The sequence below is a fragment of the Tessaracoccus yangjingae genome (assembly GCF_055326235.1).
Window position 1 is genome coordinate 195,009 of sequence record NZ_JBUZNN010000004.1, and the last position, 44,104, is coordinate 239,112.

Genomic DNA, 44,104 nt, shown 5'->3' on the forward strand with positions numbered 1-44,104 from the left:
TTTTGTTTGTTATTGCCCCCTTTCCTCCGCCCCCCCAACCCCGTCCTTCCCCCCCCCCACGTCACTCTACTTCACTGTGCAGCGGGCTGCTTGACCTGGGTCAGGCGCCGACGGCGAACCGCACGAAGCGCACGATGGAGGTGTCGCCGGCCTTGAGCGCATCGCCCACCGACTTCTTGTCCTCCCAGACCGCGGCCTGGTCCACGAGCACGACGTCCTTGAAGAAGCCGCCGACGCGGCCCTCGACGATGCGCGGGATGGCGCCCTCGGGCTTGCCCTCCTCCTTGGCCGTAGCCTCGGCGATGCGGCGCTCGTTCTCCACCACGTCGGCGGGAACCTCGTCGCGGGTGACCCACTGCGGCGACATGGCGGCGATCTGCATGGCCACCTGGTGCGCCAGCGCCTCGTCGCCCTCGTACTCGACGAGCACGCCGACCTGCGGGGGCAGGTCAGCCGCGCGGCGGTGCAGGTAGAGGTGGGTGGCGCCGTCGAAGTTGGCGGCGTTGACCACAGAGAGGTTCTCGCCGATCTTCGCGCCGAGCTCGGCCACGGCGTCGGCGACCTTGGCGCCCGAGGCCAGCGAAGCCTCGTTCGTGGCGGCCACGTCCTTGGCACCCGAGGCGATCACCGCGGCGAGGATGTCGTCGGCGAGGCTGACGAACTCCCCGTTCTTCGCGACGAAGTCGGTCTCGGAGGCGAACTGGATGAGGGCGCCGTCGCGGCCCGCGACGATGCCGTTGGTGGCCTCGCGGTCCGCGCGCTTGGCGGCCTTGGCAAGGCCCGAGATGCGCAGCAGCTCGATCGCCTTGTCGAAGTCGCCCTCGGCCTCGGTGAGGGCGCGCTTCGCGTCCATCATGCCCGCGCCGGTGGCGTCGCGGAGCTTCTTCACATCAGCGGCAGTGATTGCCATGAGTGGTGTTTCCCGTCTTGTTGAGTGAGATCAGTTGGCGTCGGTGGTGTCAGCGTCCGCGGCGGGGGCCTCGGCCTCGACGGCGGGGGCCTCGGCCTCGACAGCCGGAGCCTCGGCCTCGACAACCGGAGCCTCAGCCTCAACAGCCGGAGCCTCAGCCTCGACCGCGGGGGCGGCCTGGGCGTCGGCGCCGAGGAGCTCGCGCTCCCAGTCGGGCATGGGCTCGGCCTGGACCTGCTCGCCGCCACGGCCGGAGGAGCGCTCGATGAGGCCGTCGGCGACAGCGTCGGCGATGATGCGGGTCAGCAGGGCGACGGAGCGTATGGCGTCGTCGTTGCCCGGGACCGCGTAGTCGACCTCGTCGGGGTCGCAGTTGGTGTCCAGGATGCCGACGACGGGGATGTGCAGCTTGCGGGCCTCATCGACGGCGAGGTGCTCCTTCTTGGTGTCCACGATCCACACGGCCTGGGGGGTGCGGGCCATGTCGCGGATGCCGCCGAGGGTCTTGTCGAGCTTGATCTTCTCGCGCTCGAGCTGCAGGAGCTCCTTCTTCGTCAGCCCGGAGCCGGGGACGTCGGTGAAGTCCATGCCCTCAAGCTCCTTGAGGCGCTGGATGCGCTTGGTCACCGTGTGGAAGTTGGTGAGCATGCCGCCGAGCCAGCGCTGGTTGACGTAGGGCATGCCGACGCGCGTGGCCTGCTCGGCGATGGCCTCCTGCGCCTGCTTCTTGGTGCCGACGAAGAGGACCTGGCCGCCGCGCGCCACCGTCGACTTGACGAACTTGTACGCCTTGTCGATGTAGCTCAGCGAGAGCTGGAGGTCGATGATGTAGATGCCGTTGCGCTCGGTGAAGATGAACCGCTTCATCTTGGGGTTCCAACGACGGGTCTGGTGCCCGAAGTGAACGCCGGACTCGAGGAGTTGGCGAGTGGTGACGACGGCCATGGCCGGTCCTTCCGCGGCGGGGCACGGCCCCGCCTGACTTCGGTGAGCTGAGCTCACGGTGGTTACGATGGCCCCGGACGTGGGGCCAATGCCTGATGCGCCCGGCGCCGAACCCGCTGACGCATCAGCGGGACCACTCGGCCACCGGCGGTCCCCCGCGCGGCGCATGCGATGTCAACCCGGAGGTTGCGGGGACCATCCTAGACAGTGCCTCCCACACTGGACAAAACGGCCGCCGTCCACAGCCCGCGGCGAGCGCGGGAGATCGGGGCGCCGCGTGACGACAAAGGGGCATGCGCGCCACCCTGGTCTCGATCTGCCTCGTCGTCCTGCTGCACGCCGGCACCTCCCCCGCCGGCGCCGACCAGGGGCTGGTCCTCGATCCGCCGCTGTCGGGGCCCATCGTGCGCGCGTTCGACGCCCCGGCCTCTCCCTACGCCGCGGGGCACCGGGGGGTTGACCTGGCCGGGGGCGTGGGGGCGCAGGTGCGGGCGTCCGCCGCGGGGCGGGTGTACTTCGCCGGCAGGGTGGCCGGCACCGGCACGGTCTCCGTGGACCACGGCAACGGATGGCGGACCACCTACCAGCCGGTGACCCCCTCGGTGGTCACGGGGCAGGTGGTCTCCGCCGGGGACCGGCTCGGCTCGCTGTCCGCAGGTCACTGCGCGGCGTCCGCGTGCCTGCACTGGGGCCTGACCGACGGCGAGACCTACCTCGATCCCACGGCCTACACGGCGCTCCCGGTGATCCGGCTCCTGCCCGCCGGGTCGCGGCCCCCGGCCCGGCCCGAGCTTCCCCCGGCCCGGGTGGGCGGGGCCGGGCCGCGGCCCGTCGCGGGGCCGGTGTCCTCACCGTTCGGCATGCGGCGCCACCCGGTCACGGGGGTGGTCAAGCTGCACGACGGGGTGGACATCTCCGCTGCGTGCGGCACGCCCGTCACCTCACCGGCCGCCGGCCGGGTGGTGGACGCCTCGTTCCACGCCGCCTACGGCTACCGGGTCCGGATCGACCACGGGGCGGGCCTGACGATGGCCTACACGCACCTCCAAAGGCTTGAGGTGTCGGAAGGCCGACGGGTCGCGGCAGGGGACCTGATCGGCAGGGTCGGGAACACGGGGCTCTCCACCGGCTGCCACCTGCACTGGATGGCCTGGCGCGACGGCTCACTGACCGATCCGCTCTCGCTCCCGTGAGCCCGGCGGCGGCGTCGGTGTCAGGCGCGGGGATGCGCCTGGCCGAACGCCTGCCGGAGCCGCTCCGGCGTGACGTGGGTGTAGATCTGCGTGGTGGCCACCGACGCGTGGCCCAGCATCTCCTGGACGCTGCGCAGGTCGGCGCCGCCCTCGATCAGGTGGGTGGCCATGGCGTGACGCAGGCCGTGCGGCCCCACGTCGGCCCCCGGCCCGGCGGCGGCCGTGACCGCGTGCACCACCCGTCGGGCCACGCGCGGGTCGAGGGCCCCGCCCCGCGCGCCGAGGAAGACGGTCGCCGGGCTGCCCTCCACGGCCACCCGGGGCCGGGCGGCCAGCCACCCGTCGATGGCCCTCAACGCCGGCAGGCCCAGCGGGACGGTCCGTTGCCTGCCGCCCTTGCCCAGGACCGTGAGCGAGCGTCGATCCCGGTCGACGTCGCGCAGCAGCAGCCCGCACACCTCGGAGACCCGCAGGCCGCTCGAATACAGCACCTCGACCAGAGCGAGATCGCGTCGCGCCAGCGGGTCGTCCTCCTGGCCCGCGCGCGCCTCGGCCCCGGCCAGGCTCAACGCCACCGCGCCGACGGCGGGCACCCTGGGCAGGGCCTGCCTGCGCTTGGGCGCCCTGAGCCGCAGCGCCGGGTCCTCCCGGATCAGCCCCTCGCGCAGCGCCCAGGCGAAGAAACCCCGCGCGCAGGCCACGCGCCGCTGCACGGTCGCCGAGGCCGCGCCGTCGTCGGCCATCCCGGCGAGCCACCCACGGAGCCCGGTGAGGGTGACCCGCCCGAGATCCACGTCCACGGACGCGGCGAGGTCCAGCAGGTCGGCGCGGTAGGCCCGCACCGTGTTGTGCGAGAGCCCGCGCTCGGCGCGCAGGTGCGCCGAGTAGTCGTCCACGGCCGCGGACCACCCGGGGGGAAGCTCCATGCCGCCAGTCTGGCGCACCAGGGCCGCTCAGACGACGCACGACACCCGTGCGGCATACTGGTCAGCCGGACAGCAGGGTCCGATCGAGCGGAGGACGGGACATGACGCAGGACGATCTCACGCAGGGCGGCACGGTGTTGCCGATTACTCGCTGGGGCACGCCGGTCATGCACGAGCAGACGGCGCCGGTCACGGTCTTCGACGAGAAGCTCCGCACCCTCGTGAGGGACATGTTCGCCACCATGCAGGCCTCCGACGGGGTCGGACTGGCGGCCACACAGGTGGGCGTAGGGGTGTCGGTGTTCATCTACGCATGCCCGGACGCCGACGATGTGATCCAGGTGGGCGCGGTCTGCAACCCGGTGGTGACCGTCCCTGAGGGTCCCGACCGCCAGCTCGACGCCGCGGATGAGGGCTGCCTGTCCTTCCCCGGGGGCTACGCCCTCCTGGCGCGCCCGGACAGGGCGCGCTGCGTCGGCCAGGACCCGTGGGGTAACGAGATCGTCGTGGAGGGCACAGGGCTGCTGGCCCGCTGCCTGCAACACGAGACGGACCACCTCAACGGCACCGTGTTCGGGGACCGGCTCTCGGCACGCTCCCGCCGGCAGCTGGATGCGAAGGTCCAGGAACTCGCCTGGCGCTACCCGGACGACTGGCCGGTCTCCCCCAAGGCCACCCATGCCAGTCCGACGGCCCAGGGCGACGCGCCCCACGTGCAGGGCTGACCCGCACAACCCAGCGGCGTCGACGGCGCCGGCAGGGAGCGTCGCGGCTCAGTGCTGGGGGTGGAGCGGCGTGAGGCCGCCGGGGATCTCGTCGGTGACCACGATCACGGTGTCGATGGCCTTCCAGTCCGCCTCCTGGCACCGTCGCCGCAACTCCTCGATCTGTCCCACCGTGACCGCCGCCCCCTCCACCGGCACGACGAACACTTCGCTGTGGAACACGTGGCCCAGGTCCCTGGTGCGCACCTCTGCCTCCGCCACCCACCCGGTCGTCAGCGCGGCCCGTCGCAGCTTCTGGATCACGGGATGCGGCTCCTCGGAGTCGATGGGGGTGGCCCGCGCGTCGAGGAGCGCCGAGACGGCGTGCCGCAGGTTGGTCACTCCGTCCTTGACGATGCTCAGCGACACCACCATGGCCGCCACCGCATCGGCCCACCACAGGCCGAAACCGATTCCGACCACGCCGGCGACGGTGGCCAGACCCGTCTGCCAGTCGGCCTTGAGCATGTCCGCGTCGGCCGCCAGCACCTTGTCGTGCAGTTGCTCGGCCAGCTTGAGCTTCATCCGGCCGAGGATCACCGGCGGGACGGCGGTGAGCGTCATGACGACGATCATGAGCCAGCCGGCCCAGATCGTGCGCCCCGCGAGGTTGACCACGCCGATCGGCGGCCGCTCGCCGGAGATCAGCCCCGAGGCGCCGTTGTAGATGAGCAGCAGGCCGAAGGTGAGGAGGGCCACCGCGGACACGAGGTGACCGGCGGCGATGGCGCGGTGGTGCCCGTACGGGTGCTCGGGGCTGCGCGGGAGCGCCGCGCGGCGCACGCCGATGAGGAACGCGATGGGGGCGATGAGCGCCAGGGAGTCCTCGGCGAAGGCTGTGCGCATGGCCTGGGACTGCCCCGCCGTGACGCCCACGGCCGCGATGATCGCCACCATCACCAGCAGCGACACCCATTCGAGGCGGATCGCCCGGTGCAGCAGCGCAGACTGCTCGGGGGGCAGCGCCGAGTGGCGACGCCCGGTCATCCCTCGTGGCCTTCCGCGATGAGGAAGCGTTCGAGGTTGCTGAGCAGTGCGTTCTCCCCCTGCCTCACGGCGATCACCAGCTTCTCCGACTTCCCGTCGGGGCCCACCGTCCGCGTGTAGGGGCGGGTGAACGCGGCATGGGTCGACCACGGGGAGTCCGAGGCAAGTCCGCCGATGACGAGATCGACCTGGCCGAGCTTGAGCAGTTCCATCAGCTCGCTCTCCGCCCCCTCCCTCCACTCGACGGTGGCGCCGATGCTCTCCGCGTAGGCCTCGACGATCTCGGCCTCGGCGCCGGTCACCGCCCCGTCGTCGGCCACGTCGACGTGCGGAGGGTGACTCGAGACGCCCACCAGCAGGGGTCCACCCGACGCCCTGATCAGCGTCCCCTCCGGATCGCGGGGGAAGTCCGGCTCAGCGCAGCCCGCCAGCAGGAGAACCAGAATGACGGCGACACACCGTCTGACGACGTGTTCCATCGTCGCAGTCTGTCACGGGGCCAGGGCGTAGGCCAGGATCGCGGCGGCCGCGGCCACGTTGAGCGAGTCGACGGCCGAGGTCATCGGGATGGTCACGTGGCGGTCGGCCGCGGCCAGCCACGCGGCGCTCAGGCCCCGGCCCTCCGTGCCGAGCAGGAGGGCAATCTTCTCCGGCGCGACGAACGCCGCGAGGTCCACGGCCGACGGGGACAGGGTGGCGGCCACCAGGGCGAAGCCGGCCTCGCGCAGGCGGCCCAGGTCCGCGTCGTCGTCCATCCTCCGCCACGGCATCGCCAGCGACGCGCCCATCGAGGCCTTGACCGCCCGACGGTACAGCGGGTCCGCGCTGCCCGGCGACACCACGACGGCGTCCCACCCCAGGCCCGCCGCGACACGCACGATGGCGCCGATGTTGGCGTGGTCCACCACGTCCTCGCACACGATCACGCGGCGTGCGCCCAGGATCCGGTCCCACGGGGCCTCGGGGGGCCTGTCGAACGAGCCCAGCGCCCCGCGGTGCACGTGGAAGCCGCTCACGGTCTCGATCAGGGCCTCCGTCGCCACGTAGACCGGCACGTCGGGCCACCGGTCCAGCAGCGGCTGGACGCCGGCGAGCCACCGCGGCTGCAGCAGGAGCGACCTCGGCCGGCACCCGGCCGCGAACGCCCGCTCGATGATCTTGACCCCCTCCGCGATGAAGCGGCCGCCGTCGGCCTTCCGCAACTGCGCGTCGCGGAGTCCGACGAAGTCGGCGAGCCGTCCGTCGGCGGGGTCGGTCACGTCGATCAGCACGGGGCGACCCTACCGCCGATCCCGCCGACGCCGGATGGCCGATAGCATCGCGGCCATGGAACCGTTCGTGCTGCTCGACGACGCCGCGAGCGGCGCCTCGACGCTGCTCAGCGGATTCCGGCGGGTGAGCGAGGTCCAACTGGACTCGCTGGACGCGGCGCTGCGCGCCGGGTGGGACGAGGGTCTCCACTGCTTCGCCTGGCTGCCGTACGAGTTCGGCGAGGCGATCATGGGGCTCTGCGCCGACGGCCGAGCGGCCTTGTACTGGTTCGAGTCCCGCACCGCCACCGACGCGGACGCCTGGCTCCCCGAGGACCGCCACGCCTGGCTGGCCGACGTCGTCCACGACGTGGACCTCCCCCACTTCCGGGACCGGGTGGCCCAACTGCAGGAGGCCATCGCCGCCGGCACCACCTACCAGGTCAACTTCACCCACGAGGTGACGGCGCGGCTCGTCGGGGAGCCATCGGCCCTTTACGCCCGCCTCAGGCAGAGGCAGCCCGTCGCGTTCGGCGCCCTCTCCCACCTGCCCCCTCCCGCGGCGCCGTGGACGCTCAGCCTCTCCCCCGAGTTGTTCCTGCAGGTCGAGGGCGGAACCGTGGTTGCCCGTCCCATGAAGGGCACCGCCCCCGCGGACTCGGACCCGGAGGCCCTGCGCCTCGACCCCAAGAACCGGGCCGAGAACCTGATGATCGTCGACCTCCTCCGCAACGATCTCAGCCGCGTCGCCCTCCCGGGCACAGTGGCGGTGCCGCGGCTGTTCGACGTGGAGCGGGTGGGAAGCCTGTGGCAGATGACCAGCACCGTCACCGGCACCCTGGCCCCCGGCACCACCCCGGCGGCCCTGCTCGCCGCCACCTTCCCGTGCGGGTCCATCACCGGGGCCCCGAAGCTGGCGAGCATGCGGCTGATCCGTGCGACCGAGGGCGGCGGCCGCGGGCTCTACACAGGCAGCCTCGGCACCATCGAACCGGCCGCCGACAGCCTCGGCTGGCGGATGGGCCTCAGCATCGCCATCCGCACCCTGGAGATCGGCGACGACGCGGGAGTGCGCCTGGGGATCGGCTCCGGTGTGGTGGCCGACAGCACGGCGGCCGCCGAATGGGAGGAGTGCCTGGCCAAGGCCGCCTTCGCGACCACGCTCGAGCCGACGGTGACCCTCAAGGAGACGCTCCGCGTCGTCGACGGGGTGGCACCGCTGGCCGCGAGGCACCAGGCCAGGTTGGACGCGTCCGCCTCGGCGCTCGGCTTCGGGACCGTGGCGGGCGTGATCGAGGCCGCCGTCCGCGACACCCCGGCCGGCCGGTGGCGGCTGTCACTGGACGTCACACCCGCCGGTGAGGTCACCGCGACACGGACGCCGCTCGACCCGGACCCCCCAGAGGTCCGGGTGCGGCTGGCCACCGCGCCGTGGGCCCCGGGGCCGCTGGCCAGGCACAAGACGTCGGCCCGCGCCCTCTATGACGAGGCGGTCGGCGACGCCGTCGGACGAGGCTGCTTCGACACCATCGGGTTCGACGCCTCGGGGCGGGTCCTCGAGGGTGGGCGCACGTCGGTGTTCGCGCTGGTGGACGGCCGCTGGGCCACGCCTCCGCTCGCGCTCGGCATCCTCGACGGCGTCCAGCGCGCGGCCGTGCTGGCGGAGCCCGGCCTGCTCGGTGCCGACACCGTGTCCGAGGAGATCCTGACCGTCGACCAGCTACGACGCGCCGACGCCGTCGTGGTCACCAACGCGCTCCGCGGGATCCTCCCGGCGCGCCTCGAGGAGGACGCGTGAAGCTGAAGGTCGACCCCATCCTGGTGATCATCCTCGGCACCCTCGCGTTGGGTCTGCTCCTCCCCGTCAGCGGCCGCCCGGCGGAGGTGCTGGACCTGGTGACCCTCGTCGGCATCTTCGTGCTGTTCTTCGGCTACGGCGCCAGGCTGTCGGCGGCCGAGACCCGCTCGGGGCTCAAGAACTGGAAGTTGCACCTGGCCATCCTCGGCACCACGTTCGTGGTGTTCCCCCTCCTGGCCCTGCCCCTGCTCGCCGTCCCCGACGACGTCCTCTCGGCTCCCATCCGGGTGGGCCTCATCTTCCTGTGCCTGGTTCCGTCGACGGTGCAGTCGTCGATCACCTTCACCTCGCTCGCGGGCGGCAACGTCGCGGCGGCGATGGTCGCGGCCACCGCGTCCAACGTCCTGGGGGTGGTGATCACGCCGCTCCTGGCCATGGCGCTCATCCCCACCGCCAGCGGGGGGTCCATCGGCTTCGGGCAGGTGTGGGGCGTGGTGGTGCAGCTGCTCCTCCCCTTCGTTCTCGGGCAGCTGTCCCGCGTGGTGACGGCCGGCTTCATGGCCCGGCACAGGACCCGGCTGAAGCTCCTCGACCAGGCGGTGATCATGCTCATCGTCTACGGCGCCTTCTCCGAGCTGAGGGACTCCGGCGTGTGGCGCCAGCTCCAGCTGGCGGACCTGGCGCTCCTGGTGCCGCTGGCGCTCGGCCTGCTGGCGTTCATGTTCTGGTTCACGTGGGCAGTCGGCGGATGGCTGGGCTTCCCGCGCGAGGACCGGATCGCCCTGATGTTCTGCGGCACGAAGAAGTCACTGGCCACGGGCGTGCCGATGGCGAGTGTCCTCTTCCCCGGCGCGACCGTCGGGGTGCTGGTCATCCCGCTGATGCTGTTCCACCAGGCGCAGCTCCTGGTCAGCTCGGTGCTGGCCACCCGGCTGCGCCGGGATCAGGCCTGAGGCGTCCCCGGCTCCGGACCCCACGGGCTGGGCGGCGTGGCGGTCCCCGGCGGGGGAACGTCCGCGGGGGCCGGAGGCTCGGGGGCCGCGGTCACCGCCGGCTGCTCCATCCCCGCCCGAAGGGCCATGGTCTGGCTCGCGCGGTGGGCCCGCTTGGAGGCCGCGCGACCGGCGTCCAGCGCCTGCGCGTCCGCAATGGCCTGCTCGACGGTCTCGGTGGACCGCTGCCGGTCCCGGGCGGCCTGCTCCTCGATCTCGGCCTGCACGTCCACCATGACCGGCGCCTCGAACTTCTGGGCCGCCTTGGACACGTAGTCGCGCACCTCCTCGGCGTTGGTGACCTGGCCCAAGCCCTTCAGCGCGTCGTTGAGTTCGCTGGGAATGATCCACACCTTGTTCGAGTCGCCGCGGGCGAGCTTGGGCAGCATCTGCATGTACTGGTAGGCCAGCAGCGCCTGGTCCGGCTCGGCCGCGTGGATGGCGTTGAACACCTGCGTGATCGCCTGCGCCTCGCCCTCGGCGCGCAGCATCTGGGCCTGCCGGTCCGCCTGGGCCCGGAGCACCGCGGCCTCGCGGTCGCCCTGGGCGCGGAGGATGGCGGCCTCGCGGTCGCCGCCGGCCGACAGGATCTGCGACTGCCGCTGGCCCTCGGCGATGAGGATCGAGGCGCGCTTGTCGCGCTCGGCGCGCGCGCCCTTCTCCATCGCGTCGCGGATGGTGGGCGGCGGCTCGATGGCCCGCAGCTCCACGCGGTTGACCTTGATGCCCCACTTGCCGGTGGCCTCGTCGAGGACGGTGCGCAGCCGCTGGTTGATCTCCTCGCGCGACGTGAGCGCGGCCTCGAGGTCCATGCCGCCGATGATGTTGCGCAGCGTGGTCATGGTGAGCTGCTCGATGGCGGCCCGGTAGTTCTGCGCCTCGTAGGCGGCACGCACCGGGTCGACGATCTGGAAGTAGATGACCGAGTCGATGCTCACCATGAGGTTGTCCTCGGTGATCACGCCCTGCGGCGGGAAGGGCACGACGAGCTCACGCATGTCGAGGGTGTAGCGGACCTGGTCGAAGAATGGGACCACCAGGTGGGGGCCCGGCTCCAGCGTCCGGCGGAACTTGCCGAGGCGCTCGACCAGCGCCACCTGCTGCTGGCGGATGATCTTCAGGGTGGCCGCGAGCGTCATGACGATGAGGACGACGAGTGCGATGAGCACCCACAGTGCGATGTCGGGCATGGGTTGTCTCCTAGCTTCCGAGCTGACGACGGGCGGGATAGACGATGAGCGTGATGCCGTCGAGGGCGAACACCTCGACCTCCTCGTCGGCTTCGATGGTCACCGACGGGTCGTAGGAGCGGGCCTCCCACACCTGGCCCTCGACCTTGACCGCGCCCCTGCTGGCCGTGATCTCGGCCGTGGCCCGGCCGGACGCCCCGACGAGCTTGTCCAGCGACGAGCGGTAGCCCGGGGCCCGGCGGACCCGTTCGAGCAGCGTGGGGCGGAGCACGAAGAGGGTGAGGACGGCCGTGACGAGGGCGACGACGATCTGCAGCCAGATGAGGCCGGGGAACACGAGGGCCGTGACGCCACCGGCGAGGGCGCCGGCCGCCAGCATGAGGAGGGTCAGGTCCATGGTGAGGAGTTCGGCCGCGGCCAGCATGACCGCGAGGATCCCCCAACCCGCCCAGAGGTTGGCGCGGATCCAGTCGACCCAGTCGTTCACATGCGGCTCCTCGCGCTCCAGCGTACGCCGTCGTGGGAGACGGTCAGCGGCATGCCGAAGGTGCGGCTGAGGTTGTCGTCGGTGAGCGTGCTGGCGATGGGCCCCTCGGCCACGATCCGGCCCTCGCGCAGCAGCAGGCAGTGGGTGATCCCCTGGGGGATCTCCTCGACGTGGTGGGTGACCAGGACAGTGGCGGGCGAGTCGGGGTCCTGGCAGAGGTCCGACAGGGTGTCCACCAGCGCCTCGCGGCCCGCCAGGTCCAGTCCGCCGGCGGGCTCGTCGAGCAGGAGCAGCTCGGGGTCCGTCATGAGGGCGCGGGCGATCTGGACGCGCTTGCGTTCGCCCTCGCTGAGGGTGCCGAACGTGCGCTCGCGCAGGTGGGCGACGCGCAGCGAGTCGAGCAGCCGGTCCGCCTGGGCTAAGTCGTAGACGTCGTACTCCTCGCGCCACCGCCCGACGATGGCGTAGGCGGCGGAGAGGACCACGTCCTCCACCCGCTCAGCGCCGGGGATGCGGTCGGCGAGCGCTGAGGAGGTGAGGCCGATGCGGGGCCGGAGCTCGAAGACGTCGACGGTGCCCACCACGTCCCCGAGGAGCCCGACGATGCCGTCGCTCGGATACATCTGGGCCGAGAGGAGTTGCAGCAGGGTTGTCTTGCCGGCGCCGTTGGGCCCGATGACCACCCAGCGCTCCGACTCCCCGATGACGAGGCTGATGTCGTCGAGGAGGGTGGCCTCGCCACGTCTGATCGTCACGCCCGCAAGTTCCGCCACCGCTGCCATGCCACCCAACCTACCGGACTCCGACTCCCCCGCGCGGGGTGCCGGGCCTGAGTATGCGGGGATCACCGGCCCCTGACGACGACCCCAGCGAATCGCCGGTTGAAGCAGGCGTTGGCCGGGGCCAGGGCAGGTTCGGCTGAGGAGGGGCGCGGGAGGGCGCCTATCGCGACGCTCACGCTGACCCCAGCGGGTCGCCGGTTGAAGCAGGCGTTGGCCGGTGGGGGTCGGGGCAAGTTTGGCTGAGGAGGGGCGCGGGAGGGCGCCTATCGCGACGCTGACGCTGGCCCCAGCGTGTCGCCGGCTGAAGCAGGCGTTGGCCGGTGGGGGCCGGGGCAGGTTGGGTGGGCGTTGCTGACGGCGCGCAGCGCGGAGCGCCGCCGCCGGAAGCATGGGCGGCCCGGCCCCCACCGGTCAGCGCAGACCCGACCACACTTCTGGGAAGGGAAACGCGGCCTCGGCCTCACACCAGCAGGCGTCAGGCTCCGGTGGAGTGCAGCCCGCCGTCGACGTGGATCATCTCGCCCGTGGTGGAGGGGAACCAGTCGCTCAGCAGCGCCACGACCGCCTTCGCGGACGGCACCGCGTCGGAGGTGTCCCAAGGCAGGGGCGAGCGCGTCGACCAGGTGTCGTTGAAGGACGACGCTCCCGGAATGGCCTTCTTCGCGACTGTGTCCAGGGGCCCTGCGGCCACCAGGTTGCAGCGGATGCCGTCGGGTCCGAGGTACCGGGCCAGGTAGCGCGACGTGGACTCCAGCGCCGCCTTCGCCACGCCCATCCAGTCGTAGGTGGGCCAGCTGACGCGGGCGTCGAACGTGAGACCCACCACGCTGGCGCCGCGATTGAGCATGGGCTTGCAGGCCATGGTCAGCGACTGCAGCGAGTAGGCGGAGATGTGCAGGGCGGCCCCGACGGTCTCCCAGTCCGTGGTGAGGAACGCCCCGCCCAGCGCCTTCTCGGGGTGGGCGTAGGCGATCGAGTGCACGATGCCGTCCAGGCCGCCGTCGAAGTGCTCGGCCAGCACGCCGGGCAGCGCCGCGAGGTGCTCCTCGTTGGTGATGTCCAGCTCGATGAGCGGCGGCACGGGCTCCAGCTTGGAGATGGCCCGCTGAGCCGGGCCGATGGCGCGCCCGGCCGCCGAGACCACGACGGTGGCGCCCTCGCGCTGGGCGATCTCCGCGACCGCGTAGGCGATGGAGGTGCGCATGGTCACTCCGGTGACCAGGATGTTCTTGCCTTCAAGGAGACCCATCGTCAGGTCCTTTCTCAGTGACCCATGCCGAGGCCGCCGTCAACGGGGATGACGGCGCCGGAGATGTAGCCGGCGTGCTCGCCGGCCAGGAACAGTGCGGCCTGGGCCACGTCGTCGACGCTGCCGAGCCGGCCGGCGGGGATCCGCTTCGTGTAATCCGCGATGGTCTCATCCGGCAGGACGGCGGTCATGTCGGTCTCGATGAACCCGGGCGCGATGACGTTGGTGGTCACGTTGCGCGAGCCGATCTCGCGGGTGAGGCTGCGCGCCATGCCCACGAGTGCCGACTTGGACGACGAGTAGTTGATCTGTCCGGGGGAGCCGAGGAGGCCGACCACGGACGAGATGAGGATGATCCGGCCGAAGCGGCTGCGCATCATGGCGCGGCTGGCCCGGCGGACGACGCGGAAGGTGCCGGTGAGGTTGGTGTCGATGACCGACTGCCAGTCGTCGTCGGACATCCGCATCAGCAGGGTGTCCTTCGTGACGCCGGCGTTGGCGATGAGGATCTCGACGGGGCCCAACTCGGCCTCCACCTGCGCGAACGCCTGGTCCACCTGCCCCTGGTCCGTGATGTCGCACGGGACGCCGAGGACGCCCTCGGGCACCCCCCCGGACCGGTAGGTAGCGGCGACGCGGTACCCGGCGTCGCGGAATGCCTCGGCGATCGCGCGCCCGATGCCCTTGGATCCTCCGGTGACGAGGACGACTCTTGATTCAACCACGGGAGCAACTTACCGCACGGCCCCCCGAGTCGAGGGGTCGCCGACAGGGCCGGACTATGCTGGCTGGCATGGCCAAGGGAGACGACTCGACGCTCATCACGAGCGCCGGCCGCGGCCGCACCCTGGACCTCGAGGAGCGCCAGCGGCGCTACCTCATCACGATGGGCGTGCGCACCGCGTGTTTCCTGCTGTTCCTGGTGGTTCCGGGGTGGTGGAAGCTCGTGGCGCTGGGCGCGGCGGTGTTGCTCCCGGCGTTCGCGGTGCTCTTCGCCAACAACGCGGACCACCGCCCGCCGCCTGTGGTGCCCGCCGAGGAGCCGGGTACCCCCCGCGCCGCCATCACCGGGGGCGAGGTGGTGCAGGGCACCATTGAGGAGGACGAGAGGTGACCGGCAGGTGAGCAGGCAGGTCAAGCGGTGGATCGCGATGGGCGTGTTCGCGGCCATCCTGGCCACGGTGTTCGTGATGCTGGGCCAGTGGCAGTTGCGGCGCCTCGACGAGCGGCGCGAGACCAACGCCACGGTGGAGGCGCACCGCGACCTGCCCGTGGCGCCCTACCGGGACGTGATGACCGGCCCCGTCGGAGACCAGGACCAGTGGTACCGGGTCACCGCCACGGGCACCTACACCGCGGACCAGTTCCAGGTGCGCTACCGCTCGCTGGATGGCGCCTACGGCAGCGAGGCGGTGGCGGTGCTCGAGACCACGGAGGGCGACTTCCTGCTGGTCAACCGCGGATTCCTGGTCCGGCAGCCCGGTTATCCCGACGGCGCGCTGCCCGCGCCGCCCGCGGGCGAGGTCACCGTGACCGGGTACGTCCGCCGCAACGACCGGGGCGACGAGGGGGCGATGACCCCCCACGAGAACCAGATCCGGTTGATCAGCTCGGAGGCGCTGGGGGCGGCCCTCGGCAAGGACCTCGTCGACGGCTACGTCGCGCTGCTGGAGTCGACACCGGCCGAGACCGATGTCCTGCGCCCGCTCGCGGCCCCGTCGCTCGACGAGGGCCCGCACCTCAGCTACGCGCTGCAGTGGTTCGCCTTCACGCTCATCGGCGTGGTGGGCATGGTGGTCCTGGTGCGGGCGGATCTCCGCGACCGGAAGAAGGATCGGGAGGCGTCGGCGCGGGAATCCGTCGAGAGTCCGTGAGCGGCCTCGACTGGCTCCGCTGCCCGCACTGCGGGGCCCCACTCCACCGCGACGCCCGAGCCCTGCGGTGCCCCTCGGGCCACGCCTTCGACGTGGCCCGCCAGGGGTACGTCAACCTCCTCGGCCGGGCGGCCCCGGCCAACGCGGACACCCCGGCGATGCTCGACGCGCGGGACCGGTTCCTGGCCGCCGGCCACTACTCCCCCGTCGCCGACGCGGTGGCCGCCGCCGTCGGAGACGCGCGCCGCATCGTCGAGGTGGGGGCGGGCACGGGCTACTACCTGGCCCGGGCCCTGGACGCGCACCCGGCCGCCGAGGGTCTGGCGACCGATGTCTCGACGGCGGCGGCGAGGCGCGCCGCCCGGGCACACCCGCGCGCGGCCTCCATCGTCGCCGACACCTGGGCGGGGCTCCCCGTCGCCGACGGCGCCGCCGACGCCCTGCTGTGCGTCTTCGCGCCGCGCAATCCGGCGGAGTTCGCCCGGATCCTGACCCCCGGCGGCCGCCTCGTCGTCGTCGTCCCCCATGCCGGACATCTGGCCGAACTGCGCGCCGGCTACGGCCTCCTCGAGGTCGCCCCGGACAAGGCCGACGCCCTCCTCGCGTCGCTGACGGGCTGGCGTGTGGCCGCGTCCGACACGGTGGAGCGGCGCCTGGAGCTGACCGCCGAGGAGGTGGCGGACGTCATCGGGATGGGCCCCAACGCCTTCCACGGCGAGCGCTCCGGCACGGCCGCCGCGTCCGCCACGATGGCCGTCGACATCCTCACCCTGGTGCGCCCGGGGTGACCGGTCCACGATCTACGCTGACGGCATGACCTCGACCCGGTGGGGCTTCGGACTCGGCACCCTCGGCCGCGACATGCTCGCGGCGCTGGTGTCGCTGTACCTGATGTTCTACCTCACCGAGGTCCTCGACGTCTCGGGCCCGCAGCTGGCCGCGGTCACGGTGATCCTCGTGGTGATGCGCGTCTTCGACGCCGTCAACGACCCGATCATGGGCGTGGTGGTGGACAACACCAGGAGCCGGTGGGGCAAGTTCAAGCCGTGGATCCTGGTGGGCGCCGTCCTCTGGGGCGCGGCGAGCATGCTGATGTTCGCCGACCTCGGCGTCGACGGCTGGGGCTACATCGTGCTCTTCACCGCCGTCTACATCGTCTACGAGGTCTCCTACACCATCAACGACATCGCCTACTGGTCGATGCTGCCGTCGCTGACGCAGGAGCAGAAGGAGCGCGAGAAGATCGGCGTGGTGGCGAGGATCTGCGCCAACATCGGCCTCTTCGCGATCGTGGTGGCGCTCGTGCCCGTCACGGCCTGGCTGACCGACCTCATGGGCGACGCCCGCGCCGCCTGGTTCGCTCTCGCGGTCGCCCTGGTGGTCGTCATGCTGGCCTTCCAGTCGCTCACGCTGATCTTCACCAGGGAGCGGGTGGCGGGGCACCGGGAGAGCACCCCGCTGAAGGAGCTGTTCTCCGTCATCGCCCGCAACGACCAGCTGCTCTGGGTGACCCTCGCCATGGTGGCGTTCATGGCCGGCTACATCACCACCACGTCCTTCGGGCTGTACTACTTCAAGTACTACTTCCGCGACGAGGGCGCCTACCCCGTCTTCGCGGCCATCCTCGGCGTGTCCCAGATCGGCGCCCTGGCGTTGTTCCCGCTGGTGTCCAAGGTGCTGCGCCGCTCCCGGATCCACCTGCTGGCCACCGTGATGTGCGTCGCCGGGTACGCGGTGTTCCTGGCCTCGGGCACCAACCTGCTGGTCGTCGGCATCGCGGGCGTGCTGCTGTTCGCCGGCCAGGGCGCCATCCAGCTCCTCATGGTGATGTTCATCGCGGACTCCGTCGAGTACGGCGAGTGGAAGCTCGGGCGCCGAAACGAGTCCGTGACGTTCTCGCTCCAGCCGTTCATCTACAAGCTGAGCAACGCCATCGCCAGCGGCGTGGTGGGGATCACCCTGATCTGGTCCGGGATCGACGTGGCCCGCACCCCCGACGACGTCACCGAGGCAGGTCTCGGCATCCTCAGGGTGGCCATGCTGGGGCTGCCGATGGCGCTGATCATCGTCAGCTACGTGATCCTGCGCGCCAGGTACCGTCTGGACGAGGAGTTCTACGGCACCGTCGTGGCAGACCTGGCGGAGAGGAACGCTCGTGTCGACGAAGCACATCACTAAGTCCCACACCGTGCGGCAGTTGTACCGCCACCCGGTGGGCCGCGACATCATCGACAAACTCCTGCTCCAGACGGGCCTGCCCAGGCGGCTCGTCCACACCGTCGCGTGGATGAAGCTGGAGTGGCTCGAGGGCCTTGTGGAGCCGATCACGGGCCCCGGCATGCTCGATGTCATCCTCGACCTCGTCAACTCCGAGCACGACCGTCCACTGAACGGCCGCGCCCCGCACCCCACCCCGTGGTGGCGCGAGGCGGTCTTCTACCAGGTCTACCCGCGCTCCTTCGCGGACTCCTCGGGCAGCGGCGTGGGCGACATCCGGGGCATCATCGGCAAGCTGGACTACCTGGGGGACCTCGGGGTGGACTGCGTGTGGCTCTCCCCCATCTTCAAGTCGCCCAACGAGGACATGGGCTACGACGTCAGCGACTACCGCGACATCAACGAGGAGATGGGCACCCTCGCCGACGTCGACGAGCTGATCGCGGCCTGCCACGAGCGGGGCATGCGGCTGATCCTCGACCTGGTGGTCAACCACACCTCGGCCGAGCACGAATGGTTCCAGAAGGCGGTGGCGGATCCGACGGGCCGGTACGGCGGGTACTACTTCATGGTGGAGGGGGACCCGGAGACCCCGCCCAACAACTGGACCTCCTTCTTCTCCGGATCGGCGTGGACCTGGGTGCCGGAGGCGGAGCGGTGGGTGCTGCACCTCTTCGCCGACGGTCAGGTGGACCTCAACTGGGACAACCAGGACGTCCGCGACGAGGTGGCCGACATCGTGCGGTACTGGATGCAGCGCGGCATCGACGGCTTCCGGCTGGACGTGATCAACTACATCTCCAAGGAGCAGGGCCTCCCCGACGGTCACCCGTTCATCGGGAAGCTGCTGGAGTTCGTCGGGGTGGAGCACTACTTCTACGGCCCCCGCCTCCACGAGTTCCTGCGCGGCCTGCGGCGCGACGGTTTCACCAGGCGGGAGCAGCCGGTCTCGACCCCCCGTCGCCGCCGCCCGGACGGCACCCTGGCCGAGCCCCTCCCCCCGGACATGATCGGGGTGATGGTGGGTGAGACCCCCGGCATCGGGATGGAGCTGGGCCGGCTGCTGAGCGGCTACGGCCGGGGCGAGATGGACCTCATCTTCAACTTCGACGTGCTCGACAACCCCGGCCACGTCCGCTGGGACAGCTACCGCTACCAGCTCTACTACCTCAAGCGGTTCTACCGGGCCTACCACTCGCACCTGGCGCCCAACGACTGGATCGCGGTGTTCCTGGACAACCACGACAACCCGCGGATGCTCAGCAAGTTCGGGATGGGCCTGGAGAAGGACCCCGCGGTCCGCACCGCGATCGGGAAGATGCTGGCCACCATCCAGCTCACGATGCGGGGCACGCCCTTCCTGTTCCAGGGCCAGGAGCTGGCCGCCATCAACCAGTCGTTCGAGGGCGTCGACGAACTGCGCGACGTCGAGTCGATCAACCGCCACGACGCCCTCCTCGGCCGCGGCATGACGCCGGAGGCGGCCTGGGGACAGATCCTGGCCGGCTCGCGGGACCACTCCCGGGTCCCCCTGCGCTGGACACCCGAGGGCGGCTTCACCGAAGGCACGGCATGGCTGGTGGGCACCGACCGCGAGCCCGGCTTCTCGGCCGAGGAGCAGGTGGCGGACCCGGACTCGGTCTACTCATGGCACAAGGCGCTGATCCAGCTGCGCCGCTCGCACAGGGCGCTCACCATCGGGGCCCTGCAGTGGGTCCACCCGCACCACAAGTTCTACTTCGCGTTCTACCGCAAGCTGGCGGGCGAGGTGTTCCTGATCGAGTGCAACACGTCCTCGAAGCAGCGCAAGCGGCCGCACGTCGGCGGGCGGATCGTGCCTGTCATGGGGGGCCCACGACGCCCGGTCATGGAGCCGTGGGAGGCGACGGTCAGCCGCGTCCTCTGAACGGCCGCGGCCCGGGGTTCCCCGAGGGCCCCGTCACAGGCGCAGGAACGCCCTGAACTCCTCGCACGCCCGCTCCGCCCGGCGCTGATCGGGCAGCTCGCAGAAGATGCGCAGCAGGGGTTCCGTGCCGGAGAATCTGGCGATGATCCAGCCGTCCTCGAACAGCACCTTGCATCCGTCGAGGTACGACGTGCCGGTCACCGGCTCCGTGAAGGTGGGGATGTCGCGGTCCTCCAGGAGGGTGCGCAGGATCTCCGGCTTGCGGTCCGGGTCGAACGCGAAGTCCATCTCCGCCATGTAGTGGGGCGGGAACTGGCCGGTGATCTCGGCGTAGATCTCGCTCATCGGCTTGCCCACCACGGCCATCATCTCCACCAGCAGCGCGGCGGCGTAGATGCCGTCCTTGCCCGCGATGTGGCCCCGCACCGTCAGGCCGCCGGAGGACTCGCCCCCGATGATGGCGCCCGTCTCCAGCATCTTGCCCGACACCCACTTGAACCCCACGGGCACCTCGTAGCAGGTCTCGCCGAACCGCTCGGCCACGTCGTCGAGCAGCGAGGTGGTGGCCACGTTGCGCACCACCGGCCCCGTCCACCCCTTGTACTTGAGCAGGTAGTAGTAGAGGATCACCAGCAGCTGGTTGGGGTGCAGGAAGGCCCCCGTGTCGTCGATGATGCCGATCCGGTCGGCGTCGCCGTCGGTGGCGATCCCCAGGTCGCAGTGGTGGTCCACCACGTAGCGTGCCAGAGCCTGCAGAGTGTGCGAGGTGGGCGACGGCAGCCGGCCGCCGAACAGCGTGTCGTGGCGGTCGTTGATCACCTCGACGTCCACGCGGGCGGTCATGAGGATGGTCTGCAGCGAAGTCTTGGACACCCCGAACATCGGGTCCAGGGCGATCTTGAGCCGCGCCTCCCGGATGGCGTCCATGTCCACCTGCGCGATGATCGAGTCGATGTAGCCGTTGAAGGTGTTGATCTCCTCGACGGCGCCGCTCGCCGCGGCCTTCGGGTAGGCGATCGACGCGATCCCCGCCTCCCGCTCCCCCTCGAGCGCCTCCATGCGGGCCTCGAGGTCGGCGGTGACGGCCTCGTCAGCGTCCCGGCCGCCGCGGGTGAACACCTTGACGCCGTTGTAGAGCGCGGGGTTGTGGGAGGCGGTGACGGCCAGGCCGTAGGGGCGGTTCTGGTCCTTGACCGTCCACATGATCATCGGGGTGGGCGCCTGCGCCACCTTGATCACGGCGGTGGGGATGCCGTGACCGGCGAACACCTCGGCTGCCCACTCAGCCGCGACATCGGACAGGAACCGGCGGTCGTGGCCGATCACGATCCCCTCGCCCGCCACGCCCTCGTCGATCATCCGCTCCGCCAGGGCCGCGGAGAGCAGCCTGACGTTGGCGCGGGTGAACTCGTCGCCGATGATCGCCCGCCAGCCTCCGGTACCAAACCTGATCCTCGCCACGGTTCAACCGTAGCCACACGGCGCGGGGCGCACAGGTTCCGCGCACTCGCCTGCGCGATCGCTCACCTACTGTGAGTGGACCCGGGCGCGCGATCGGTCAGGCGAGGTCGATCAACTCGGCGTAGTCGTCGCTCCAGAGGTCCTCGACGCCGTCAGGCATGACGAGCACCCGGTCCGGCTCCAGCGCCTCGACGGCGCCGGGGTCGTGCGTCACCAGGATGACGGCGCCCGCGTAGGTGCGGATGGCGTTGAGCACCTCCGCGCGCGACGCGGGGTCGAGGTTGTTGGTGGGCTCGTCGAGCAGCAGCACGTTGGCCGCGGACACCACCAGCATCGCCAACGCCAGCCGGGTCTTCTCCCCGCCCGACAGCACGCCGGCGGGCTTCTGCACGTCGTCGCCCGTGAACAGGAAGGAGCCCAGCACCTTGCGCACCTCGGTGTCGTTGAGGTTCGGTGAGGCCGTCTTCATGTTGTCCAGCACGCTGCGCTTGACGTCGAGGGTCTCGTGCTCCTGCGCGTAGTAGCCGAGCTTGGCGCCGTGGCCGAGCTCGACGCGCCCGGCCGAGGGCTCCTCCATCAGCGCCAGCAGGCGCAGCATGGTGGTCTTCCCGGCGCCGTTGAGACCGAGGATCACCACCTTGGAGCCCTTGTCGATGGCCAGGTCGACGGCGGTGAACACCTCCAGGGACCCGTAGGACTTGCTGAGGTCGTGGCCGCGCAGCGGCGTCTTGCCGCAGGGCGCGGGCTCGGGGAAGCGGATCTTGGCCACGGCGTCGACGCGCCGTTCCCCCTCGACGCCGGCCATCAGCTTCTCGGCGCGCTTGGCCATGTTCTGCGCGGCGACGGCCTTCGTGGCCTTCGCGCGCATCTTGTCGGCCTGGAGCATGAGCTGGGAGGCCTTGCGCTCGGCGTTGGCGAGCTCGCGCTTGCGGCGCTTCTCGTCGGTCTCGCGCTGGAGCAGGTAGCGCTTCCAGTTCATGGAGTAGATGTCCATCTCGGCCCGGTTGGCGTCGAGGTGGTAGACCTTGTTGACCACGGCGTCGAGCAGCTCCGTGTCGTGGGAGATCACGATCAGCCCGCCGGGGAAGGTCTGGAGGTAGCTGCGCAGCCACACCACCGAGTCCGCGTCGAGGTGGTTGGTGGGCTCGTCGAGGAGCAGGGTCTCTGCGTCCGAGAAGAGGATGCGGGCCAGCTCGATGCGGCGGCGCTGGCCGCCGGACAGCGTCTTCAGCGGCTGGCCGAGGACCCGGTCCGCCAGGCCCAGGTTGGCCGCGATCCTCGCCGCCTCGGCCTCGGCTGCGTACCCCCCGGCAGCCATGAGAGCGGCCTCGGCGCGGGCGTAGGCGGCCATGGCCTCGTCGCGGACCGACTCGCTGTGGCTGCCCATGCCGGCCTCGGCGCGCCGCATGCGCTGGATCACCTCGTCGAGGCCGCGGGCGCCGAGGATCCGGTCCCGCGCGATCTGCTCGGGGTCACCGGAGCGGGGGTCCTGCGGGAGGTAGCCGAGCTGCCCGGCGCGCGTCACGGTGCCGGCGGCCGGCAGGGACTCCCCGGCCAGGATGCGGGTGAGGGTGGTCTTGCCGGCGCCGTTGCGGCCGACCAGGCCGATCCGGTCTCCGCCGATCACTTGGAAGGACACCGGCGACAGCAGCAGCCGGGCGCCCGCGCGCACCTCGATGTCCTTGACCTGTAGCATCCGGCTAGTCTCGCCTCCGCACGCGTCGAGGGCAAACCGGCGCCGCTCAGCGGCGCCTGCGGGTGGACAGGAGGCCGTCGGTCACGAAGAGCGCGACGGCGGCCCACACCAGCGCGAATCCCGCCCACCGCGCGGCGGGCATCGGCTCGTGGAACACCAGCCACCCCACCAGGAACTGCCCGATGGGCGCCAGGTACTGCAGGATCGCGATGGTCACCATCGACACCCGGCGGGCGGCGGCCGCGAACAGCAGGAGCGGCACCGCCGTGACGATCCCGGTTGTGGCCAGCAGAAGGCCGTACCCCCCTGACGCGGTCGACTGGCCCGACAGCGCGAGGTAGGCCAGGTAGCCGGCCGCCAGGGGCGCGACGGCGGCCGTCTCGATCGCCAGGCCGGGCAGGGCGCCGACGGAGCGGCCGGCGAGCTTCTTGACGAGGGAGTAGTGCCCGAAGGAGGCGGCCAGCGTCAGCGCGATCCAGGGCGCCTGCCCGTAGCCCACCACCATGACCACGACGGACGCGGCCCCGAAGGCCATGGCCGCCCACTGCAGCGGCCGTAGCCGTTCGCCGAGGACGACGATGCCGAGCGCGGCCACCGCGAGGGGATTGATGAAGTAGCCCAGCGCGGTCTCCAGGGTGCGGTGTGTCATGACCGCGAACACGTAGGTGGACCAGTTGACGACGATGAGCACGCCGGCGACCGCCAGCCCCACGACCGCGCGTCGGTCGGCCAGCGCCGCGCGCAGCGCCCCCCACTGCCGCAGCACCGCGATGAGCAGCAGGCAGAAGACCAGTGACCACAGCGCGCGGTGCGCCACCACCTCGAGGGCGCCGGAGCGGTCGAAGAACTGGAAGTACAGGGGGAACAGCCCCCACAGCCCGTAGGCGGCCAGCCCGTACCCCAGGCCCGTCCTCGCGTCACTCTTCATCGCCCGCCGAGCCTATCGCGGGGCGGGCCGGTCGCCGCGCACGCCGCGGCGGCTACAGGATGCCGAGGAACCCGATGATCTCGCGTTCCCAGTGCTCGGCGTGCGAGTCGTTGACGCCGTGCGGGCCGCCGTGGATCACGACGAGCTCGGAGTCCGGGACGAACTCGGCCATCCGGCGGCTCGACTTGTCGATGGGCACGTTGATGTCGCCGTCGCCGTGGATGACCAGGGTGGGCACGTCGATGGCGCGGCAGTCGTCGCGGAGGTCGGTCGCCCAGAGCAGGATGGCCTGGGCCGCGGCATGCGGGTCCGACTGGTGGGCGATCGCCAGAGCAGCCCGCCGGGTGTCCTCGTCCACCTGCAGGCCGCCGTCGGCCGTGCTGTAGAACCAGGTGATGAACTGGTCGAGGAAGCCGTCGCGGTCGGCGGCGCACTGGTCCGCCATCCCGCGGAAGCCGTCGATGGGCATGGCGCCGTCGGGGTTGTCGTCGGTGATGCAGAGCGCGGGGGTGATGGAGCCGGAGAAGACGGCGCCCGCGATGCGCTCGGAGCCGTGGCGGCTGAAGTAGCGGGCCACCTCTCCCCCGCCCATGGAGAACCCGAGGAGCACGGCGCCGCTCAGGTCGAGGTACTCGACGAGGGCCTCGAGGTCGTCGGCCAGCACGTCGTAGTCCACGTGACCAACGGGCTTGTCCGACTGCCCGAAGCCCCGGCGGTCGTAGGTGACCACGCGGTGGCCCGCCTCGATGAAGGCCGGGATGTTGCGGGCGAATGCCTCGCCCGACAGGGGCCACCCGTGCACGAGGACGAGCGGCCGTCCCTCGCCGCCGGTGTCGGTGTAGTGGAGCGTGACGTCATCTGCGGTGGTGAACGTGGGCATCGTCGCCTCCTGGTCTCAGTTGGTCCCTGATCCGAGGCTATCCCGCGGACGGGGCGCCGTCAGAGGTTGTAGCCGATTGCCCGCAGCTGCTCGCGCCCGTCCTCGGTGATCGCCTCGAGCGTCCACGGCGGGAGCCACACCCAGTTGATGGTCACCGAGTTGACCAGGCCGTCGAGGACGTACTTGGTGTCGTACTCGATCTTGTCGGTCAGCGGGCAGGTGGGCGAGGTCAGCGTCATGTCGATCGTCGCGTTGGCGTGCTCGTCGACCTGGACGCCGTAGACCAGCCCGAGGTCGACGACGTTGACCATGAGCTCGGGGTCGACGACGTCCTTCATCGCCTCGAGGACCTCGTCCTCTGTGGGCGCGGCGGTGGCGGGGGCGGGCTGCGAGAGGTCGACGTCGGGCAGCTGGTCCTTGACCAGGTCGCTCGGCCGTTGTTCGGGGGTGTACATGGTGCTCCTAGTGGGGGACGGGGGTATCGCGACGGGTGCCCGGGTGACGCCGGGCGCCCGGCTCAACCGGCGGGCGTGGCTTCCGAGGGCTGGGCCGTGGCTTGGAGGGTGGCGTCGCGCAGCGCGGACCAGCCGAGCAGCGCGCACTTGACGCGGGCTGGGAACTTGGAGACGCCGGCGAACGCGATGGCGTCCTCGAAGATCTCCTCGTCGGGCTCGATGCGCCCCTGGCTCTGCATCATCTCCAGGAACCTGTCGTGCAGGTCCAGCGCCCGGCTGGTGGGGCCGCCGATCAGCAGGTCGGTCATCACCGAGGTGGACGCCTGCGAGATCGAGCAGCCCTGCGCGTCGTAGGAGATGTCGCTGATGGTGGCGCCGTCGAGATGCACGCGGAGGGTGAGCTCGTCGCCGCACGACGGGTTGACGTGGTGGACCTCGACCTCGTAGGGCTCGCGGAGCCCGGCGTGGTGCTTCTCCCGGTAGTGGTCCAGGATGATCGTCTGGTACAGCTCGTCGATGTTCACGATCAGCCTCCGAATCGGGGTGCGAAGTAGTTGCGGGTGAACACGAGCGCATCGGCCAGCGCGTCGATCTCGGCCTGCGTGGTGTACAGGTAGCTCGACGCCCGGGTCGAGCTCTGGTGGCCCAACCGCTTGTGGAGGGGGCGTGCGCAGTGGTGACCGCCGCGGATCGCGACACCGCGGGAGTCCAGGACCTGCATGACGTCGTGGGGGTGGACGCCGGCGATGTTGAACGAGATGGCGCTCCCCCGGTCCACCGCCTCCGCGGGCCCCAGCAGGACCAGGCCGTCGATGCTGGTGAGCTTGGCCAGCGCGTAGGCGGTGATCTCCTGCTCGTGCGCCGCGACGGCGTCCATGCCGATGCCGGTCAGGTAGTCGACGGCGGCGCCCAGCCCGGCGGCCTGGGCGATCGGCGGGGTGCCGGCCTCGAACCGGTGCGGCGGCGGGGCGTAGGTGGAGTGGCTCATCTCCACCACCTCGATCATCTCTCCCCCGCCCATGTAGGGCGGCAGCCCGGCCAGCAGGTCGTAGCGTCCCCAGAGGACACCGATCCCGGTCGGCCCGCACAGCTTGTGCCCGGTGAACGCCACCAGGTCGGCCCCCAGCGCGGCCACGTCCGTGGCCTGATGCGGGACGCCCTGGGACGCGTCGACCACCATGACCGCGCCGACGGCGTGCGCCTGGGCCGCGATGCGCGCGATCGGGTTGCGGGTGCCGAGCACGTTGGAGACCCACGTCAGCGACACCACCTTCGTGCGCTCGTTGATGAGGGCGTCCCGCTCGGCGGCCTCGAGGTCCAGGCGGCCCTCGTCCGTCACGTCGAACCAGCGCAGGGTGGCGCCGCTGCGCTGGCAGGCGAGCTGCCACGGGACGATGTTGGAGTGGTGCTCCATCACGGAGATGACCACCTCGTCGCCCGGCCGGAGCCGCGAGCCCAGGGTGTGCGCCGCGAGGTTGAGCGCCTCGGAGGCGTTCTTGGTGAACACGATCTCCTCGGGCCTGCCGGCCCCGATGAAGCCAGCCACCTTCGACCTCGCGCCCTCGAACGCCTCCGTCGCCTCCGCGCCCAGCAGGTGCATGGCGCGGGCCACGTTGGCGTTGTGCCGCAGGTAGTGCCCGGCGATCGCGTCGACCACCTGGCGAGGCTTCTGCGACGTGTTCGCCGAGTCGAGGTAGACCAGCGGCCACTCCCCCACCCTGCGCTGCAGGATGGGGAAGTCGCCGCGGATCAGGTCGGTGTCGAGCATCAGGCGTTCGCCGCGGCCTTCACGTACGCCTCGTACCCGTTGGCCTCCAGCTGGTCGGCCAGCTCCTTGCCGCCCTCGGCGACGATGCGGCCGTCGACGAACACGTGCACGAAGGTGGGCTCGATGTAGCGCAGGATGCGGGTGTAGTGCGTGATGAGCACCACGGCGCGGTCGCCCTGCGCGGAGTAGCGGTTGACCCCCTCGGAGACGATCTTGAGCGCGTCGATGTCGAGGCCCGAATCGGTCTCGTCGAGGATCGCGGCCTTGGGGTTGAGCAGCTCCAGCTGGGTGATCTCGTGGCGCTTCTTCTCGCCGCCCGAGAAGCCCTCGTTGACCGAACGGCCGGAGAAGGTCTTGTCCAGCTGCATGCGGCCGAGCGCGGCCTCGACGTCCTTGACCCAGGTGCGGACCTTGGGCGCCTCGCCGTCGAGGGCGGTCTTGGCGGTGCGGAGGAAGTTGGCGACGGAGACGCCGGGCACCTCCACCGGGTACTGCATCGCGAGGAAGAGTCCGGCGCGGGCGCGCTCGTCGACCTTCAGCCCGGTGAGCTCGACGCCGTCGAGGGTGACGGAGCCCTGCGTGATGACGTACTTGGGGTGGCCCGCGATGGCGTAGGCCAAGGTGGACTTGCCGGAGCCGTTGGGGCCCATGATGGCGTGGATCTCGCCGGGACGGACGGTGAGGTTGACGCCCTTGAGGATGGGCTTGGGGCCCTCCTCGGTGATGACGTCGACGTGCAGGTCGGTGATGACAAGGGTGGACATGAGTGCTGAGCTCCTGGTTGCTGGGCTGGTCAGTAGGTGGGGGTGGGGGCGTCGACGTCGATCTGGACGTCGTCACCCTCGACGCGGCACGCGAACACCCTCACGGGTGCGGTGGCCGGCAGGTTGAGCGGGCGGCCGGTGGCCAGGTCGAACGTGGACCCGTGCAGGTAGCACTCGATGGTGCCGCCCACGACGTCGCCCTCGCTGAGCGCGACCTGGCCGTGGCTGCACTGGTCCTCGATGGCGTAGACCTCGGTGCCGTGGAGCACGAGCGCCACGGTCAGCTCGTCGTCGACGTCCACCGCGAGCGGCTTGGCCTGATCGAGCTCGACGACGCGGGCGACGGTGACGAAGCTCACTCGTGCGCCTTCGTGGCGGTGCTGCCGTGGACCAGCTCGAGCTCCCGCTCCACCTGGGCCAGCAGGCGCTGCTCGATGGCAGGCACCCCGATGCGACGGATGATGTCGTTGAAGAAGCCGTGGACGATGAGGCGACGCGCCTCGTCCTCGGAGATTCCCCGGCTCATGAGGTAGAACAGCTGGGTGTCGTCGAAGCGGCCGGTGGTGGACGAGTGTCCGGCGCCGGCGATCTCGCCGGTCTCGATCTCGAGGTTCGGCACCGAGTCCGCCTGGCAGCCGTCGGTGAGCACCAGGTTCTTGTTGGACTCGTAGGTCTCGATCTGCAGCGCCACCTTGCGGATGAGCACGTCGCCGATCCAGACCGAGTGCGCGCCCTTGCCCTGGAGCGCGCCGCGGTAGTCGACGTTGCTCTTGGTGTGGGGGGCGTTGTGGTCGACGAACATGCGGTGCTCGACGTGCTGGCCGGCGTTGACGAAGTACAGGCCGAACTGCTCCACCGACCCGCCGGGGCCGGCGAAGCTGGCGCGCTCCGCGATCCGGATGGCCTTGCCGCCCAGCGACGTGTGGATGGTGCGCACGCGCGCGTCGCGGCCCACCTGCACCGAGATCTGCGCGCCGTGCACGGAGTCCTCGGCCCAGTCGTTGACGTAGACCAGGTTGATCTCGGCGCCGTCGGCGACGCGGAAGTCGTACTTGGCCGCGTACTGGGCCGAGCCCTCGAAGTGGAGCACCAGGGTGGCGCGGGAGTGCCGGCCGAAGTCCACGACGAACGACTCGGCGGCGTGAGCGCCGGTGCCGGTGGCGGTGAACACGATGGGCTCGGCGATGACCGCCTCGGCGGGCACGGACATGTAGACCGCCTCGCCGGTGCGCTGCGCGGCGATGGCCGCGACGCGGTCGACGGGGGGCTCGATGGCCCGCTCGCGGGCCTCGGCGGCGGAGATCCGTCGCATCTCGACGCCCTCGGGCAGGTCTCCGGCCCAGTCCAGGCCGCCCAGCACGTCACCCTCCGCAAGGAGGGGGCGCAGCGCCTTGAGGGGCGAGAACCGCCAGATCTCCTCGCGGCCGGTGGGCATGGGGTGCATGGCCACGTCGAAGCTGGGCTCGGGGTGCAGGTGGGACTCGATGGTCTCGATGGCCCCGGCCACGTTGGCCGCGCCGTCGAGTGTGGGCATGGTTGCGGTAGTCACAGCAGCGTTTTCTTTCTGAGGTGGTGGGTGGTGCGGTACGGCGGCGGGCGTCAGCCGACCGCGCCTTCCATCTGCAGTTCGATGAGCCGGTTGAGCTCCAGCGCGTACTCCATGGGCAGCTCGCGGGCGATGGGCTCGACGAAGCCGCGCACGATCATGGCCATGGCCTCGTCCTCCTCCATGCCTCGGCTCATGAGGTAGAACAGCTGATCCTCGGAGACCTTGGAGACCGTGGCCTCGTGCGCCATCGACACGTCGTCCTCGCGGACGTCGACGTAGGGGTAGGTGTCGGAGCGGGAGATGTTGTCCACCAGCAGCGCGTCGCACTTGACCGACGACGCCGAGTGCGAGGCGCCCGGCTCCACCTTCACGAGGCCGCGGTAGGAGGAGCGGCCGCCGCCGCGGGCGACGGACTTGGAGATGATCGAGCTCGACGTGTGCGGGGCGCAGTGCACCATCTTCGAGCCGGCGTCCTGGTGCTGGCCCTCCCCCGCGAAGGCGATGGAGAGCGTCTCACCGCGGGCGTGCTCGCCCATCAGGTAGACGGCCGGGTACTTCATGGTGACCTTGGACCCGATGTTGCCGTCGATCCACTCCATGGTGGCGCCCTCTTCGCAGACGGCCCGCTTGGTCACCAGGTTGTACACGTTGGTGGACCAGTTCTGGATGGTGGTGTAGCGGCAGCGCGCGTTCATCTTCACGATGATCTCCACGACGGCGGAGTGCAGCGAGTCGCTCGAGTAGATCGGGGCGGTGCAGCCCTCGACGTAGTGCACGTAGGCGCCCTCGTCGACGATGATCAGCGTGCGCTCGAACTGCCCCATGTTCTCGGTGTTGATCCGGAAGTAGGCCTGGAGCGGGATGGTGACGTGGACGCCCTTGGGCACGTAGATGAACGAGCCGCCCGACCACACCGCGGTATTGAGCGAGGCGAACTTGTTGTCGCCCACGGGGATGACCGTGCCGAAGTACTCCTTGAAGATCTCCGGGTGCTCCTTGAGGGCCGTGTCCGTGTCGAGGAAGATGACGCCCTGACGCTCGAGCTCCTCGTTGATCTTGTGGTAGACCACCTCGGACTCGTACTGGGCCGCGACCCCCGCCACCAGGCGCGCCTTCTCCGCCTCGGGGATGCCGAGCCGGTCGTAGGTGTTCTTGATGTCGTCGGGCAGGTCGTCCCAGGTCTGCGCCTGCTTCTCGGTGGAGCGGACAAAGTACTTGATGTTGTCGAAGTCGATCCCGCTGAGGTCCGCGCCCCAGGTGGGCATGGGCTTCTTCTCGAAGAGCTTGAGGCCCTTGAGCCGGAGGTCACGCATCCAGTCGGGCTCGCTCTTGAGGCCCGAGATGTTGGTGACCACGGCCTCGTTGAGGCCGCGCGTGGCGGTGGAGCCGGCGGAGTCGCTGTCGTGCCAGCCCCACTGGTACTTGGACAGGGCCTCGATGTGTTCGTCCTGCGTGGCCCCGAGTCCTGGGGCCTGAGGTGCGGTCTGAGTCATATCCGTCGTCACTTTCTCTTCGGGATGGCGGGGGTGGGAAGTCGGTGGGGGACGTGCGTGGTGCACACGCCGTCCCCATGGGCGATGGTGGCGAGCCGCTGGACGTGCGTGCCCAGCAGTTTCGCGAACAGTTGGGTCTCGATCTCGCACAGCTCGGGGAACTCGGTGGCCACGTGCGCGATGGGGCAATGGTGCTGGAGGAGCTGGGTGCCGGAGTGCAGCGGCCTCACCGACGGCGCGTAGCCGTCCACCGCGAGCACCTCGACCAGCAGCTCGACGGCGGGCGCCTCGGGGGCGTTGTCCCGGGCCGCCCGGAACCTCTCCTCGATGCAGGCGACGCGGTCGGTGGCGATCTCGCGGATGGCGCCCGGCCCGGCGGCCACCGCGAGCCGCCTGAGCGCGGCGATGGCGAGATCGTCGTAGGCCTGACGGAACTCCGCGCGCCCGCTGTCGGTGAGCACGAACACCTTGGAGGGCCGCCCCCTGCCGCGGGCGCCGAAGACGCGCTGCTCGCGCGACTCCAGGGTCCCGTCCGCGAGCAGGACCGTCAGGTGGCGGCGGACTGCCGCGGGGGTGAGGTGCAGGCGCTCGGCCAGCTGCTTGGCCGTCTGCGGACCCTCGTTGAGGATGAAGTTGACGACGCGACGGCGCGTCGGGAGGTCGACCGTCTCGACGGAACCCACGCTCACCCTGCACCTCCTCCATTTAACATACGTCAGTCTTTCCAATTCTCCTGCAAGATTCAAGAAAGGCCACCCTAAGTTCACAGGGCGGGACCGCCCGCCGGCCGCTCCATGTCGCGCGGCGCTACAGTGGCCCGGTGTCCGTCCTCGAAGCCCGCGACCTCACGGCCTCCTTCGGCCCCACCAGGGCGCTCGCCGGGCTGACCCTCAGCGCCGACGCCGGGCGGATCACGGCGCTCCTCGGGCCCAACGGCGCGGGCAAGACCACCTTCATCCGGTGTTGCACCGGCCTGGCCCGCCCCGACGGCGGATCGCTGACGCTCTTCGGTGACGCACCGGGCTCACCCGCCGTCCTGCCGCGGATCGGGCTGATGCCGCAGTCGACCGGCGCGTGGTCCGGCATCACGCCGGTCCGCCTCCTGCGCTACCTCTCTCGGCTGTACGCCACCCCCCACCCGGTCGACGCCCTGATCGACCTCCTCGGGATCGGGGCCTTCGCCACCACCCCGTACCGGCGCCTCTCCGGGGGCCAGCAGCAGGCCGTCAACCTCGCCGGCGCCCTCATCGGCCGGCCGGACCTGGTATTCCTCGACGAGCCATCGTCGGGGCTGGACCCCCGGAGCCGCCGGGCCACGTGGGAGGTGGTGGGGCGCGTGCGCGACGCGGGCGTCGCCGTCGTCCTCACCACCCACGACATGCACGAGGCCGAGGCCCTCGCGGACAGCGTCTACATCGTCGACCGCGGCCGCGTGACCGCCGAGGGCAGCGTGGCCGAGCTCACCGTCGACGGCAGCCTCGAGGACGCGTTCCTCCACCACACCACGGGAGACCGGCCGTGACCCTGGACTTCGCCCCCGCAGCGGCTCCCGCACCCTTCGCACGCAGGGTGTGGGCACACGCCACCACCGAGGCGGGGCTCATCCTCCGCAACGGCGAACAGGCGCTCCTCGCGGTGGTGATCCCCATCGCCGTCCTCGTCGGGGGCCGCCTCATGGGCGGTCGGCTGGGGCTCGGCTTCGAGGAGACGGCGCCCTCGGTCCTGGCCCTTGCCATGTGGAGCTCCTGCCTCACCACCCTGGCCATCGCCACCGGGTTCGAGCGCCGCTACAACGTGCTGGAGCGCATGGCCGCCACCCCCCTCGGCAAGCCCGGCATCCTCGTCGGCAAGGGGCTGGGGATCAGCCTGATCACCTGGGGCCAGGTGGCGGTGCTGGCCACGGTGGCCGTCGCGCTCGGCTGGCGGCCCGGGTTCACCGCCCTCTCCGCGGCCGCCGGGCTGGCGACCTCGCTGCTGGCGATGGGCGCGTTCGCCGGCCTGGCGCTCGCGATCTCCGGCGCGCTGCGGCCGGAGGCCACCCTCGCCGTCGCAAACCTGCTGTACCTGGCCGGAATGCCCCTGGGGGTGCTGCTGCCGGTGTCGCGGCTCCCGGACTGGGCGCAGCCGCTGGTCGCCGCGACACCCACGGGCGCGCTCGGGGAGGGCCTCCGCGCCGCAGCGGGCGGTCAGGCCCTAGGCTGGCCCGTACTGGTGACCGCACTGTGGTGTGCGGGCACGCTCGCGCTCGCGTGGAAGGTGTTCAAGTGGACCTCCTGAGGAAGCTCGTCGACGGTGAGCGCGCGCTGCGCACCTGGCTGTGGATCTCGCTCATCTGCAACATGGGCATCATCGTGACCGGCGCCGTCGTGCGCCTCACCGGCTCCGGCCTGGGCTGCCCCACATGGCCGCGGTGCACCGAGGAGTCCTACACGCCGCACGAGGCCTACGGCATCCACGGGGTGATCGAGTTCGGCAACCGGCTCCTCACCTTCGTCCTGATCATCGCCGCGGTGGGAGCCTTCGTCGCCGCCTGGCGCAACCGCGGGATGCGCTCGAAGCTGTGGTGGATCACGCTCGGCGTGGGCCTCGGCATCCCGCTGCAGGCCATCGTGGGCGGGATCACGGTTCTCACCCAGCTGAACCCGTCATGGGTGGCGCCGCACCTGCTCCTCTCCGTGGTGCTCATCGTGGTGTGCGTGTGGGCGCTGGCGGTGGGCTACCGCGTGTCCCCCACCCCGGTGGCGCCCGGGGCCAGGTGGCTGGTCGTGGCCACCTTCGCCGCGTCGATGGTCTCGATCGTCCTCGGCACCGTCGTGACCGGCGCCGGCCCGCACGCCGGGGACGCCTCCGCGCCGCGCAACGGCGCCGACATCGAGTCGGTCGCGCGCATCCACGCCCTCTCGGCGTGGCTCGTCGTGGCGCTGGTAGTGGCCTGCGTGTGGCTGTTCACCCGCACCCGGCAGGCCCGCCCCGCCCGCGCGGCCAGGCTCACCCTGGCCACCGTGGCGCTTCAGGGCCTCATCGGCTACCTGCAGTACTTCCTGGGCCTGCCCGTCGGCATTGTCATCCTGCATATGGTGGGATTGACCGTGCTCACGGCGGCAGCGTCCTGGCTGCTGGTGTCGACGACGAGGAGAGCCAATGCCCACCAACCCGGTGCTGACCACACACCTTCCCTTCACGCTGCCTGACTTCGCGGCCGCCACGCCGGCGCACTACCGCGACGCCATCGAGGCCGGGATGGCGGACCAGCGCGCCGGCCTGGAGCGGCTCCGCGACGACCCGGCGGCACCGACGCTCGCCAACGTCCTCGGCGCCTGGGAGGACTCCGAGGCCAGCCTGCGCAGGGCGTTGAACGCCTTCTTCGCCGTGCACTCCTCGGACGGCTCCCCGGAGCTGGACGCCATCGACGAGGAGATGTCGCCCCGCCTCGCCGAGCACGAGGACGCCATCTACCTGGACCGCGGGCTCTTCGCACGGCTCGAGTCGCTCCGGGCGCGCGTCGACGGCGGGGAGGTCGAGGCCGACGAGCAGGACACGTACGCCCTCGACGAACTCCTGCGCTCCTTCCGGCGCGCCGGCGTGGGGCTGGACGACGAGGCCCAGACCCGCCTGCGGGAGCTCAACCGCCGGCTGGCCGAGCTCTCCACCAGGTTCGAGCAGCTCAACCGGGAGGCCCGCAACGCCGGCGGCATCGCGGTCACCGCGGACGAGCTCGCCGGGCTGTCCGACGAGGAGCGCGCGGCGCTGCGCGTCGACGACGGATTCCGGATCGCGCTGGTCAACACCACGCAGCAGCCCCTCGCCGCGAAGCTCGCGGACCCGGGTGTGCGGCGCCGTCTCCACGAGGCCTCCACCACCCGGGCCCTTCGGGGCGAGTTCGACACCCGCGCCGTCGTCGTGGCCATCGCACGGGCCAGGGCGGAGCGCGCCTCGCTGCTGGGGTACCCGCACCACGCGGCCATCGTCGCCGAGGCGGGGACGGCGAAGAGCACCGACGCCATCCTGGAGATGCTCGTGCCGCTCGCCCAGGCGGCCCTCGCCAAGGCCCGCGCGGAGGGCGCCGAGCTGCGCGCCCGGTACGCGGAGCTCGCGCCCCGTGAGGAGTTCACCGCGGCCGACTGGGCCTACGTCGAGAACATCGTGCGCCGGGAGCGGTTCTCCTTCGACGAGTCCGAGCTGGGCGACCACCTCCAGGTCGACAAGGTGCTGGCGGCGGTCTACGCGGCGGCCACCGAGCTGTACGGGATCACGTTCGAGCCGGTCGGCGGCATGGTCGGGCACGCCCCCGACACCCAGGTGTTCGAGGTGCGCGACGCCGACGGCTCCACGCTCGGGCTGTTCCTCATGGATTTCTGGGCGCGCCCCACCAAGCAGGGCGGCGCCTGGATGAGCAACATCGTGGACCAGTCGCGCCGCGACGCGACCCTCCCCGTCGTCACCAACAACTGCAACTACACGCGCACCACCACCACCATCTCCTGGGACGACGTGATCACCATGTTCCACGAGTTCGGTCACGCCCTGCACGGGCTGCTCGCCGACTCGCGCTACGCGTCCCGCTCGGGGGCCAACACCCAACGCGACTTCGTGGAGTTCCCCAGCCAGGTCAACGAGCACTGGGCGTGGACGCCGGGCCGGGTGCTGCCCGCCGAGTGGGTGTCGCGGCTGGAGGAGGCCAGCCGGTTCGGGCAGGGCTACGCCACGGCGGAGACGGAGCTGGCGTCCCTGCTGGACCTGGCCTGGCACATGACCCCGCTCGACGAGCTGCCCACCTCCCCCGACGAGGTGGAGGCGTTCGAGCGCGCTGCCCTCGAGCGCTGGGGGCTGGTCGACGAGCTGGTGCCGCCGCGCTACCGGTCCCAGTACTTCGCGCACATCTGGGGCGGCGGGTACGCGGCCAGCTACTACGGCTACGCGTGGGCGAAGGTGATGGACGCCGACGCGGTGGCGTGGTTCGAGGAGCAGACGGGGCCGCTCCGCGAGGCGGGCGACCACTTCCGGCGGACCCTGCTCGCTCCCGGCGGCTCGGTGGACCCGATGGAGACCTACCGGCGGTTCCGCGGCCGCGACCCGCAGCTCGCGCCGCTCCTGGACCGGCTCGGCCTCTCCATCGACCGGTGAAGGGGGCGGACATGGACGTCAAGCAGATCCTGCTCACCTACCTGCGCGGCTCACGCGAGGGCCTCCTCTGGAAGGCCGAGGGCCTGAGCGAGCGCGAGCTGCGGCTCCCCCGCACCGTGACCGGCACCAACCTCCTGGGCCTCATCAAGCACTGCGCGTACGTGGAGCACGGGTACGTCGTCACCTGCTTCGGCCGGACGTCGCCGCTCAGCATCCCCGACCTCGACTACGACGCCGACCCCAACGCGGACTTCTACGCCACCGCCGAGGAGTCGGCCGCCGGGATCATCGGGCTCTACCGGGAGGTGGGCGTCGTCGTCGATCAGGCGGTCGAGGAGATGACCCTCGACACCCCTGGCCACGTCGCCTGGTGGGGCGAGCGCGGCGACACGACGCTGGGGAGGGTGCTGGTCCACGTGCTGACGGACGTCACGCGCCACGCGGGACACGCGGACATCCTCCGCGAGGGGATCGACGGCACGGCGGGGCTCAGCGCGGTCAACGGCAACCTGTGGGAGCCCGCCGACGGCTGGGCCGCCCACAGCGCGATGCTCACCAGGCTCGCCGACGGCGCCTGAGGGAACCTCCCACCGGCGCAACCCGGAGGCTCAGTGGGTCACAGGGATGGGCTCGTCCGCGTTCTCCGGCCTGCGCAGGAACAGCCCCGCGACCACGGCGGCCGTCCAGATGGCCCCAGCCGCCCGGAACGCCCAGCGCGCCCCCGCCAACATGGCCTCTGCCTCCGATCCCGCCGTCGCGGCGGCCGCGGCCGACTGGGTGGCGAAGATCGTGACAAAGACGGCGGTGCCGGCCGCGCCCGCAACCTGCTGGACCGTGCCCACGACGGCCGAGCCGTGCGAGTACAGGGGGCGCGGCAGTGACCCCAGCGCCACCGTGAACAGGGGCGTGAACATCGAGGCGAAGCCCACACTCATCATCACGTGCCCGAGCGTGACCGCCCACCACGGCGTGGCCAGGCTGATGGTGGAGAAGAAGACGAACACGCCCATCACGACGATGCTCGCGGGCACCACCAGCGCCCTGGGCCCCACCCGGTCGTACAGGCGGCCCACCACGGGCGAGAGCAGCCCCATGGCCACGCCGCCCGGCAACAGCATCAGGCCCACCTGGAGCGGCTCGAGCCCGAACGCCCGCTGAAGCAGCAGCGGCAGCATGATGACGGTGCCGAACAGCGCCATCATGGAGATCGACATCATCACCACGGCCACGGTGAAGGTGGGGAACGTGAACGTGCGGAGGTCCAGCAGCGCCGCCTCCCGCCGCTGCAGCGCCGACTGCCGCGCCACGAACGCGGCGAGCCCGCCGATGCCGACCCCGATGGACAGCAGCGGCACCCAGAACTCCACGTCCTCCGCACCCACCGTGCTCAGCCCGTAGACCAGCGGGCCGAACCCCAGCAGCGTCAGCGGAACCGAGACCAGGTCCAGCGGAGTGTCCTTGCTCTCGCCGACGTCGGCGAGCCTCTGGTAGCCGAGCCACAGCATGAGCAGGGCGATGGGGAGCATCACCCAGAAGATCGCCCGCCACGAGGCCACCTGGAGGATGAGGCCCGACAGGGTGGGGCCGACGGCGGGCGCCACCGAGATCACCATGGAGATGTTGCCCATCACCCGCCCCCGGTGCTCCCGCGCGACCAGTTGCATGACGGTGGTCATCAGCAGCGGCAGCATGATCGCCGTGCCGGTGGCCTGGACCACCCGGCCGAGCACCAGGAGCGGGAAGCTCGGGGCCACCGCGCAGGCGAGCGTCCCCAGGCTGAACAGCGACAGGGCCAGCACGAACAGCCGCCGCGTGGAGAGCCTGTCGATGAGCCACCCGGTCACCGGGATGACCACGGCCATCGTGAGCATGAACCCGGTGGTCAGCCACTGCGCGGTGCGCTCCGTGACGCCGAGGTCGGCCATGATGCTGCTCAGCGCGACGTTCATCGTCGTCTCGTTGAGGATGACGACGAAGGCGGCCACCAGCAGGATGGGGATCACCCCCCGTTGGGCACTGCGGGGCATATCGGTGGGCATCTGGTGTCCCTTCGTGGAGGTCGGTCCGTGGCGCCACCGCTCCGCGGGGCGCGTTACCGGCGGTAGCGCAGTGGGTTGGGCCGACCCGGCGCCTCGTCCCCGATCGCCAGACCCGGGGCGATGAGCCCGCGGTCGCGGAGATCGAGCAGCGCGGTGACCACCCGATCACGCAGCGTAGCCGGTGCGATCGTGTTGAGGTAGATCTTGGTGGCGCCCTCGAAGCCCGCGAGCGTGGAGATCCGCCACTTCAGCAACACCCGCCAGGGCATGGGGAGGGTCACGTCGATGGGGCGGTAGTGCCATTCCTCGTTGCAGGGGACGGCCGGCCCCGTGGCGGCATGCATCGCGTGGATCATGTCCGACATGCCGCGCACCTCGTCGTCGCGCAGCTCCCACGGGTCCGAGGTCTCGCTGGTGCAGTGGATCTCGATGGTGGGATACCGATGGCCGAAGCCCGCGAACGCGACGGCGTACTCGCTCTCCGCGATCACGAGGTTGCGGCGCGCCGCGTAGTTGGGCCCCGCCTCGTTGAAGAGGTTGGGGTTGCCCCTCAGCCGCGCGAGGGTGGCCTCGTGCTGCGCGCCGCGCTCGTCGATAGTGACCAGCTGCTTGTGGAGGTGGTCGAAGGAGGCGCCGGCCGGCTTGAGCCAGTTCTGGAAGACGGCCACGTAGCGCGCGTAGCGGTTGATGTCGTAGGCCATCGCCGTCGATTCAATGGTGTAGGACACGAACCGCTCGTGCTCGTCGACGGTGAGGGTGCCCGAGGAGGCCAGCTGGGAGTCGTCGGTGGCGCCGTCGACGAAGTGCCGCCGGGCCACGATGAGGTCGTGGCCGCCGCCGAAGAACCCCGAGGCCCGGGCGATGCGCTCGTCCTCAGGGAGGTCGGCGATCTGATCCGGGCTCATGCCGGAGGCCCGCAGCTTGGACCCGATCACCGCCAGCACGTGCGCCCGCCCCTGCGGCGAGCCGAGGTAGGCGTCGCGGCGGACCCTCACCCGCTCGGGCAGCTCGAAGCCGTAGTTCTGGTGCCAGTAGTCGAAGCTGAGGATCTCGAACAGGTTCGGGACCCGCCGGAACTCGGCGACGGTGGCGAACAGCTCCTCGGCGGGGTTGCGGTAGATCGTGTCCCAGCCGCCGCCGCTGCGCACCACCCGCGACTTCTCCGGCGGCGTCTCGAGGTAGCGGGCCTCGCAGAAGGGGCAGTGCCTCCCGGATCGGTGGGGATCGAGGGGGGCCGGCTCCCGGGCGGCGAGCCCGAGCGGGCGGTTCGCCCTGCCCGCCACGGTCCACACCTCGGTGCCCGTCAGCGGGTTGATCTGCTTGACGGTGCCGTCGCGCAGCACGCTGACGTAGTCGGGCTCGCGCGCGAAGGGCTGCATCCCCCGACGATAGTGCGCCTGGTTGCCGTGGGGCAGGGAAGGCTAGAAGAGCAGTGGGTCGATGGCCACGGCCAGGAACAGCAGCGCCAGATAGGTGTTGCTCCAGTGGAACAGCCGCATCGCCTTGAGCTGCGGTCCGTCGGCGCCTGCCCGGGCGCGCCGCCACAGCGCGACGGCCTCGGCGATGAACACCGCACCGAGCAGCCCTGCGACGATCGGGTAGAGCGGGCCGGTCGGGGTCACCGGCCACAGCAGCAGCGAGACGGCCACCGTGGCGAGGGTGTACCAGAAGATCTGCGCCGCCACCCGTGGCGGCGTGGAGACCACCGGCAGCATCGGCACCCCGGCGGCCGCGTAGTCGTCGCGGTACCGGAAGGCCAGCGCCCACGTGTGCGGCGGGGTCCACAGGAACACGACGGCGAACAGGATGAGCGGCGGCCACGCGATGCTTCCCGTCACCGCGGTCCAGCCGATGAGCGGCGGGAAGCAGCCCGCGATGCCGCCCCACACGATGTTCTGCCAGGTGCGCCGTTTGAGCCACATGGTGTAGACGAACACGTAGAACGCGTTGGCCACCAATGCCAGGGCAGCCGAGAGCCAGTTCGCGCCGAACCCCAGCACGAGGGTGGCGAGGAGGCCGAGCACCGCGCCGAAGATCAGCGCGTTGCGGGTGGAGACCTGGTGCCGCGGGACGGGGCGGCGGCGGGTGCGGCGCATCACCTCGTCGATGTCGGCGTCGATCACGCAGTTGAAGGTGTTGGCCGACGCGGCGGCGAACAGCCCGCCGATCATGGTGTAGACGATCAGCCCCCACGGGGGCAGGCCGCCCGCGGCGAGGAACATGGCGGGGGCGGTGGTGACCAGGAGCAGCTCGATGATCCGCGGCTTCGTCAGCGCCACATAGGCCTTGACGATGTCCCAGAACCGGGCCCCCGAGGACGCCGCAACACTGCCGACGGCCACACGCACCCCATTCCTCCAGAATCGCTCCGGGCAGTCTATCGCGCCCCCGGAGAGCTCCCAAAGCGCGCGGCGGGATCCGTTCCCCCGACGGCCCGGCCGGGATAGGGTTGGCGACGATGAACAGCTACGAGAACCCGCTGCGCGACCCGCAGGACCGTCGGCTCCCCCGCATCGCCGGGCCGTGCGTCCTCGTCATCTTCGGAGTGACGGGGGACCTGTCCCGCAAGAAGCTGATGCCCGCCGTCTACGATCTGGCCAACCGCGGCATGCTGCCCCCCGGCTTCGGGCTGGTGGGTTTCGCGCGCCGGGACTGGGCCGATCAGGACTTCGCCCAGGTGGTCCACGACGCCGTCAAGGAGAACGCGCGCACCCCGTTCCGGGAGGAGGTGTGGGAGCAGCTGCTCGAGGGCATCCGGTTCGTGCCGGGCACCTTCGACGACGACGACTCGTTCGACCGCCTCCGTGCCACCATCCAGGAGCTGGACACCGCCCGCGGCACCGGCGGCAACCACGCCTTCTACCTCTCCATCCCGCCGTCGAGCTTCGAGCAGGTGATGACCCAGCTGCGGCGCCACGGCATGACGGAGCGCTCGGAGGGCAACTGGAACCGGGTTGTCATCGAGAAGCCGTTCGGCCACAACCTGGCCTCCGCCAGGGAGCTCAACGACGTGGTCTCCGTGCTGTTCCAGCCCCACGAGGTGTTCCGCATCGACCACTACCTGGGGAAGGAGACGGTGCAGAACATGCTGGCGCTGCGCTTCGCGAACCAGATGTTCGAGCCCATCTGGAACAACCACTACGTGAGCCACGTCGAGATCACGATGGCCGAGGACATCGGCATCGGGGGCCGTGCCGGCTACTTCGACGGGATCGGCATCGCCCGAGACGTCATCCAGAACCACCTGCTGCAGCTGCTCGCGCTCACCGCGATGGAGGAGCCCACCTCCTTCGAGGCGGGCCAGCTGCGCACCGAGAAGCAGAAGGTGCTGGCGGCGGCCCGCGTGCCCACCCGATACGACCTGCACACCGCCCGCGGGCAGTACGCCGCCGGATGGCAGGGCGGCCGGCCCGTCATCGGCTACCTGCAGGAGGACGGCGTCCCTGAGGGCTCGAAGACCGAGACCTACGCCGCGATGCGGGTGGACATCGACAACCGTCGCTGGGCCGGGGTGCCCTTCTACCTCCGCTCCGCCAAGCGGATGCCCCGGCGGGTGACCGAGGTGGCGCTCAGCTTCAAGCGCGCCCCGCACCTGCCGTTCACCGCCACCGACACCGAGGAGCTCGGCACCAACGCGCTCGTCATGCGGATCCAGCCCGACGAGGGGGTGACCCTCCGCTTCGGCGCGAAGGTCCCCGGCACGCAGATGGAGATCCGTGAGGTGTCCATGGACTTCGGCTACGGCGGGTCCTTCACCGAGTCCTCGCCCGAGGCGTACGAACGCCTCATCCTCGACGTCCTCCTCGGCGACCCGCCGCTGTTCCCGCAGCAGGAGGAGGTGGAGCTCAGCTGGCGGATCCTGGACCCGGTCATCGAGTACTGGGCCTCCGTCGAGGATCAGCCTCAGCAGTACGCGTCCGGTACGTGGGGCCCGACGTCGGCCCACGACATGCTGGCCCGCGACGGCTTCAACTGGCGTAGGCCCTAAGGAGCTCCCCATGATCATCGAACTGACCGCCACCTCCTCGCGCGACGTGGCCGCCGCGCTCCTCAACGCCAAGCGGACGGCTGGGGCGAGTGGGCTCGTCCTCACCCTCCTGATCGTCACCACCGACGAGCGCTTCGACGACGTGCTCGAGGCGGCGAAGACCTCGGCCACGGCGCATCCCTCCCGTGTCATCGTCGTCACCTACGTCGACTCCGACGAGGCGCGCCTCGACGCGACGATCGAGGTGGGTGAGGGGCTGCCCGGTGACCTCATCGTGCTGCGGCTCCACGGGGAGCTGCGCCACCACGGGGACTCGATCTGCCTCCCCCTGCTTCTGCCGGACTCCCCCACCATCGTGTGGTGGCCGCACGAGGCGCCGGACAACCTCGCCGAGGATCCCATCGGCAGCCTGGCCGACCGCCGGATCACCGACGCCGCCGGCTGCCCCGATCCGCAGGACGCCCTCCTCCGGCGGGCACGGAACCACGCCCCGGGCGACACCGACCTCACCTGGACGCGGCTGACGCGCTGGCGCGCGCTGCTGGCCGCGGCCATGGATCAGACGCAGGCGCAGGTCACCGGCGCGGTGGTCACCTCGGCCCCGGACAACGCCCCGGCCACCCTGCTGGCCGCATGGCTGAGCGACCGCCTCGGCGTGAGCGTGTCGCGGCTCGACGGCGACCTCCCCGGCGTCAACGAGGTCCGCCTCACCACCACGGAGGGCGACATCACGGTGCGCCGCGTGGCGGAGGGCACCGCGCAGTACCAGGTGCCGCACCAGCCTCAGCGCACCGTCGCCCTGCGCCGGCGGCCGCTGACGGACCTGCTGACGGAGGAACTGCAGCGCATGGACGCCGACGACATCTTCGAGTCGGCCACGACGCGGCTGGTCGCCGACGCCGGGGAGCGCTGACGTGTTCACCCGGGTTGTCCGGATGCCTGAGGCCGACGAGGTGAGCAACCTGGTCGCCCAGCGGCTGCTGGACCGCCTGATCGAACTCCAGGACGTGCAGCCCATCGTCCACGTGTGCCTGACCGGCGGCAACGCGGCTAACGCCATGTACGAACGGTTCGCGCAGCTCGCGGAGGGCTCGGACCTCGACGCGTCCAAGCTGCAGCTGTGGTGGGGCGACGAGCGGTTCGTGCCCGCCACGGACCCGGACCGCAACTCCCTGCAGGCGGTGTCGCGGCTGGCCCGCACGGTGGCCATCAAGTCCGCCGACATCCACATGATGGCCGCCGCGGACGGGCGCAAGGACTCACACGAGTGCGCCGCCGAGTACGAGGCCGAGCTGGGCGAGACCCACTTCGACATCATGCTGCTGGGCGTGGGAGAGGACGGCCACACCGCCTCGATCTTCCCGAACCATCCGAGCTTCGACCCCACCACGCGCAGCGTCATCGGGGTCACCGACGCCCCGAAGGCCCCTGCGGACCGGATCACGTTGACCATCCCGGCGCTGAACCGGGCGGACGAGACCTGGGTGATCGCCACCGGCGAGGCGAAGGCCGACGCCGTGGCCAGGGCCCTGGGTGGGGACCTGAGCCTCCCGGCGGCCCACGTCCACGGCGACGTGTCCACCCTGTGGTATCTCGATGACGCGGCGGCGGGTGGGCTGCCCGCGCAGTACGTGTGCCCGTTCTGAGGCGGGCATGGAAAAGCCGGCGCGAGGAGTGATCCTCGCGCCGGCTGTCCGACTCAGTAGATGATCTCGCCCGAGGCGCGGCGCGCCCTGAGCGAGCTGACCGCCTCTTCGAGGATCTGGGCCGCCTCCGCGTCGGTGCGGCGCTCCTTGACGTACGCGAGGTGCGTCTTGTACGGCGTGATCTTCGGGGGCGGAGGGGGGTTCTCGGAGTCCGTGTTGGCCGGGAGCCCGCAGCGGGGGCAGTCCCACGACTCGGGGATCTGCGCGTCGATCGCGAACGCGGGACTGGTCACATGCCCACTGGCGCAGAAGTACGAGACGTGGAGCCTGGGCGCGGTGTCCCCGCGCTCAGCCTCTCCCATGGGTCCGGCGCCGACACGGCTGCCGCGAATGGCGTTGCCACCTGCCACTTGTATTTCTCCTTGAGCTCAGTGATGAAGGGTCGTGCCGGTTCAGGCGCCGATGCGGTACAGCACCAGCAGCCCGATGATGGTCAGAAGCCAGGCCAGCGACAGCACGACTGTGATGCGGTCCAGCCTTCGTTCGGCCGTCGACGCCCCGCCCATGGAGGTCGACATTCCGCCGCCGAAAAGATCCGACATTCCGCCGCCACGGCTCTTGTGGAGGAGGACGGTGGCCGCGAGGAGAACGCTGAGCACAATCGCGATGATTGAGAGCGTCGTCACCGGCCAGGACACGAGGGGGACAATCACGCGCTAAAGACTATCCGACGACGTCGAGGAATCCACATTCGCCCCTCCCCTGTCCGGGTCCCGGCCCCCGACGTGGGGGAGCGGGGGAGGAAAAAAAGGGGGTGGGTCAGCGCTAAAGCGAGAGGCACAA

45 protein-coding genes are annotated in these 44,104 nt (G+C 70.9%); 17 read left to right on the top strand and 28 right to left on the bottom strand.

Annotated features, from left to right (window positions below):
* Positions 1–100: 100 nt before the first annotated feature.
* Together tsf and rpsB are read right to left on the bottom strand one after the other, a co-directional pair.
* Positions 101–910: a translation elongation factor Ts gene (gene tsf / locus ACZK5D_RS08060; RefSeq protein WP_458994261.1), complete on the bottom strand. Its 810-nt coding sequence runs from the start codon at positions 908–910 to the stop codon at positions 101–103.
* Between the two features lie 30 nt (positions 911–940).
* Positions 941–1,855 carry a 30S ribosomal protein S2 gene (gene rpsB / locus ACZK5D_RS08065; RefSeq protein ID WP_458994262.1) on the bottom strand — a complete coding sequence of 305 codons (915 nt, stop codon included), beginning with the start codon at positions 1,853–1,855 and terminating at the stop codon, positions 941–943.
* Between the two features lie 293 nt (positions 1,856–2,148).
* Here rpsB and ACZK5D_RS08070 point away from each other — a divergent pair, with 293 nt between their 5' ends.
* Positions 2,149–3,048: a M23 family metallopeptidase gene (locus ACZK5D_RS08070; protein WP_458994263.1), complete on the top strand. Its 900-nt coding sequence runs from the start codon at positions 2,149–2,151 to the stop codon at positions 3,046–3,048.
* Positions 3,049–3,068: 20 nt separating this feature from the next.
* Here the strand turns inward: ACZK5D_RS08070 and ACZK5D_RS08075 are convergent, their stop codons facing one another.
* A complete protein-coding gene (locus tag ACZK5D_RS08075) occupies positions 3,069–3,974 on the bottom strand; it encodes a tyrosine recombinase XerC (protein ID WP_458994264.1) in 906 nt (301 codons plus the stop codon).
* A 101-nt stretch (positions 3,975–4,075) separates the two neighbouring features.
* On the opposite strand from ACZK5D_RS08075, the gene def reads away from it, so the two are divergent.
* Positions 4,076–4,699, top strand: coding sequence for a peptide deformylase (gene def / locus ACZK5D_RS08080; protein WP_458994265.1), 624 nt, complete (start codon positions 4,076–4,078; stop codon positions 4,697–4,699).
* A 48-nt stretch (positions 4,700–4,747) separates the two neighbouring features.
* Here the strand turns inward: def and ACZK5D_RS08085 are convergent, their stop codons facing one another.
* Genes ACZK5D_RS08085 through ACZK5D_RS08095 form a run of 3 tightly spaced genes read right to left on the bottom strand, consistent with a single transcriptional unit; the run spans position 4,748 to position 6,996 of the window.
* Positions 4,748–5,725, bottom strand: a complete 978-nt coding sequence (locus ACZK5D_RS08085) for a cation diffusion facilitator family transporter (RefSeq protein WP_458994266.1) — start codon at positions 5,723–5,725, stop codon at positions 4,748–4,750.
* Positions 5,722–6,204 (bottom strand): substrate-binding periplasmic protein, encoded by a 483-nt coding sequence (locus ACZK5D_RS08090; protein WP_458994267.1) that lies wholly within the window; start codon positions 6,202–6,204, stop codon positions 5,722–5,724. Before ACZK5D_RS08090 ends, ACZK5D_RS08085 begins: the two co-directional genes overlap by 4 nt.
* A gap of 12 nt (positions 6,205–6,216) precedes the next feature.
* Entirely contained in the window at positions 6,217–6,996 is a 780-nt protein-coding gene (locus tag ACZK5D_RS08095) for a TrmH family RNA methyltransferase (RefSeq protein ID WP_458994268.1), read from the bottom strand.
* 55 nt (positions 6,997–7,051) lie between these two features.
* Between ACZK5D_RS08095 and ACZK5D_RS08100 the strand changes: the two genes are divergently transcribed.
* Positions 7,052–8,773, top strand: a complete 1,722-nt coding sequence (locus tag ACZK5D_RS08100) for a bifunctional chorismate-binding protein/class IV aminotransferase (protein WP_458994269.1) — start codon at positions 7,052–7,054, stop codon at positions 8,771–8,773.
* Positions 8,770–9,726: a bile acid:sodium symporter family protein gene (locus ACZK5D_RS08105; RefSeq protein ID WP_458994270.1), complete on the top strand. Its 957-nt coding sequence runs from the start codon at positions 8,770–8,772 to the stop codon at positions 9,724–9,726. Before ACZK5D_RS08100 ends, ACZK5D_RS08105 begins: the two co-directional genes overlap by 4 nt.
* Here ACZK5D_RS08105 and ACZK5D_RS08110 read toward each other — a convergent pair.
* From ACZK5D_RS08110 to ACZK5D_RS08130, 5 genes are all read right to left on the bottom strand, one after another.
* On the bottom strand, positions 9,717–10,904 hold the full coding sequence (locus tag ACZK5D_RS08110; RefSeq protein WP_458996554.1) for an SPFH domain-containing protein: 1,188 nt from the start codon (positions 10,902–10,904) through the stop codon (positions 9,717–9,719). The genes ACZK5D_RS08105 and ACZK5D_RS08110 overlap by 10 nt on opposite strands.
* Positions 10,905–10,965: 61 nt before the next feature.
* Positions 10,966–11,379: an NfeD family protein gene (locus tag ACZK5D_RS08115; RefSeq protein ID WP_458996555.1), complete on the bottom strand. Its 414-nt coding sequence runs from the start codon at positions 11,377–11,379 to the stop codon at positions 10,966–10,968.
* Between the two features lie 59 nt (positions 11,380–11,438).
* Positions 11,439–12,224, bottom strand: coding sequence for an ABC transporter ATP-binding protein (locus ACZK5D_RS08120; protein WP_458994271.1), 786 nt, complete (start codon positions 12,222–12,224; stop codon positions 11,439–11,441).
* Positions 12,225–12,699: 475 nt separating this feature from the next.
* Positions 12,700–13,473: an enoyl-ACP reductase FabI gene (fabI, locus tag ACZK5D_RS08125; RefSeq protein ID WP_458994272.1), complete on the bottom strand. Its 774-nt coding sequence runs from the start codon at positions 13,471–13,473 to the stop codon at positions 12,700–12,702.
* 14 nt (positions 13,474–13,487) lie between these two features.
* A complete protein-coding gene (locus tag ACZK5D_RS08130) occupies positions 13,488–14,198 on the bottom strand; it encodes a beta-ketoacyl-ACP reductase (protein WP_463664906.1) in 711 nt (236 codons plus the stop codon).
* 68 nt (positions 14,199–14,266) lie between these two features.
* On the opposite strand from ACZK5D_RS08130, the gene ACZK5D_RS08135 reads away from it, so the two are divergent.
* From ACZK5D_RS08135 to ACZK5D_RS08155, 5 genes are read left to right on the top strand one after another with little or no spacing between them, the layout of a single operon-like run.
* The gene (locus ACZK5D_RS08135; RefSeq protein WP_458994274.1) at positions 14,267–14,587 is read left to right on the top strand and encodes a DUF3099 domain-containing protein; all 321 of its coding nucleotides are present in this window, start codon (positions 14,267–14,269) and stop codon (positions 14,585–14,587) included.
* A gap of 7 nt (positions 14,588–14,594) precedes the next feature.
* On the top strand, positions 14,595–15,347 hold the full coding sequence (locus tag ACZK5D_RS08140) for an SURF1 family cytochrome oxidase biogenesis protein (protein ID WP_463664907.1): 753 nt from the start codon (positions 14,595–14,597) through the stop codon (positions 15,345–15,347).
* Positions 15,344–16,135 carry a putative RNA methyltransferase gene (locus ACZK5D_RS08145; protein ID WP_463664908.1) on the top strand — a complete coding sequence of 264 codons (792 nt, stop codon included), beginning with the start codon at positions 15,344–15,346 and terminating at the stop codon, positions 16,133–16,135. The genes ACZK5D_RS08140 and ACZK5D_RS08145 overlap by 4 nt, the downstream gene beginning before the upstream one ends.
* 25 nt (positions 16,136–16,160) lie before the next feature.
* Entirely contained in the window at positions 16,161–17,525 is a 1,365-nt protein-coding gene (locus ACZK5D_RS08150) for a glycoside-pentoside-hexuronide (GPH):cation symporter (RefSeq protein ID WP_463664909.1), read from the top strand.
* Entirely contained in the window at positions 17,503–19,470 is a 1,968-nt protein-coding gene (locus tag ACZK5D_RS08155; protein ID WP_463664910.1) for an alpha-glucosidase, read from the top strand. Before ACZK5D_RS08150 ends, ACZK5D_RS08155 begins: the two co-directional genes overlap by 23 nt.
* A 33-nt stretch (positions 19,471–19,503) precedes the next feature.
* On the opposite strand, the gene ACZK5D_RS08160 is transcribed toward ACZK5D_RS08155, so the two are convergent.
* The 12 genes from ACZK5D_RS08160 to ACZK5D_RS08215 form a co-directional block, all read right to left on the bottom strand.
* A complete protein-coding gene (locus ACZK5D_RS08160; protein WP_463664911.1) occupies positions 19,504–20,931 on the bottom strand; it encodes a phosphoglucomutase/phosphomannomutase family protein in 1,428 nt (475 codons plus the stop codon).
* Positions 20,932–21,028: 97 nt separating this feature from the next.
* On the bottom strand, positions 21,029–22,627 hold the full coding sequence (locus ACZK5D_RS08165; protein WP_458994280.1) for an ABC-F family ATP-binding cassette domain-containing protein: 1,599 nt from the start codon (positions 22,625–22,627) through the stop codon (positions 21,029–21,031).
* Between the two features lie 46 nt (positions 22,628–22,673).
* A complete protein-coding gene (gene rarD / locus ACZK5D_RS08170; RefSeq protein WP_463664912.1) occupies positions 22,674–23,555 on the bottom strand; it encodes an EamA family transporter RarD in 882 nt (293 codons plus the stop codon).
* Positions 23,556–23,607: 52 nt separating this feature from the next.
* A complete protein-coding gene (locus ACZK5D_RS08175; RefSeq protein ID WP_463664913.1) occupies positions 23,608–24,435 on the bottom strand; it encodes an alpha/beta fold hydrolase in 828 nt (275 codons plus the stop codon).
* A gap of 59 nt (positions 24,436–24,494) precedes the next feature.
* Positions 24,495–24,890: a metal-sulfur cluster assembly factor gene (locus tag ACZK5D_RS08180; RefSeq protein WP_458994283.1), complete on the bottom strand. Its 396-nt coding sequence runs from the start codon at positions 24,888–24,890 to the stop codon at positions 24,495–24,497.
* A gap of 62 nt (positions 24,891–24,952) precedes the next feature.
* On the bottom strand, positions 24,953–25,414 hold the full coding sequence (gene sufU / locus ACZK5D_RS08185) for a Fe-S cluster assembly sulfur transfer protein SufU (protein WP_463664914.1): 462 nt from the start codon (positions 25,412–25,414) through the stop codon (positions 24,953–24,955).
* 2 nt (positions 25,415–25,416) lie between these two features.
* Positions 25,417–26,661: a cysteine desulfurase gene (locus ACZK5D_RS08190; protein WP_463665000.1), complete on the bottom strand. Its 1,245-nt coding sequence runs from the start codon at positions 26,659–26,661 to the stop codon at positions 25,417–25,419.
* A complete protein-coding gene (gene sufC, locus ACZK5D_RS08195) occupies positions 26,658–27,422 on the bottom strand; it encodes a Fe-S cluster assembly ATPase SufC (RefSeq protein WP_458994285.1) in 765 nt (254 codons plus the stop codon). The genes ACZK5D_RS08190 and sufC overlap by 4 nt, the downstream gene beginning before the upstream one ends.
* 29 nt (positions 27,423–27,451) lie before the next feature.
* The gene (locus tag ACZK5D_RS08200; protein ID WP_458994286.1) at positions 27,452–27,781 is read right to left on the bottom strand and encodes a Rieske (2Fe-2S) protein; all 330 of its coding nucleotides are present in this window, start codon (positions 27,779–27,781) and stop codon (positions 27,452–27,454) included.
* Entirely contained in the window at positions 27,778–28,956 is a 1,179-nt protein-coding gene (gene sufD, locus ACZK5D_RS08205; protein ID WP_463665001.1) for a Fe-S cluster assembly protein SufD, read from the bottom strand. Before sufD ends, ACZK5D_RS08200 begins: the two co-directional genes overlap by 4 nt.
* 65 nt (positions 28,957–29,021) lie before the next feature.
* The gene (gene sufB / locus ACZK5D_RS08210) at positions 29,022–30,464 is read right to left on the bottom strand and encodes a Fe-S cluster assembly protein SufB (RefSeq protein ID WP_463664915.1); all 1,443 of its coding nucleotides are present in this window, start codon (positions 30,462–30,464) and stop codon (positions 29,022–29,024) included.
* Between the two features lie 8 nt (positions 30,465–30,472).
* Positions 30,473–31,153 (bottom strand): helix-turn-helix transcriptional regulator, encoded by a 681-nt coding sequence (locus ACZK5D_RS08215; RefSeq protein ID WP_463664916.1) that lies wholly within the window; start codon positions 31,151–31,153, stop codon positions 30,473–30,475.
* A 131-nt stretch (positions 31,154–31,284) separates the two neighbouring features.
* Here ACZK5D_RS08215 and ACZK5D_RS08220 point away from each other — a divergent pair, with 131 nt between their 5' ends.
* From ACZK5D_RS08220 to ACZK5D_RS08240, 5 genes are read left to right on the top strand one after another with little or no spacing between them, the layout of a single operon-like run.
* On the top strand, positions 31,285–31,986 hold the full coding sequence (locus ACZK5D_RS08220) for an ABC transporter ATP-binding protein (RefSeq protein WP_458994289.1): 702 nt from the start codon (positions 31,285–31,287) through the stop codon (positions 31,984–31,986).
* On the top strand, positions 31,983–32,741 hold the full coding sequence (locus tag ACZK5D_RS08225; RefSeq protein ID WP_463664917.1) for an ABC transporter permease: 759 nt from the start codon (positions 31,983–31,985) through the stop codon (positions 32,739–32,741). The genes ACZK5D_RS08220 and ACZK5D_RS08225 overlap by 4 nt, the downstream gene beginning before the upstream one ends.
* A complete protein-coding gene (locus ACZK5D_RS08230; protein ID WP_463664918.1) occupies positions 32,729–33,655 on the top strand; it encodes a COX15/CtaA family protein in 927 nt (308 codons plus the stop codon). The genes ACZK5D_RS08225 and ACZK5D_RS08230 overlap by 13 nt, the downstream gene beginning before the upstream one ends.
* The gene (locus ACZK5D_RS08235; protein WP_463664919.1) at positions 33,606–35,588 is read left to right on the top strand and encodes a M3 family metallopeptidase; all 1,983 of its coding nucleotides are present in this window, start codon (positions 33,606–33,608) and stop codon (positions 35,586–35,588) included. The genes ACZK5D_RS08230 and ACZK5D_RS08235 overlap by 50 nt, the downstream gene beginning before the upstream one ends.
* Positions 35,589–35,599: 11 nt before the next feature.
* A complete protein-coding gene (locus tag ACZK5D_RS08240; RefSeq protein ID WP_458994293.1) occupies positions 35,600–36,166 on the top strand; it encodes a DinB family protein in 567 nt (188 codons plus the stop codon).
* 30 nt (positions 36,167–36,196) lie between these two features.
* On the opposite strand, the gene ACZK5D_RS08245 is transcribed toward ACZK5D_RS08240, so the two are convergent.
* The 3 genes from ACZK5D_RS08245 to ACZK5D_RS08255 are packed head-to-tail and all read right to left on the bottom strand — an operon-like array spanning position 36,197 to position 39,969.
* Positions 36,197–37,627: an MDR family MFS transporter gene (locus ACZK5D_RS08245; protein ID WP_458994294.1), complete on the bottom strand. Its 1,431-nt coding sequence runs from the start codon at positions 37,625–37,627 to the stop codon at positions 36,197–36,199.
* 53 nt (positions 37,628–37,680) lie between these two features.
* Complete coding sequence (locus tag ACZK5D_RS08250; RefSeq protein WP_458994295.1) at positions 37,681–39,006, bottom strand: DUF4921 family protein; 1,326 nt, start codon at positions 39,004–39,006, stop codon at positions 37,681–37,683.
* A 42-nt stretch (positions 39,007–39,048) separates the two neighbouring features.
* Positions 39,049–39,969 carry a heme o synthase gene (locus ACZK5D_RS08255; protein ID WP_463664920.1) on the bottom strand — a complete coding sequence of 307 codons (921 nt, stop codon included), beginning with the start codon at positions 39,967–39,969 and terminating at the stop codon, positions 39,049–39,051.
* Between the two features lie 116 nt (positions 39,970–40,085).
* On the opposite strand from ACZK5D_RS08255, the gene zwf reads away from it, so the two are divergent.
* From zwf to pgl, 3 genes are read left to right on the top strand one after another with little or no spacing between them, the layout of a single operon-like run.
* Positions 40,086–41,615 carry a glucose-6-phosphate dehydrogenase gene (zwf, locus tag ACZK5D_RS08260; RefSeq protein WP_463664921.1) on the top strand — a complete coding sequence of 510 codons (1,530 nt, stop codon included), beginning with the start codon at positions 40,086–40,088 and terminating at the stop codon, positions 41,613–41,615.
* A gap of 10 nt (positions 41,616–41,625) precedes the next feature.
* A complete protein-coding gene (locus ACZK5D_RS08265) occupies positions 41,626–42,528 on the top strand; it encodes a glucose-6-phosphate dehydrogenase assembly protein OpcA (protein ID WP_463664922.1) in 903 nt (300 codons plus the stop codon).
* Position 42,529: 1 nt separating this feature from the next.
* Positions 42,530–43,261, top strand: a complete 732-nt coding sequence (gene pgl, locus ACZK5D_RS08270; RefSeq protein ID WP_463664923.1) for a 6-phosphogluconolactonase — start codon at positions 42,530–42,532, stop codon at positions 43,259–43,261.
* A gap of 53 nt (positions 43,262–43,314) precedes the next feature.
* On the opposite strand, the gene ACZK5D_RS08275 is transcribed toward pgl, so the two are convergent.
* Together ACZK5D_RS08275 and secG are read right to left on the bottom strand one after the other, a co-directional pair.
* On the bottom strand, positions 43,315–43,671 hold the full coding sequence (locus ACZK5D_RS08275; RefSeq protein WP_458994300.1) for an RNA polymerase-binding protein RbpA: 357 nt from the start codon (positions 43,669–43,671) through the stop codon (positions 43,315–43,317).
* Positions 43,672–43,713: 42 nt separating this feature from the next.
* Positions 43,714–43,974, bottom strand: a complete 261-nt coding sequence (gene secG, locus ACZK5D_RS08280) for a preprotein translocase subunit SecG (RefSeq protein WP_458994301.1) — start codon at positions 43,972–43,974, stop codon at positions 43,714–43,716.
* Positions 43,975–44,104 lie beyond the last annotated feature (130 nt).

Bases quoted from the DNA above. Each gene is read 5' to 3' on its own strand.
- tsf (WP_458994261.1), bottom strand. From the start codon at position 910: ATGGCAATCACTGCCGCTGATGTGAAGAAGCTCCGCGACGCCACCGGC.
- rpsB (WP_458994262.1), bottom strand. From the start codon at position 1,855: ATGGCCGTCGTCACCACTCGCCAACTCCTCGAGTCCGGCGTTCACTTC.
- ACZK5D_RS08070 (WP_458994263.1), top strand. From the start codon at position 2,149: ATGCGCGCCACCCTGGTCTCGATCTGCCTCGTCGTCCTGCTGCACGCC.
- ACZK5D_RS08075 (WP_458994264.1), bottom strand. From the start codon at position 3,974: ATGGAGCTTCCCCCCGGGTGGTCCGCGGCCGTGGACGACTACTCGGCG.
- def (WP_458994265.1), top strand. From the start codon at position 4,076: ATGACGCAGGACGATCTCACGCAGGGCGGCACGGTGTTGCCGATTACT.
- ACZK5D_RS08085 (WP_458994266.1), bottom strand. From the start codon at position 5,725: ATGACCGGGCGTCGCCACTCGGCGCTGCCCCCCGAGCAGTCTGCGCTG.
- ACZK5D_RS08090 (WP_458994267.1), bottom strand. From the start codon at position 6,204: ATGGAACACGTCGTCAGACGGTGTGTCGCCGTCATTCTGGTTCTCCTG.
- ACZK5D_RS08100 (WP_458994269.1), top strand. From the start codon at position 7,052: ATGGAACCGTTCGTGCTGCTCGACGACGCCGCGAGCGGCGCCTCGACG.
- ACZK5D_RS08110 (WP_458996554.1), bottom strand. From the start codon at position 10,904: ATGACGCTCGCGGCCACCCTGAAGATCATCCGCCAGCAGCAGGTGGCG.
- ACZK5D_RS08115 (WP_458996555.1), bottom strand. From the start codon at position 11,379: ATGCTGGCCGCGGCCGAACTCCTCACCATGGACCTGACCCTCCTCATG.
- ACZK5D_RS08120 (WP_458994271.1), bottom strand. From the start codon at position 12,224: ATGGCAGCGGTGGCGGAACTTGCGGGCGTGACGATCAGACGTGGCGAG.
- fabI (WP_458994272.1), bottom strand. From the start codon at position 13,473: ATGGGTCTCCTTGAAGGCAAGAACATCCTGGTCACCGGAGTGACCATG.
- ACZK5D_RS08135 (WP_458994274.1), top strand. From the start codon at position 14,267: ATGGCCAAGGGAGACGACTCGACGCTCATCACGAGCGCCGGCCGCGGC.
- ACZK5D_RS08150 (WP_463664909.1), top strand. From the start codon at position 16,161: ATGACCTCGACCCGGTGGGGCTTCGGACTCGGCACCCTCGGCCGCGAC.
- ACZK5D_RS08165 (WP_458994280.1), bottom strand. From the start codon at position 22,627: ATGCTACAGGTCAAGGACATCGAGGTGCGCGCGGGCGCCCGGCTGCTG.
- rarD (WP_463664912.1), bottom strand. From the start codon at position 23,555: ATGAAGAGTGACGCGAGGACGGGCCTGGGGTACGGGCTGGCCGCCTAC.
- ACZK5D_RS08175 (WP_463664913.1), bottom strand. From the start codon at position 24,435: ATGCCCACGTTCACCACCGCAGATGACGTCACGCTCCACTACACCGAC.
- ACZK5D_RS08180 (WP_458994283.1), bottom strand. From the start codon at position 24,890: ATGTACACCCCCGAACAACGGCCGAGCGACCTGGTCAAGGACCAGCTG.
- sufC (WP_458994285.1), bottom strand. From the start codon at position 27,422: ATGTCCACCCTTGTCATCACCGACCTGCACGTCGACGTCATCACCGAG.
- sufD (WP_463665001.1), bottom strand. From the start codon at position 28,956: ATGCCCACACTCGACGGCGCGGCCAACGTGGCCGGGGCCATCGAGACC.
- sufB (WP_463664915.1), bottom strand. From the start codon at position 30,464: ATGACTCAGACCGCACCTCAGGCCCCAGGACTCGGGGCCACGCAGGAC.
- ACZK5D_RS08235 (WP_463664919.1), top strand. From the start codon at position 33,606: ATGCCCACCAACCCGGTGCTGACCACACACCTTCCCTTCACGCTGCCT.
- ACZK5D_RS08240 (WP_458994293.1), top strand. From the start codon at position 35,600: ATGGACGTCAAGCAGATCCTGCTCACCTACCTGCGCGGCTCACGCGAG.
- ACZK5D_RS08245 (WP_458994294.1), bottom strand. From the start codon at position 37,627: ATGCCCACCGATATGCCCCGCAGTGCCCAACGGGGGGTGATCCCCATC.
- ACZK5D_RS08250 (WP_458994295.1), bottom strand. From the start codon at position 39,006: ATGCAGCCCTTCGCGCGCGAGCCCGACTACGTCAGCGTGCTGCGCGAC.
- zwf (WP_463664921.1), top strand. From the start codon at position 40,086: ATGAACAGCTACGAGAACCCGCTGCGCGACCCGCAGGACCGTCGGCTC.
- ACZK5D_RS08265 (WP_463664922.1), top strand. From the start codon at position 41,626: ATGATCATCGAACTGACCGCCACCTCCTCGCGCGACGTGGCCGCCGCG.